This window comes from Acinetobacter sp. CY79 (assembly GCF_059515845.1).
The window spans coordinates 55,944-107,462 of the sequence record NZ_JCAKMY010000012.1 but is presented as its reverse complement, the minus strand read 5'-3'; the positions used below and the strand labels follow the sequence as shown (position 1 = coordinate 107,462).

Annotated in this window: 49 protein-coding genes (1 of these 49 cut by a window edge); 26 read left to right on the top strand and 23 right to left on the bottom strand. The window is 39.8% G+C overall.

The features are described from left to right. Positions 1-6: 6 nt before the first annotated feature. The gene (locus AC5YCE_RS06820) at positions 7-150 is read left to right on the top strand and encodes a transposase (protein ID WP_496126720.1); all 144 of its coding nucleotides are present in this window, start codon (positions 7-9) and stop codon (positions 148-150) included. A 201-nt stretch (positions 151-351) separates the two neighbouring features. On the opposite strand, the gene AC5YCE_RS06815 is transcribed toward AC5YCE_RS06820, so the two are convergent. Continuing rightward, entirely contained in the window at positions 352-2,064 is a 1,713-nt protein-coding gene (locus AC5YCE_RS06815; protein ID WP_496171485.1) for an electron transfer flavoprotein-ubiquinone oxidoreductase, read from the bottom strand. Between the two features lie 202 nt (positions 2,065-2,266). Between AC5YCE_RS06815 and AC5YCE_RS06810 the strand changes: the two genes are divergently transcribed. From AC5YCE_RS06810 to AC5YCE_RS06790, 5 genes are all read left to right on the top strand, one after another. Next, the gene (locus AC5YCE_RS06810) at positions 2,267-2,878 is read left to right on the top strand and encodes a DUF1285 domain-containing protein (RefSeq protein ID WP_496124700.1); all 612 of its coding nucleotides are present in this window, start codon (positions 2,267-2,269) and stop codon (positions 2,876-2,878) included. 51 nt (positions 2,879-2,929) lie between these two features. Then, positions 2,930-3,808 carry a glutamate racemase gene (gene murI, locus AC5YCE_RS06805; protein ID WP_496124701.1) on the top strand — a complete coding sequence of 293 codons (879 nt, stop codon included), beginning with the start codon at positions 2,930-2,932 and terminating at the stop codon, positions 3,806-3,808. Between the two features lie 110 nt (positions 3,809-3,918). Beyond that, a complete protein-coding gene (locus tag AC5YCE_RS06800) occupies positions 3,919-4,935 on the top strand; it encodes a DUF4062 domain-containing protein (RefSeq protein WP_496124702.1) in 1,017 nt (338 codons plus the stop codon). Positions 4,936-5,011: 76 nt separating this feature from the next. Continuing rightward, entirely contained in the window at positions 5,012-6,022 is a 1,011-nt protein-coding gene (hemH, locus tag AC5YCE_RS06795; protein ID WP_496171484.1) for a ferrochelatase, read from the top strand. A gap of 39 nt (positions 6,023-6,061) precedes the next feature. Next, positions 6,062-6,706, top strand: coding sequence for an MBL fold metallo-hydrolase (locus AC5YCE_RS06790; RefSeq protein ID WP_496171483.1), 645 nt, complete (start codon positions 6,062-6,064; stop codon positions 6,704-6,706). A gap of 26 nt (positions 6,707-6,732) precedes the next feature. Here the strand turns inward: AC5YCE_RS06790 and AC5YCE_RS06785 are convergent, their stop codons facing one another. Together AC5YCE_RS06785 and AC5YCE_RS06780 are read right to left on the bottom strand one after the other, a co-directional pair. Further along, complete coding sequence (locus AC5YCE_RS06785) at positions 6,733-6,918, bottom strand: hypothetical protein (RefSeq protein ID WP_496124705.1); 186 nt, start codon at positions 6,916-6,918, stop codon at positions 6,733-6,735. Positions 6,919-7,059: 141 nt separating this feature from the next. Further along, positions 7,060-7,239, bottom strand: coding sequence for a DNA gyrase inhibitor YacG (locus tag AC5YCE_RS06780; protein ID WP_496124706.1), 180 nt, complete (start codon positions 7,237-7,239; stop codon positions 7,060-7,062). An 89-nt stretch (positions 7,240-7,328) separates the two neighbouring features. Here AC5YCE_RS06780 and AC5YCE_RS06775 point away from each other — a divergent pair, with 89 nt between their 5' ends. From AC5YCE_RS06775 to AC5YCE_RS06765, 3 genes are all read left to right on the top strand, one after another. Continuing rightward, the gene (locus tag AC5YCE_RS06775) at positions 7,329-7,982 is read left to right on the top strand and encodes a class I SAM-dependent methyltransferase (RefSeq protein ID WP_496171488.1); all 654 of its coding nucleotides are present in this window, start codon (positions 7,329-7,331) and stop codon (positions 7,980-7,982) included. After that, positions 7,979-9,196 carry a TIGR03862 family flavoprotein gene (locus AC5YCE_RS06770; protein ID WP_496171482.1) on the top strand — a complete coding sequence of 406 codons (1,218 nt, stop codon included), beginning with the start codon at positions 7,979-7,981 and terminating at the stop codon, positions 9,194-9,196. Before AC5YCE_RS06775 ends, AC5YCE_RS06770 begins: the two co-directional genes overlap by 4 nt. 74 nt (positions 9,197-9,270) lie before the next feature. After that, positions 9,271-9,681, top strand: coding sequence for a GFA family protein (locus tag AC5YCE_RS06765; RefSeq protein ID WP_496171481.1), 411 nt, complete (start codon positions 9,271-9,273; stop codon positions 9,679-9,681). Positions 9,682-9,789: 108 nt separating this feature from the next. Here the strand turns inward: AC5YCE_RS06765 and AC5YCE_RS06760 are convergent, their stop codons facing one another. After that, on the bottom strand, positions 9,790-10,122 hold the full coding sequence (locus tag AC5YCE_RS06760) for a HopJ type III effector protein (RefSeq protein ID WP_496171480.1): 333 nt from the start codon (positions 10,120-10,122) through the stop codon (positions 9,790-9,792). A gap of 181 nt (positions 10,123-10,303) precedes the next feature. On the opposite strand from AC5YCE_RS06760, the gene crcB reads away from it, so the two are divergent. After that, positions 10,304-10,684, top strand: a complete 381-nt coding sequence (gene crcB, locus AC5YCE_RS06755) for a fluoride efflux transporter CrcB (protein WP_496124710.1) — start codon at positions 10,304-10,306, stop codon at positions 10,682-10,684. A gap of 77 nt (positions 10,685-10,761) precedes the next feature. Here the strand turns inward: crcB and AC5YCE_RS06750 are convergent, their stop codons facing one another. Next, positions 10,762-11,010 carry a type B 50S ribosomal protein L31 gene (locus tag AC5YCE_RS06750; RefSeq protein WP_496124711.1) on the bottom strand — a complete coding sequence of 83 codons (249 nt, stop codon included), beginning with the start codon at positions 11,008-11,010 and terminating at the stop codon, positions 10,762-10,764. 134 nt (positions 11,011-11,144) lie between these two features. After that, positions 11,145-12,449: an ABC1 kinase family protein gene (locus AC5YCE_RS06745; protein ID WP_496171479.1), complete on the bottom strand. Its 1,305-nt coding sequence runs from the start codon at positions 12,447-12,449 to the stop codon at positions 11,145-11,147. 241 nt (positions 12,450-12,690) lie between these two features. Between AC5YCE_RS06745 and AC5YCE_RS06740 the strand changes: the two genes are divergently transcribed. Both AC5YCE_RS06740 and AC5YCE_RS06735 read left to right on the top strand, forming a co-directional pair. Next, the gene (locus AC5YCE_RS06740; RefSeq protein WP_496171478.1) at positions 12,691-13,947 is read left to right on the top strand and encodes an SfnB family sulfur acquisition oxidoreductase; all 1,257 of its coding nucleotides are present in this window, start codon (positions 12,691-12,693) and stop codon (positions 13,945-13,947) included. A gap of 97 nt (positions 13,948-14,044) precedes the next feature. Next, positions 14,045-15,319 (top strand): acyl-CoA dehydrogenase family protein, encoded by a 1,275-nt coding sequence (locus tag AC5YCE_RS06735; RefSeq protein ID WP_496171477.1) that lies wholly within the window; start codon positions 14,045-14,047, stop codon positions 15,317-15,319. A gap of 269 nt (positions 15,320-15,588) precedes the next feature. On the opposite strand, the gene AC5YCE_RS06730 is transcribed toward AC5YCE_RS06735, so the two are convergent. From AC5YCE_RS06730 to AC5YCE_RS06690, 9 genes are all read right to left on the bottom strand, one after another. Beyond that, positions 15,589-16,332, bottom strand: coding sequence for an ABC transporter ATP-binding protein (locus AC5YCE_RS06730; RefSeq protein WP_496171476.1), 744 nt, complete (start codon positions 16,330-16,332; stop codon positions 15,589-15,591). An 11-nt stretch (positions 16,333-16,343) separates the two neighbouring features. After that, positions 16,344-17,768: an ABC transporter substrate-binding protein gene (locus AC5YCE_RS06725; protein WP_496124716.1), complete on the bottom strand. Its 1,425-nt coding sequence runs from the start codon at positions 17,766-17,768 to the stop codon at positions 16,344-16,346. A 26-nt stretch (positions 17,769-17,794) separates the two neighbouring features. Continuing rightward, a complete protein-coding gene (locus AC5YCE_RS06720; protein WP_496124717.1) occupies positions 17,795-18,865 on the bottom strand; it encodes a branched-chain amino acid ABC transporter permease in 1,071 nt (356 codons plus the stop codon). Positions 18,866-18,867: 2 nt separating this feature from the next. Next, positions 18,868-19,749: a branched-chain amino acid ABC transporter permease gene (locus tag AC5YCE_RS06715; protein ID WP_496171475.1), complete on the bottom strand. Its 882-nt coding sequence runs from the start codon at positions 19,747-19,749 to the stop codon at positions 18,868-18,870. A 62-nt stretch (positions 19,750-19,811) separates the two neighbouring features. Further along, the gene (locus AC5YCE_RS06710) at positions 19,812-20,609 is read right to left on the bottom strand and encodes an ABC transporter ATP-binding protein (protein ID WP_496171474.1); all 798 of its coding nucleotides are present in this window, start codon (positions 20,607-20,609) and stop codon (positions 19,812-19,814) included. Continuing rightward, entirely contained in the window at positions 20,587-21,882 is a 1,296-nt protein-coding gene (locus AC5YCE_RS06705) for an acyl-CoA synthetase family protein (RefSeq protein ID WP_496171473.1), read from the bottom strand. Before AC5YCE_RS06705 ends, AC5YCE_RS06710 begins: the two co-directional genes overlap by 23 nt. A gap of 1,111 nt (positions 21,883-22,993) precedes the next feature. Beyond that, the gene (locus AC5YCE_RS06700) at positions 22,994-24,106 is read right to left on the bottom strand and encodes a sigma-54 interaction domain-containing protein (protein ID WP_496171472.1); all 1,113 of its coding nucleotides are present in this window, start codon (positions 24,104-24,106) and stop codon (positions 22,994-22,996) included. A gap of 224 nt (positions 24,107-24,330) precedes the next feature. Next, positions 24,331-25,698: an MATE family efflux transporter gene (locus AC5YCE_RS06695; RefSeq protein WP_496171471.1), complete on the bottom strand. Its 1,368-nt coding sequence runs from the start codon at positions 25,696-25,698 to the stop codon at positions 24,331-24,333. Between the two features lie 39 nt (positions 25,699-25,737). Continuing rightward, positions 25,738-26,199 carry a DMT family transporter gene (locus tag AC5YCE_RS06690; RefSeq protein ID WP_496171470.1) on the bottom strand — a complete coding sequence of 154 codons (462 nt, stop codon included), beginning with the start codon at positions 26,197-26,199 and terminating at the stop codon, positions 25,738-25,740. 114 nt (positions 26,200-26,313) lie between these two features. Here AC5YCE_RS06690 and hemW point away from each other — a divergent pair, with 114 nt between their 5' ends. Beyond that, entirely contained in the window at positions 26,314-27,468 is a 1,155-nt protein-coding gene (hemW, locus tag AC5YCE_RS06685) for a radical SAM family heme chaperone HemW (RefSeq protein ID WP_496171469.1), read from the top strand. A gap of 142 nt (positions 27,469-27,610) precedes the next feature. Further along, positions 27,611-28,057, top strand: a complete 447-nt coding sequence (locus AC5YCE_RS06680) for a hypothetical protein (RefSeq protein WP_496171468.1) — start codon at positions 27,611-27,613, stop codon at positions 28,055-28,057. A gap of 183 nt (positions 28,058-28,240) precedes the next feature. Here AC5YCE_RS06680 and yddG read toward each other — a convergent pair whose 3' ends face one another. The 3 genes from yddG to AC5YCE_RS06665 form a co-directional block, all read right to left on the bottom strand. Continuing rightward, complete coding sequence (gene yddG / locus AC5YCE_RS06675; protein WP_496171467.1) at positions 28,241-29,158, bottom strand: aromatic amino acid DMT transporter YddG; 918 nt, start codon at positions 29,156-29,158, stop codon at positions 28,241-28,243. A gap of 90 nt (positions 29,159-29,248) precedes the next feature. Further along, on the bottom strand, positions 29,249-29,869 hold the full coding sequence (locus AC5YCE_RS06670; RefSeq protein ID WP_496171466.1) for an SRPBCC family protein: 621 nt from the start codon (positions 29,867-29,869) through the stop codon (positions 29,249-29,251). Positions 29,870-30,063: 194 nt separating this feature from the next. Then, positions 30,064-31,887 carry an acyl-CoA dehydrogenase C-terminal domain-containing protein gene (locus tag AC5YCE_RS06665; RefSeq protein ID WP_496171465.1) on the bottom strand — a complete coding sequence of 608 codons (1,824 nt, stop codon included), beginning with the start codon at positions 31,885-31,887 and terminating at the stop codon, positions 30,064-30,066. Positions 31,888-32,117: 230 nt separating this feature from the next. Here AC5YCE_RS06665 and AC5YCE_RS06660 point away from each other — a divergent pair, with 230 nt between their 5' ends. Beyond that, a complete protein-coding gene (locus tag AC5YCE_RS06660; RefSeq protein WP_496171464.1) occupies positions 32,118-34,724 on the top strand; it encodes a hypothetical protein in 2,607 nt (868 codons plus the stop codon). Positions 34,725-34,803: 79 nt separating this feature from the next. Here AC5YCE_RS06660 and aroE read toward each other — a convergent pair whose 3' ends face one another. Continuing rightward, positions 34,804-35,592 carry a shikimate dehydrogenase gene (gene aroE, locus AC5YCE_RS06655; RefSeq protein WP_496171463.1) on the bottom strand — a complete coding sequence of 263 codons (789 nt, stop codon included), beginning with the start codon at positions 35,590-35,592 and terminating at the stop codon, positions 34,804-34,806. Positions 35,593-36,237: 645 nt separating this feature from the next. After that, positions 36,238-37,182, bottom strand: a complete 945-nt coding sequence (hemF, locus tag AC5YCE_RS06650; protein WP_496171462.1) for an oxygen-dependent coproporphyrinogen oxidase — start codon at positions 37,180-37,182, stop codon at positions 36,238-36,240. A 245-nt stretch (positions 37,183-37,427) separates the two neighbouring features. Between hemF and hemN the strand changes: the two genes are divergently transcribed. Continuing rightward, a complete protein-coding gene (gene hemN / locus AC5YCE_RS06645; RefSeq protein WP_496171461.1) occupies positions 37,428-38,801 on the top strand; it encodes an oxygen-independent coproporphyrinogen III oxidase in 1,374 nt (457 codons plus the stop codon). A 54-nt stretch (positions 38,802-38,855) separates the two neighbouring features. On the opposite strand, the gene ribA is transcribed toward hemN, so the two are convergent. Continuing rightward, positions 38,856-39,458: a GTP cyclohydrolase II gene (gene ribA, locus AC5YCE_RS06640; protein ID WP_496124734.1), complete on the bottom strand. Its 603-nt coding sequence runs from the start codon at positions 39,456-39,458 to the stop codon at positions 38,856-38,858. A gap of 329 nt (positions 39,459-39,787) precedes the next feature. On the opposite strand from ribA, the gene dxs reads away from it, so the two are divergent. The 8 genes from dxs to AC5YCE_RS06600 all read left to right on the top strand — a co-directional run bounded on the left by dxs (position 39,788) and on the right by AC5YCE_RS06600 (position 48,664). Next, the gene (dxs, locus tag AC5YCE_RS06635; RefSeq protein WP_496171460.1) at positions 39,788-41,692 is read left to right on the top strand and encodes a 1-deoxy-D-xylulose-5-phosphate synthase; all 1,905 of its coding nucleotides are present in this window, start codon (positions 39,788-39,790) and stop codon (positions 41,690-41,692) included. Positions 41,693-41,811: 119 nt separating this feature from the next. Beyond that, on the top strand, positions 41,812-42,642 hold the full coding sequence (locus AC5YCE_RS06630; protein ID WP_496171459.1) for an inositol monophosphatase family protein: 831 nt from the start codon (positions 41,812-41,814) through the stop codon (positions 42,640-42,642). Between the two features lie 468 nt (positions 42,643-43,110). Continuing rightward, positions 43,111-45,018 carry a DEAD/DEAH box helicase gene (locus AC5YCE_RS06625; RefSeq protein WP_496124737.1) on the top strand — a complete coding sequence of 636 codons (1,908 nt, stop codon included), beginning with the start codon at positions 43,111-43,113 and terminating at the stop codon, positions 45,016-45,018. 427 nt (positions 45,019-45,445) lie between these two features. Beyond that, complete coding sequence (locus AC5YCE_RS06620; protein WP_496124738.1) at positions 45,446-46,264, top strand: ABC transporter ATP-binding protein; 819 nt, start codon at positions 45,446-45,448, stop codon at positions 46,262-46,264. Next, positions 46,261-47,040, top strand: coding sequence for a lipid asymmetry maintenance ABC transporter permease subunit MlaE (gene mlaE, locus AC5YCE_RS06615; protein WP_496124739.1), 780 nt, complete (start codon positions 46,261-46,263; stop codon positions 47,038-47,040). The genes AC5YCE_RS06620 and mlaE overlap by 4 nt, the downstream gene beginning before the upstream one ends. Next, positions 47,040-47,708: an outer membrane lipid asymmetry maintenance protein MlaD gene (gene mlaD, locus AC5YCE_RS06610; protein WP_496171458.1), complete on the top strand. Its 669-nt coding sequence runs from the start codon at positions 47,040-47,042 to the stop codon at positions 47,706-47,708. The genes mlaE and mlaD overlap by 1 nt, the downstream gene beginning before the upstream one ends. A 17-nt stretch (positions 47,709-47,725) precedes the next feature. Further along, positions 47,726-48,361 (top strand): MlaC/ttg2D family ABC transporter substrate-binding protein, encoded by a 636-nt coding sequence (locus AC5YCE_RS06605; RefSeq protein ID WP_496171457.1) that lies wholly within the window; start codon positions 47,726-47,728, stop codon positions 48,359-48,361. Positions 48,362-48,376: 15 nt separating this feature from the next. After that, the gene (locus tag AC5YCE_RS06600) at positions 48,377-48,664 is read left to right on the top strand and encodes an STAS domain-containing protein (RefSeq protein ID WP_496171456.1); all 288 of its coding nucleotides are present in this window, start codon (positions 48,377-48,379) and stop codon (positions 48,662-48,664) included. 136 nt (positions 48,665-48,800) lie between these two features. On the opposite strand, the gene AC5YCE_RS06595 is transcribed toward AC5YCE_RS06600, so the two are convergent. Beyond that, the gene (locus AC5YCE_RS06595) at positions 48,801-49,814 is read right to left on the bottom strand and encodes a CorA family divalent cation transporter (protein ID WP_496124743.1); all 1,014 of its coding nucleotides are present in this window, start codon (positions 49,812-49,814) and stop codon (positions 48,801-48,803) included. Positions 49,815-49,970: 156 nt separating this feature from the next. Here AC5YCE_RS06595 and AC5YCE_RS06590 point away from each other — a divergent pair, with 156 nt between their 5' ends. Continuing rightward, the gene (locus AC5YCE_RS06590) at positions 49,971-50,567 is read left to right on the top strand and encodes an LOG family protein (RefSeq protein ID WP_496171455.1); all 597 of its coding nucleotides are present in this window, start codon (positions 49,971-49,973) and stop codon (positions 50,565-50,567) included. Beyond that, positions 50,567-50,971 carry an NUDIX hydrolase gene (locus AC5YCE_RS06585; protein ID WP_496171454.1) on the top strand — a complete coding sequence of 135 codons (405 nt, stop codon included), beginning with the start codon at positions 50,567-50,569 and terminating at the stop codon, positions 50,969-50,971. Before AC5YCE_RS06590 ends, AC5YCE_RS06585 begins: the two co-directional genes overlap by 1 nt. Before the next feature lie 45 nt (positions 50,972-51,016). On the opposite strand, the gene AC5YCE_RS06580 is transcribed toward AC5YCE_RS06585, so the two are convergent. Further along, positions 51,017-51,519, bottom strand: partial view of a ComF family protein gene (locus AC5YCE_RS06580; protein ID WP_496171453.1) — the 3' portion only. The gene runs 142 nt beyond the window's last position; the window shows 503 of its 645 coding nt (coding positions 143-645); the start codon falls outside the window, past its right edge — the gene reads right to left on this strand; it ends in the stop codon at positions 51,017-51,019.

The window sequence follows — 51,519 nt, the reverse complement described above, 5'->3', positions numbered from 1 at the left end:
ACAAGAATCGTTTATCTACCTGCGTATAGTCCCGACCTCAATCCTATTGAAAAAGCATGGTCTGTCTTAAAAAGTAAAGTCAGGCACATCATTGCTCAGAACAATAAAACCATTCAGGAAGCTCTGGATATCGTATTTAAGATGATGTAGCTTATGTTTCATATTTGGCTATACAAACTAAATTAACCTCTTGTTCGTTTCAGGGAGTTTAGGAAGCAAAAAACAGAGAGTTAGAGAATCACTGATAGTGGTCGTGATTAGTTGTATAACTAGTATTTTTAGATTTCAATTAAAGCACATTACCAAAAAATAAACCCGCACTAAGCGGGTTTATTTATAAGTTATAAGCGATTACATATTCGGATAGTTTGGACCACCCGCACCCTCAGGCACTACCCAGGTGATATTCTGAGAAGGATCTTTAATGTCACAGGTCTTACAGTGCACGCAGTTTGCTGCATTAATTTGGAAACGCTTCGAACCATCATCATTTTCCATGATTTCATACACACCCGCAGGGCAGTAGCGCTGCGCAGGCTCATCCCATTTTGGTAAGTTTACATTTACTGGAATCGATGGATCATTCAGTTTCAAATGCGCTGGCTGGTTCTCTTCATGCACTGTATTGGATACAAACACTGAAGATAAACGGTCAAAAGTCAATTTGCCATCTGGCTTTGGATAATTTGGTTTAAACGTTTCAGCATCTTGCGTTTTTAAAGCTTCATGGTCACGAACCAAGTCATGCAGTGTAAATGGCACTTTAAAGACATTTTGATCGATAAAATTAAATGCACCACCCATCCATTGACCAAATTTATGCATCGCAGGGCCAAAGTTACGAGAGTTATATAACTCTTCTTTGAGCCAGCTGTTATTAAATTTGTCTGTATAAGCCGTGAGCTCTTTCACAAAGAAATCTTCGCCTTCAGTTACACGAGCAACAGCGATATCACCACCTTTCTCAGCACCTGCAGCAATGGCTTCAAATACCGCCTCACCCGCGAGCATTCCTGATTTCATTGCAGTATGAGAGCCTTTGATTTTTGCAAAGTTTAAGAAACCAGCATCATCACCAATTAAACAACCGCCCGGAAAGGTCAGTTTAGGTAAAGAGTTAAAGCCACCTTTTACCACTGCACGTGCACCATAAGAAAGACGCTTACCGCCTTCAAGGAATTGCTTGATCAGTGGATGTGTTTTCCAACGCTGCATTTCCATGAAGGGATACATGTGTGGATTTTGGTAAGAAAGATCGACGATCATTCCCAAAGTCACTTGGTTATTCTCAGCATGGTATAACCACCAACCGCCAGAAGAACCTGTTTCACTCAAAGGCCAACCTGCACCATGCATCACAGTACCGGCTTTATGTTTAGCAGGATCAATTTCCCAAAGTTCTTTAATCCCAATACCGTAATGCTGTGGATCCGCATCTTGGTCCAAGTTGAATTGAGAAATAAGGCGTTTACCTAAATGACCACGGCAGCCTTCAGCAAAGATCGTGTATTTTGCATGGAGTTCATAACCAGGGGTAAAGTTGTGCGTCGGTTCGCCATCTTTACCAATACCCATATCACCCGTTTGAATACCTTTCACCGTACCATCTGCATGGTAAAGAATTTCAGAGGCTGCAAAACCTGGGAAAATTGAAACTTCTAATTCTTCAGCTTTAGTCCCTAACCAACGAACCACGTTACCTAAAGAGATGACATAGTTACCCTCATTGTGCATGGTTTTAGGCACCATCCAATGCGGCGCTTCTTGAGATTTGGTATCAGACAGTAAGAAGAAGGTTTTGTCTTCAGTCACAGGTACATTTAGAGGTGCACCTTGTTCTTTCCAATCAGGGAAAAGTTCATTGATTGCACGCGGTTCGAGTACAGCACCCGACAGGATATGCGCACCCACTTCAGAGCCTTTTTCGACGACACACACGGACAAATCGTTTAGGTTATTTTCAATTGCAAGTTGACGAATTTTGATCGCAGCAGATAAACCCGCAGGGCCTGCACCTACAATTACGACGTCAAACTCCATCGATTCACGTTCGATGTGTTCCATAAAGGACTCCTCATACTGTTAGGGGTGGCAACCGCATTATCTGTTAACAAAAGTAACAAAATCGGTGCTGCCATGAGTGTTCTTAATTGCTAGATACGAATGAATAATCGAATCTTTAATATATTTTGCGCTAGTATAGTTTTAATCCTTGATCAAGCCAATTGGCTGAGTCGTTATATTTTTCGTCAGCAGGGCATAAACCATGGTAAAACAAAATGATTCTACAAAAGCAGTAACAGATACTCTTGTACCTGATGATAAAAATTTAAGCAATCTTTCACAATATTTAAAAAATGCACAGTCCAGTCACAAAAAGTCAATACCTCCATTGGATCAATGGCATCCAAAACATTGTGGTGTAATGGATTTAGAGGTTAAAGCCAACGGAGAATGGTGGCACGAAGGTCAACTGATTAAAAGACAAAGTCTAGTGGATTTATTTTCAACGGTGCTCTGGAAAGAAAATGATAAATTCTATCTAAAAACGCCCGTTGAGCAGATTGAAATTCAGGTTGAAGATGAACCTTTGTTTGTCAACCAAGTCGATCAAATTGAAATCGATGGTCTTCAATATTTGCAACTCAAAACAACCACACAAGATATTGTGATTGTCGATCAAGCGCATCCGATTTTTATGCGTGAATTTGCAGGTGAATTACGTCCTTATGTGCATGTGCGTTTTGGTATTAATGCATTAATTCAGCGGGCGAGTTTCTTTCATTTGATTGAAATGGGAGAGTTGATTGAAAATCAGCAGGGTGAATCGGTTTTATTGCTTAAAAGTGGTAATTTCAATTTGCAATTGGGCACTTGAGGTTTAAGCTTTGTTCTATCCAGTATATCTAATCAAAAAGTAGTCGCTAGCATGTCTGCAATATTCGCCCTTACTCAGATGAATGAACCAATGCCTCACGCAGACCCAAATGCGCCAATTGGTATTTTTGATTCTGGGATAGGTGGGTTATCAGTGGCTCTTGAGATCGCACGTTATTTGCCAAATGAGCGTCTTTTATACTATGCAGATACAGCAAACGTTCCCTATGGCCCACGAGATGATGAGAATATTCGTGAACTGACTGCAAATGCAGTTGAGTGGTTATATCGTCAGGGGTGTAAAGTTGCTGTGGTTGCGTGTAATACCGCCTCAGCATTTAGTTTGGATCATTTACGTGATCATTATGGGGATAAATTTCCGATTATTGGATTAGTTCCTGCGTTGAAACCTGCTGTATTACAGACCAAGTCAAAGTCTGTTGCTGTCTTGGCGACACCCGCAACTTTTCGTGGCAAGCTGATCAAAGACGTAATGAAAAACTTTGCTGAACCTTTAGGCGTGAATGTTTGTACGGTAACATGCTTAGATTTAGTCCCTTTAGTAGAGGCTGGACAGCAAAATTCACCCAAAAGCCATAAAATTCTTCAAGAACTATTAGATCCGATTGTGAATCATCGTGTGGATTTTTTAGTATTAGGCTGTACACATTATCCATTTCTAAAAGATGCGATTCAGCATGTCTATGGAAATAAATTAAGCTTGGTTGACTCTGGATTCGCGGTTGCAAGGCAGACAGCTCGAATATTGATAAAAAATGATTTAGTTGCTAATCAATTTGAAATCGATCAACCACGATTGGCTTGTTTTGTAAGTGGACAGAATGCAAAAGAATTAAAACCAATAATCAAATGCTTAATTGATTCAGAAATCTCATGGACAGTTGAAAATGTAGTTGAAAAATTCAACTAATTCGTTCAGCATACAAGGTGGAAAATAGAATAAAGAACAATTGGGTAGTGTAGCCTTTGAAAAGTCATGAAATGTTAGATATAAAGTTATACAAAGGAACGGGTTAAGCTATGCTCGACAAGCGTTACCAAGTTTTTATTATAACCTCTGGTAAAGAGATGCAGCCCGAGAGAATGGTCGTGTCTCAAACCCTGATCGGTATGGGGTATTTCTCTTGGGGATTAGAACAGAGGACGCCTTTGAGTACCGCTTTTGCACGACGTCAAATTGATGATTGTGACTATGTTCTATTGCTTTTGGGTAGCCAATACGGCGAGCAATCAGTTTCGGGTGTGAGTTATATGCATCTTGAATATATCTACGCAGTGACGAAACAAAAACCGATTATTGTTCTAATGCATGATAATCCAGATGCACGAGATCCTGAATTACAAGAAACACGTCAGGATTTGAAAGATCGTTTTAATGATTTTAGAAATCAGATTCAAAAAGAAATAGAACAAGTCATTCCTTATAAATCACTTCGTGAATTAGAGTTGGCCATTCGTTCACAGATGCCACAAATGCTTGAACGTTATCCTGTATTGGGGTGGGTACGTCCTCAAAGTATTCAATCTTTGCAAGATGAAATTGACCGTTTAAAATCTGAATTATCTCAAGCGAAAATGGGTAAAATTAATGGAGAGGTTGATCCATTTTTATCTTTGCCGCGCGTCAATATGAAGGATAGCTTTAGTTTTGATTACCGGATGCATGCTTATCAGGATGGTAATTTCAAAGATCTAAATGTTATTCGTGAAATGACTTGGGGTGAACTCTTCAAGGTTCTCTCTTCTTATTTTATTGAAGCAATGCCAGAAGAAAATTTCTCTAAGGTCATGAATCAGTATTTAAATGAGAGCGGATTAGCGGATGCACAAAAGCAGATGCCACGTACTCATGCCATATCTCGTGCTCAAATTAATGTGCGTTCCTTGCATATTATTAAACAGCAAATGCGTCAAAACGAATGGATCGTCCCTGTTGGACGTGACGACCGCCAAAGACTATTATGGAAAGTCACGGATAAATCGGCAATGATTTTAAAAAACAATGCTTTGATGGAAAGGCATTCCCGAATAATATAATTGGTTTTTTCATCCAACAGTTTTAAAAATTGTCTGCTAAAGTAACGCCATGAATTTTTGATTGCTGGTATGGAAAATGACTCACTCTAAACCTAAAGTTACTGTGATTGTCGCCAACTTGGGAACGCCGGATGCGCCAACAGTCCCAGCAGTTCGTCAGTTTTTAAAAGAGTTCTTATCGGATCAGCGTGTTATTGAAATTCCATCATTTTTATGGAAAGTGATTTTACATGCTTTCATTCTGCCATTTCGTCCCAAGCGAGTGTCGGAAGCCTACGCATCAGTTTGGTCGTCTGATTCTCCTATGCGGGAAATCTTATTCGAGCAGGTCGAATTAATAAAAAACCAGTTGTTGAAAAATAATCAAGATATTGAACTCGATATCATCCCAGCAATGACTTATGGCAATCCAAGTATCCACCAGGCTTTAAAAAAGATGAGTTTAGACCCTCAAGATCATCTGATTTTATTTCCATTGTTTCCTCAGTATTCGGCAACGTCTTCAGCGCCCTTATATGATGCTGTTTCAAAATGGGTGCTTAAACAAAGGAATTTACCTGGTCTAAGTATTATTCGAGATTATTATCAGCACCCTTTATTTATCGAAGCTCTTGCAAATAGCGTATTGGATTACCAAAAACTGCATGGTCAACCTGAAAAGCTGTTAATGTCATTTCATGGGGTTCCACAACCTTATGCAGATAAAGGTGACCCATATGCGGATCGTTGTCGTGTAACGGCTCAAAAAGTTGCAGAAAAATTAGGATTGAATCAGCAGCAGTGGGCAATTAGTTTTCAATCTCGATTTGGCAAACAGGAGTGGGTCAAACCATATACCGATCAGATTTTGAAAGACTGGGCAAAACAAGGTGTTCAATCTGTTCAGGTACTGAGCCCTGCTTTTTCAGCGGATTGTTTGGAAACACTTGAAGAATTGGCTGTTGAAAATCGAGATTTATTTTTAAGTCAAGGTGGGGAGTCATACGCATATATACCTGCTTTGAATGCAAATCTCGATCATATTGAAATGCTCAACTCGTTTATTCAAGCGCAGTTAGACGCGCTCAAAATCACTTTAGCGCACTAAATTAATTTTTAATTCGAATTTTTGATATTAGGTAAAACTATGCTTCAAGTTAAAATTGTTCCCGTAACCACTTTTGCTCAAAACTGTTCCATTGTCTGGGACTCGCAAAGCAAAGAGGCTGTACTGATTGATGCCGGTGGTGAACCTGAAAAACTTCAAAAAGAAGTGGAAGAACTTGGATTATCGGTTAAAGCACTTTGGTTAACCCATGGGCATTTGGACCATGCTGGGGCTGTTGGAGCATTGACTAAGTTATGGAATGTCCCTGTGATTGGTCCGCATAAAGAAGATGCTTTTTGGTTGGATATGATTCAGGAGGTTTCAGCACGCTACGGTTTTCCAATCCCAGAGCCTGTTAAGGTGAATCAATGGCTAGAGGGTGGGGAAGTACTAGAGCTTGGTGATGAAAAGTTTGAAGTACGTTTCGCTCCAGGCCACACACCAGGTCATGTGATTTTTTATAATCAAAACTATGGCTTGTTATGGACTGGAGATGTGTTATTCAAAGGTTCGATAGGGCGTACTGATTTCCCAAAAGGTAATCATCAGCAATTGATTGATTCGATTCATCGGGAATGTTTTAGCTTGCCTGATGAAACTCAATTTATTTCGGGACATGGTCCAATCAGTACGATTGGACATGAAAAACAATACAATCCATTTGTCGCTGGGAAAGCTGGATAACTTATAAAATTATAAATGACTGATATTTAATACAATGTAATATCAGTTTCAATTTCTAAATGTTCCAAGCGGAGCAAAATTCCAGCCACTACAAATAAACCGGCAACAATCAATAAACTTAAATCCAAATGAAAAATTGCAGATATAAGGAAAAATGCCCCTAAAATGAAAAAAGCAAAAGTTAAACATAAAAGAAAAATATATAAAAACATGACACACCTTTCTGTTGTTATTTTGTGATGCGTGTCACTATAACATAAGTAAAATGTAAATTAATACAATTTATTTTGCTTAATGTGTTTGATTTATTGGTGGTTTTTTGTGCTTTTAGGGGGATTTCATTAATTTAAAACTTAGTCAATATAGTTATTCTGATCTGCCTGAGGAGAATCTTCGGTCGGAAGCTTATAATCATCATTTGCCCACGCACCTAGATCAATTAGTTTACAGCGATCAGAACAAAATGGACGAAATGGATTGTCGGTCCAAAAGCTAGGTTGACCACAACGAGGGCAAGGGAAGGTTTGAGTCATGATGGGCTCCAATAGAAGTGTTAGGGACCTGAACAATTAGTCAAATTCATTCAGAATTGCTAGACTTATGCCGATTTCCTTAGTTTGATCTGATTATGCCGATTCGTCAATTTCAAGCACAGCGTATGCATGCGCCACGCGATTTTAAAGTGATTCCAAATGAACCGATTTGTATTGAAATTGGAGCAGGAAAAGGCAAACATGCATTGTTATTTAGTGCTCAAAATCCACAGCACAATCTGATTGCAATTGAACGGACGCGAGAGAAGTTCTTGGCGATGCAAAAACAACATGAAATTGAGGGTCAGATCAATCTGAATCCAATCCATGCGGATGCCTTGCCGTGGGTGGTGCATGCGTTGCATCCGAAACAAGTTCAACATTTTTTTATTTTGTATCCAAATCCAGAACCGCATAATCCAGCACAACGTTGGTTGAATATGCCTTTTTTTGAATTTTTAATCTCAAGATTAGACAGTCATGGCACCGTCACTTTAGCGAGTAATATTCCTGAGTATATTGCTGAAGCAGAGCAGCAGCTGATCAATGTTTGGAAACTGCCTTTCGTGAAAGAAATCATTCCAACCACTTCGGCGCGCACTCATTTTGAAGTGAAGTACTTAGAACGTGGCGAATTATGTCAGCAACTCATTATTTCAAAACCTGAAGACTACAAGACACGTTTTGATGATTTTCAGCCTTTGCAAGGTCAAAATTTTAAACTAGATCCAGCTTCAACATGACTAAACCCCGTATAGCAATTGTCGGTGCAGGCCCTGCAGGTTTGATGGCAGCTGAGCGACTCAGTCAGTATGAATACGATATTCATGTGTTTGAACAAAAGCCATCTGCTGCTCGTAAGTTTTTAATGGCAGGTAAGACAGGTTTAAATATTTCTCATGCTGAACCTGTCGATCAGTTTATTCAGCGCTATGATCATTCAGATTGGTTAGCGCCTTGGGTGAAAAAATGGGATGCTGAATGGATTCAACAATGGATGCACGATTTAGGTATTGAGTCTTATGTGGGAACTTCAGGTCGTATTTTTCCGATTGAGATGAAGGCAGCACCATTATTACGGGCATGGCTGAAACGACTCTTGGAGCAACAGGTTCAATTTCATTATCGTCATCAGATTCTTCAGCTTGAACAAAATAAGTTGATGATTTTTGACCACAAGAATGATCAAAAAAAATCTGAACATTTTGATGCGATTGTGTTGGCATGTGGCGCTGTTTCATGGTCTAGGTTAGGTAGTGATGGTGCATGGCAACAATGGTTAAAAGATGATGAAGTTGAGCCTTTTCTAGCCAGCAATGCTGGTGTAGAACGTTGTTGGTCTTCTTATATGCAACCTTTATTTGGTCAGCCTTTAAAGCGTGTTGAAGCTTGGGTAGGCGACGCTCCTAAGTCAGCAGGCGATATTGTCATTAGTCATTATGGTTTAGAAAGTGGTTTGATCTATAAGCATAGTCGCGCTCTACGAGAACAATTGAAAGTTAAACCTGCTGAGAAAAATCAGAACATGCATATCATTCTAGACTTATTACCTGATCTGAGTGTTGAGCAATTGGCTGATAAACTTAAACCGAGTAAAAAACAAAGTTCAAGCAATGTTTGGCGTAAAGCGGGACTAGATCAAACCAAAGCTGCTTTGGTCAGAGAGCTGGTTCCAAAGACGATATGGAATGATCCCTTAAGATTGGCAGCTCAGATTAAACGTTTAATCGTCCCACTCGATGGTTTTAGACCGATTGAGGAAGCAATCAGTTGTGCGGGTGGGATTAAGCAATCAGTGTTAACACCGCAACTCCAACTCAAATCTAATCCACATATTTTCTGCTGTGGGGAAATGTTGGATTGGGATGCACCAACAGGTGGTTATTTGCTCACGGCATGCTTTGCCACAGGACGTGCAGCAGCAGAGGGTGTACATCAATTTTTAATGCAAAAATAATTGCTGATGTGTATTAAAAGTGAACATCTTGTTGTGTTAGTCTTAGTTTGAATTCGTCATGCTAGAACAATAAAATGGCTCAACAAAAATACTCAGGACGTTGTTTATGTGGTGCAATTCGTTATGAAATTCATGGCGAAATTGGAGAAATTTTACATTGTCATTGCCAACGATGTCGTAAGTCGAATGGGACTGCTTTTGCCACCAATGCAGCCGTGAGAATTAAGGATTTTAAATTCACTCAAGGTGAACATTTATTAAAAACATTCCAATCTACAGATACAACAAAACGATGCTTTTGTCAGGAGTGTGGTTCTCCAATCATTGGAATTAAGGCATCAGCCCCCGAGTTTTATCGTTTAAGGCTAGGCACTTTAGATTCTATCATTTCACAGAAACCAACTCGGCATATCTTTGTTGCGGATAAAGCGAGTTGGGATACGATTTGCGATGGTCTACCTCAGCATGATCAATGGCCACCTTAAAACCGCTTTAAAAACCACTATTAAGTTCTAAAGGGTGACTATCAAATTTTTGTTGTACCGGATTGAAAAATATCCATCTAGTGAATAAAAAGATGGAAAATTGAAAAATTATTTCGCTGTTAAAGCTGTTCCATCAAAGTGAATGCCATCCCAGCCATGAATCATAAATTGGCGAATATTTTGATGGTCTGTTGCTTCTGGTGTATTGAGTACAGAAGCATAGTGCTCTGCGAATAAAGATAAAGTTTGCTCTTTGTCAAAGTCATTGAGTTTTGCAAAAGAAAATACTTTAGCACTGCCTTGGTTTTCAGTTGCGGCATTGGCTTGTTGACCATTTTTAAAGGCCGTTGGGGTGTACGTATATGTGGCTTCAATGAAAGCTAAAACGTCTGAAAATTTAGCTTCGCCTTGAGCGAGCTGTGCTAATAATGTGTGAGCCATAGTGGTTTCCTGGATTGTTAGATTTGGTATCTGAGCAAATGGTTTGATTTATAATTCAGATATATTAACGAATTATTTTATTGAGCTGTAGATTATTAATTCTTCAGTATTGAGCTTAAAACGATGTTCTTATTTTAAAAATCCATCATCAAAGTACGAAAGAAATGAACAAGGAAAAGGAATGAACTGGTTACTGGTAGCATGTGGTGGCGCAATTGGTGCGAGTTTACGTTATGGCGCTAGCTTATGGATTATGCCATCTCAAGCAGGATTTCCATGGGCGACTTGGCTCATTAACCTAGTGGGTTGCGTACTTGCAGGAATTTTTTTTGCGATCAGTATGAAGTTTCCAGTTCTACAACATGAAACACGTCTATTTTTAATGGTGGGAATACTGGGTGGATTTACCACTTTTTCTAGTTTTGGTTTGGAGACATTTCAATTATTACGTCAAGATCAAATGATGCTTGCAGGTGTTTATGCAATATCAAGTTTGATCATCGGTGTTTGTGTTCTTGGAATGGGGTATTACTTAACGAATTTGATGTTTTCTGCACAATAAAAAGAAGTCTAAGCATCTGGAGTGGACTTAGACTTCAATAAGGAGCTAAAAATAAATCACTTTTAATATTGTTAAAATTAACGTTTAAAACGCCCAAAACGTTTATTGAAGCTCGCAATACGACCGTCATTACTGGTTTGACGCATTTCACCTGTATAGAAAGGGTGTGAAGCGCTTGAAATATCAAGAGTCATATACGGATAAGTTTTACCTTGATACTCTTTGGTCTGTTGAGGCTGGAGTGTACTTCCAATCACAAAGTACACATCTGCATTGGTGTCATGAAAAAGTATATCTTGATATTGGGGGTGAATATCGGTACGCATAAAGGAACTCTCCAGTTGAATCGCATGATTGAAAATATGGTTATGTTATAATATAACAATTAATATTAATCAAGTGGAGGTTTTGTAACCAGAACATTCGAATGTTCATTTTTTCAAGATTCAAGATTCAAGATTCAAGATTCATTGAGTGAGGGTACAAGTTCCTCAAACAGGTCATTCAAGTTATCGTTCACTTTTAAATGAATCAAATTCCAATACTGCCCTGAAATAGTACGATTTACCATCAATGTGTCTGGGGATGGCTTGAAGGTGTCCCAATATTTAAGTGATTTTTTGACCAGTTTCACACCATCATGATGTGCTGAGTTTTCGGCAAAATCATATTGCGTCGTCAAGGGGCGAAGAAGTACTTCTAGCCATTCATGATAAAGCTCTACTGGAAAAACACCTTTTTCAGACAGCGCCTCTAATGCAGTTAAATGTTCTTCAATTGGTGCAATGTCGTGCTTTCGTCCAGCTCGAACCAAAGCTTTAAATCGTTCTACGATGTCAATCGAAAGAGTTTTCACACCGCCAAAATCATAAATGATCACGCTACCATCTTCACGGAATGCAAAGTTGCCTGGATGTGGATCGCAGTGAAAACGTTTTAAATAAAACATCTGTTGTCCTAAAGCACGGACTAAACGACGTCCCATTGTATTACGTGTTTGTTGATCCCATGTACTTGCGGTTTCAATATTTTCACCTTTCTCCAAACTCAAGGTTAGGATTCTACGGCTTGAATAGTCTGTAAATACATTTGGGATAATAATTTTTGGATCAAGTTTTTCATGAAAGGTTTTAAACACGTGTAAATTTTGTGCTTCGATCTCGTAATTGAGTTCTTCATGCAAGCTGTCTTGAATTTCTTGGAAAATACGATCTTGGAGCTTACGATCTACTTTCAATACACCCATCAAACGCAGGGCTAAGCGGACTTGTTTCAGGTCGCTTTCACAGGCTTCATCGACTCCTGGATATTGGACTTTAACCACCACTTCTTTTCCATTCGGAAGCGTTGCTTTATGCACTTGTCCAATAGAGGCTGCTGCAAATGGTTGTTCATCAAAGTGCTTAAAAATTTGATCAAGCGGTTTACCGAGTTCTTTTTCGACTTGTTGTTTAATTTGAGCAAAGGGCATCGCAGGCGCTTGGCGCTGTAATTTTGCAATTGCCTTGGCAACTTCAGGTGGAAAAATATCTTTATATTGGGATGCAATTTGTCCCACTTTCATCACTGCACCTTTCATTTCCCCTAAAGTGTCAGCGATTTGAATACCAATATCTTGAAAAAGCTTACTCCGTGCTTCATTTTTTTGATCTTCATCGGCATTAAAATTGCGAATCTTATTAGATACGGTTTTGCTTGCAATACTCGCCGTCATACCTGCGAGTTTCATAAAGCGACGACCGGGGGTGCTCGCATTGTTTGCCATCAGTAAAAATCCTCAGAGAAGGGTGGATTTGCATATTTGATCATAGGTGACAAATCGCATTATGCCTATTTGAAATTGTTAATGAGTTGTAAGTAAGTGAAAAATAACTGCAAAAAAATAAATCATTTTTTATGCAAAAGTAATCAGATTCAACCTAATAAAGAATCCAATTAATCGTATAAATCGAAGAACATTTTAATGATACGTTGATTATAACTTATACAGTATTTGAGCTTCATTCATGGGTAATTTAAATCAATCACATGCGCATTTTCCACATGGGTATAGCATACCAGCTTCCGTTTTTGAACAAGAGAAGCATGCACATATTATTCAATCTGATGCAGAGGCAATTCAGATTGCACAGCAATTGGCAGTAAATTTTGCTCAAGAAGCATCCCAGCGAGATCAAGAGCGCCGTTTACCGTTGACCGAAATTCAACAATATTCACAAAGTGGTCTTTGGGCGATCACTGTGCCGAAAAATTATGGCGGGGCTCAGGTCAAATACCGAACTTTGGCAGAGGTGGTGAAAACGATTTCGAGTGTAGACCCCTCTTTGGGACAAATTGCGCAAAATCACTGGGTTTTTGTGGAGCATATCCGCTTAGATGCCAGTGTTGCACAAAAAGGATTTTTCTTTGACTTACTATTGAAAGGGATTCGTCTTGGTAATGCCTTCTCCGAAAAAGGCAGTAAGACAGTCGCTGATTTAAAAACCACCATTCATAAAACGGAGCACGGTTATGAACTCAATGGACAAAAATTCTTTGCAACAGGTGCTTTACTCGCACATTGGATACCTACAGTTGCAGTGGATGATGCTGGCCTAGCTTATGCAGCTCTAATTCCTCGAGAAACAGTAGGTTTAACCATTATCAATGATTGGTCGGGTTTTGGGCAGCGAACTACCGCCAGCGGTTCAGTTGAACTCAATCAAGTGGTAGTCCGTGAAGAATATGTCGTACCCATTTATAAGGCCTTTGAAAGACCAACCCCAGCAGGGGCGATTTCACAATTTATTCAAGCCGCTGTTGATGCAGGCATTGCCCGTGGTGCGATTCAAGAAACGATCGACTATGTGAAACAACATGCTCGACCGTGGATAGATTCTGGACTAGAAAAAGCCAGTGATGATCCTTATACGATTGCCAACATTGGTGAATTAAAAATTAAATTACGTGCTGCAGAGGCTGTACTTGATTTGGCAGGGGATGCGATAGACGAAGCCATTACGCAATGCAATGAAGATATTGTGGCACAGGCAACCTTGCTGGTGGCAGAAGCTAAAGTGTTATCGACTGAAATTGCGATACTCGCATCCAATAAATTGTTTGAATTGTCTGGTGCGCGCTCGACCTTACAACATCTTAATTTAGATCGTCATTGGCGAAATGCACGTACCCATACCTTACATGATCCAGTACGCTGGAAATATAACATTGTGGGGAATTATTACTTGAATGGCGTGCTTCCACCACGTCATCCTTGGAGCTGAGATTCATTTTTTACGGTGATTAGAATCTTCAAAATACAAACGAAAAAAGTGCGAAGAACGCATTACAAATCGTTTCAGATATAAATGAGATAGAACCATGCCAAATACTCAAATTGATTATTCAGAATTATCAATTTCAGCACACTATGAATCGGTTGCTGAAAAATACCGTCCAATGTTTAGAAAGATCGCTGAAGGTACAGTACAGCGTGAAACAGAGATTATTTTACCTTTTGAACCGATTGAATGGTTAAAACAAGCAGGTTTTGGTGCTGTACGTGTGCCCGTAAAATACGGTGGTGCTGGTTTATCACTATCTCAATTATTCCAATTACTCACAGAATTAGCCAAAGCCGACTCAAATATTGTTCAGGCTTTACGTGGTCATTTTGCTTTTGTTGAAGATCGTCTGATTGCTCACCGAGATCAAAATCAACAACTTTGGTTCAATCGCTTTGTGCAAGGTGATTTGGTGGGAAATGCTTGGACAGAAGTTGGTTCAGTGAAGATCGGCGATGTCCTGACCCGTGTAACACGTAATGCTCAAGGTCAGCTTGAAGTGAACGGTTCTAAGTACTATTCAACGGGGAGTATTTTTGCAGATTGGATTGACTTATACGCCTATGACGATGTGAATCAGCGCCCTGTGATTGCTGCGGTGAATCGTCATGAACAAGGGGTCAGTGTGTTAGATGACTGGGATGGTTTTGGACAAAAAACCACAGGCAGTGGAACGCTTACATTAAATCAAGTGCCTGTAGATGAAGCTCATCTGATTGCATTTGAGGATCGTTTTAAATATCAAACCGCATATTATCAACAGTTTCATTTGGCGACTTTAACGGGGATTGCACAGTCGGCTGTTGAGTCATTTAGCCATGAAGTGCGTGAACGCAAGCGTATTTTTAGTCATGGTAATGCTGATTTGGCACGTCACGATTCACAAGTATTACAAGTGATTGGTCAGGCATCGGCACAAGCCTATGCCAGTGAAGCCATTACGCAAAAGGTTGCAGTTAGCTTACAACACGCTTATTTAAGTCACTTCGAATCTACAGATGTTTTAGAGCATCAAGCCAATGTTGCAGCTGAGTTAGAGTCTGCGCAAGGTCAGGTAGTGGTGTCTAAACTGGTTTTGGATTTGACCAGTCATTTGTTTAATGCGTTGAGTGCTTCGGCAAGTAGTCGTACAAAACAGCTTGATCGCTTCTGGCGTAATGCACGGACCGTTTCTTCACATAATCCAATTATTTACAAAGAAAAAGCCATTGGTGACTGGGAAGTGAACGGTGCTGACTTACCCTTTGTTTGGCAGATCGGAGCCAGTCCTGTTGCAGATACTCAGACGCAGAATCATACAAAATTTGCATAAAAGCTAAAATTGTCTGAAAACTGAAATCGTGTCAAAACCAGGTCTGCTTAGAAACCATCATTAAAAAACCGACTGATGACAGTCGGTTTTTTATGGACCTTTTCATCATTTATTAGATCTCTTTCAAAAATTAAAAGGGACAATGTTGAATGACCTGCTATAAACAAGGATTTAAAATTAAATCCTTGTTACCTGATCTCTATCCTCAGCACTTAAGGCTAGGGTTATTGGGGCGAGCAGTTATTAAATGATCGCTTTAATGCTCATGATTAAGCAATTTCTCCTAGGTAAGCACGTTGAATTTCACCTGATTCATAGAGTGCTTGAGTATTTCCAGAGATACGGATTGTCCCATTTTCAATGACATAGGCAGTATCTGCATAATCTAGAGCCAACTGGATATTTTGTTCCGCAATCAAAAAACTCAGTCCTTCATTTTTTTGTAAATGACGAATGAACTGAAATATTTCATGTGTGATCTTTGGTGCTAGACCCATTGAAGGCTCGTCCAATAAAATTAATTTGGGTTGTGTCATTAAGGCGCGGCCAATCGCTAACATTTGTTGTTCACCTCCCGATGTATATCCTGCAAGGGTATTTTTCTTATCTGCAAGACGAGGGAAGTGGTGATATATTTTCTCAAGTTGTTGTGCCAGTTTTTTTGCAGAAGGGCGATGTAAAAACGCACCTGTTCTAAGATTTTCATCGACAGTTAAATGTGCAAAACAATGTCGACCTTCTAAGACCTGAACTAAACCTTGTTTGACTAAATCGCTCGGGTCGGTATGCACAATGGACTTGCCATCATAACGAATTTCTCCATGAGAAATGGTTCCATTCTCTGAACCAATAAATTGTGAGATCGCTTTAAGTGTTGTACTTTTTCCTGCGCCATTCGCCCCAAGAAGGGCCACAACGGAATGTTGTGGCACAATCAAGTCGACGTGCTTTACTGCAAGAATACTTTGGTTATAAACAACTTCGAGTTTTTCAACTTCCAGTAAAGCCGCCATGATGTTTCCTCTTAGCTTTGTTCTGATGCACAGTCACGGATTTGAATACCTTGTTCTTTGGCATATTTCTGTGATGACTCTTCAATAATGGGACGTAAGAAAGTACGATCGGCTTGCACCCAATCACTGATGACATTCCACTTTGAACCATCCCATTGTTGGAAACGAACTGCGCCACCACCTTCATGATCTTCACATGACAGCTTCAAAGGTTGAACCAATCCCGTTGCACCAAGTTCTTTTAAGCGTTGATCATTTAAGTTCAGATTTTCAAACCCCCAGCGAACTTCTTCACCTGTTAAAGGGCGTTGACCAAATTTGGCTTGTGCGACACGAACCGCTTCAACATTGAGAATGCCATTGACCACACCCAGGTTGTAATACACTGTACCAAAGCGTGTGACATCGCTTAGATCAGACTGTTTTTGATCTATGACGAGTTGCTTGATGTCTTGAAGAACTTTGAAGTTTGTTCCAGAAGGATGCGTGGTAATCGAGATAAACCCTTTTGCTGCATTGCCTGCAGGAGCCGCGTCTTCTTCCGAGTTACTCCAAATATTACCAATCACTTTGTCGACTGGGTAACCGACTTTTTGTGCAGTTTTGAGTGCAACAGGATTCATGACACCCCAACCACGTAAAATCACCCAATCGGGTTGAATTCGACGAATGTTAAGCCATTGTGATTGTTGTTCATTACCTGGATGAGGGACTTCAATATGGTGTACTTTAAAACCATATTTTTTAGACAGCGCATCAATGACAGGAATGGTTTCTTTACCGTATGGAGAGCCGTGATAAAGCACCGCAATGCTCTTACCTTTTAAATTCGCAACACCCCCACTTTTTTCGCCCAAATAGTTAATGATCGCAGAAACCTCACTATACGGATTTAACTGTAATGGGAATACATAGGGGAAAACTCGACCATCAGTAGAGTCGGTACGACCATGGTTGATGGTGATAAGAGGAAGTTTATCTTTGGTTGAACGTTCAAGTGTCGCGTATGCGATACCGACTGAAAGCGGATTGGTCGCAGCGGCAGGTGTTCCATTTAGGCCCTTTTTCAGGCGTTCATAGCATTCAACGCCTTTCTCGACCACATATTCGGTTTCACATTCAGACCAAACCAATTTCACGCCATTAATACCGCCTTGTGCATTAATCGATTTCATATAGTCAATAAAGCCACCATAGAAACCTGTTCCACCTGCTGCATAAGGCCCTACGCGATAGCTTTGCAAAGGGAAATATTGCGCTTTACTGTCTGAAAGTTCACGGGTCTGATTGGCTCGTGCTGTTTCAGAGGCTGGGTTTTTCGCTTCAGGCTGTGTTTTTTGCGCATCTGTTTTCATATTGGATGTAAGCAAAACAATAATCGCCAAGATGACGGCAATGCTAATCAACCAAAACCACAATAATTTAAATATTTTCATTTGGATTCTCTTATTTAATCGTATTGTTAATGACGTAAAGGCCATACTCTTAACCGTCTATACAAACGTGTGTATAGACGAGCAATTCCTTCGGGTTCCTTAATCAGAAAATAAATAATTAAGACCCCGAATATAATTTTTTGAATATTTTGTAATAGTGCTTGGTCGAAGCTTTGCCCAAAAAAGCTACTGCCGATTAAGCTCAAAACGATAGGTAAAAGCACAATAAACGCCGCCCCAAAAAAACTCCCTGCCAAGCTGCCTAAACCACCAATAATGATGATGAATAAAATCTGAAATGAGCGATTAAGGTCTAAGCCATCAGCTTCGACGGTTCCTAAGTAGGCAAAAGCCCACAGTGAGCCGGCAATACCGAGATAAAAGGAGCTTATAGCGAAAGCCAAAAGTTTTGTTTTTACGACTGGCACACCTATACTGATCGCAGCCGTTTCCATATCACGAACCGCTTGAAAGTTACGTCCGTGTTGGCTGTTGAGTAAATTTCTGGCTAGAAAAGTAAGACCGACCACAATGCCTAGTGTGAGTAGATAGTGTCCAACAGGTGAATTGAGTGAAATGCCCAATATGTCAAAGTGAGGTGCAGTAATCACACCTGAAGCGTTGTAATTGGTAAACCATCCGTATTGGGTAAAAAGCCAAGGCACAAAAAACTGGGCTGCAAGCGTAGAGACAATTAAGTAAAAGCCTTTGATTCTTAAACTGGGTAAGCCCACCAGAATGCCGAAAATCGCAGCGATCAGTCCACCCAAAAATATACTGATCAATAAAGGCAGTTGGGGAATACGCAATTCTAAGTTATAGGTTGCAAATGCCCCGACAGCCATAAAAGCCGCTGAACCTAAAGAAAGCTGTCCGGTATAGCCAGTTAAAATGTTGAGTCCTAATCCAGCCAGTGCTAAAACCAAATAAGGCACCAAAATCGCATTAAATACGTAGTCATTTCCTACAAAAGGAATGAATAGAAATGCCACTGCTAATGCAAACCAGAACAAAATGCGATGTTGTTGTATTTTAAAGATGTGTTTTTCATCTTGATAATTCAGAGCGAACTGACGTGCTTGTGAAAATAAAAACATGGCTAGACCCTCGCGACTTGTTGTTGCCCAAATAAACCTGTTGGACGGACCAATAAGAAAGCAATGGCAAGCAGATAGGGAAACCAGTTTTCAATACCCGAACCGATGATGGCACCCAAATAAATTTCAGCGAGCTTCTCTGTTGCCCCAATAATCAATCCCCCTACAATTGCGCCTGATATGGATGTAAATCCCCCAATAATCAGTACGGGTAATGCCTTAAGTACAATGAGTGATAATGAAAACTGAACGCCCACACGCGCGCCCCAAAGTAAGCCTGCAATCAATGCAACAAAGCCTGCAACCGTCCAAACCATAATCCAAACATGATTGAGTTTGATGCCCACCGACTGTGCCGCTTGCGGATCATCGGCCACAGCACGAAGCGAAATACCAAAACGAGTTTTGCTAAAGAGTAGGGATAAAATAATGACCAAAGTACCTGCGATTGCGGTCGCAAATAAATCAAATTTGCTGAGCATGATGCCGTGAAAATCAATAGGGACATCTGCAATGCCAAGGTCTAAGCCATGTACTTGAGTCCCCCAAACTGTTTGTGCAACCCCTTCAAGCACATAGCTTAAACCTAAGGTTGCCATGAACAGCGTAATGACTGAACGATTAATCAAATGCCTCAAAATCAAAGCATCAATGAGCAGCACAATAACAAAAATTACGAATAATGTGACCATGAAAGCCACGGCAAAAGGCACACCTCGTTCAGTTAAATTAACAAAAGTGAGTGCTGCAAAAAGTACCATGGCACCTTGGGCAAAATTAAAAACGCCTGATGCCTGATAAATAAGCACAAAGCCGACGGCAACCAATGAATACATTACTCCAGCTAAGGTGCCACCGAGTAAAACTTCCAAGAAAAATGACATTGAATAAATCTCTTATTTTTTTAGATCAAATATGAATCGTGGGTGTATGGGCTCGGTATGCTTTAACTGGCTTGAGCCTGAGCAATACCCAAATAGGCACTTAATACTTCTGGATTCGCTTGAATTTCAGCCGGTGTACTGTCCGCAATTTTCTTGCCATAATCTAAAACAATGACGTGATCTGAAATATTCATGACCACAGATAAGTCATGTTCGATCATCAAAATGGTGATGCCGAATTGTTGATTAATACGTTTTACAAATTTTGCAATATCTTGTTTTTCATCATGGTTCATCCCAGCCATAGGTTCATCTAAAAGCAGTAACGTGGGTTCTGAGACTAAAGCACGGGCTAATTCGACACGCTTTTGTACGCCATAAGATAATGTGGAAACCATACTGTCGCGATGCAGTTGAAGATCAAGTAGAGCCAGAATTTTTTCAACGGCTAAACGTTGTAAATTTTCATCTTGTTTAATCGATGGCAAGCGCAATAAAGCCCCAATCAGTGGATAATGGCTCTGTAAAATCCGACCTGTTAAAACATTATCTAAGACGGACATTTGCTTAAATAATGCAAGATTTTGAAATGTACGTGCGATACCCAAATGCGGTGAGTGCTTTGCTTTGTAACGCTGAAGTAATTTTCCTTGAAAGAAAATTTGTCCCTGCTGAGGATGATAAATCCCATTAATAGTGTTAATGACGGAGCTTTTCCCCGCGCCATTCGGACCAATCAAGGCACAAATCTCGCCCTGTTTTACTTTAAGACTCAGATCTCTTAAAACCTCAGATGCAGCAAAAGACAAATGTATATGTTCAAGGATGAGTACGTCTTCATGGGTGATGGGGATGGACATGCAACTCTCCATAAGCTGAATGATGATTGAATGTTGTTAAGTCGCTTGATGGATCATTCTTGAGATCAAACTGCTTGTTTTTCCAATAGGTTTGAGACTGCCAAGAAGACAGTTTGATGCCTAAACGTTGATAAAATTGACGCGTTCGCGCTGAGCTTGATTCACCGACAACAATTGCAGTACGCAAATTTGAAAAGCCTAATGAAGCCAAAATAGATTGTTTAAAAAATGCATTGAATAATTTTTCAAATGGCCCAGACGTGTCGGACTGTTGACTTGAAAAATTGCTATGCCAATTTTTTAAATTTGGAAAGATTTTAAACATCCAGCTGTTTGGGTTAGGCAGCTTCTGCTGCACAATATTTTCAACCCGTGCATAGGTCGATGATGTCCCCATGATCAATGTCGGAGAAATCATCTGACGGTCTTGATCACGAGTTTCGAAATTTTCAGGAATATTCAGACAAAAGCCTGCGATTAGCCAACTCGTAAACAAATAACGAATATGATCATGACTGGTAAAACCACGAGTAATAAATGCCTGTTCGTCATGATTGAGATGATGGGTTTCAATCAAATTTTCTGCTTCTTCAATCAAGCTTTGAGCATGATAAAATGCATAAAAATGTTGACCATTTTGAAACTTGTGGAAAATGAATGCGATGTGCTTTTCATCAAATTCATTTGTTTCGGCTGGATGTTTAAGAGCTTTGTTATCTGGTTGACTAAATTCAAGATCATCAAACTGATTTATTCTGTCTAAAATGGAATAAGTACGATCGAGCTGTCTGGGATTTAAACGGTTATCTTGCAAATAAAAAATGATGCTATTTAAATTGAGCGTCGGATTCAGCCCCAGTGTTGTTTGATCATCGAGTTGTTTCAAATCTTCAATGAAAATCAAATCAGGTTGGATGATCTGGAGTGATTGAGATAGATTTGAATCGTGTTGTTGTTGTTGTTGTTGTTGTTGTTGTTGTTGTTGTGAGTCAATCAACTGAACAGAAATCCCTAATATCTGTGACGCAATGCTGAACGCGAAAAAATGCACATTTGGAGCACTTGAAATCAGGAGGCTTAGATTTTTCTCGCTTTCAAAGTCACTTTTAAATTCATTTAAAACCGCGACATATTTTTGAAAGACGTGAGCTAAATCTAGCCATGTCCATTCCTGCCAAATCCCGAGTTGCTTATGGCGTAATGCAACCTTTTGCGCTTTGGACTGAACATTTTTAGCAAAAATAGAAACTAAGCTTTGTGTAGAAGCAGACATAAACTGAATAACTCTAAAAATAGTGATCTTCAAAAATAGTGATCTTTAAAAATAATGATCTTTAAAAATAATGATCTTTAAAAATAATGATCTTTAAAAATAATGATCTTTAAAAATAATGATCTTTTTCAAAAATGCCTCATTCAAAAATGCGACAACATGGATTTACCATTTCATTTTTTATGCCAGTTTTTTTATTTAAATAACTTCAACGGCTTAGTGTTTTTTTTATTTTAACTGGTGATTTATCAACATATTTTTCTCAAGCACATGTTGCTTTTTAAACAGTTGTTTATGGCTAGATTGAATAAGTTTTAGACTTTTTGAGATGAGGCTGTGACTGTCAGAATTTAATTTTACTTTGAACATCACTTTGAACATGATCAAAAAAATATGTCTTTTTTCAAAAATGCTGTGTTGTTGAATTTTAAATGGATTGTTGGAATATCAACAATGGAGGATCAGTATAGCGTTCTAAATTCAATATTTTATTATTAAAATTTTATTTAAGTTAAATATATCAATCATTTATTGTTTTATTTTTTGTTGGTATGCTGTTTACAAAGGACATCCCAAGTCATTTTTAATCTTAAAAAATCAAGGCTTAAAACATTTAAATAAATGATGGGATTTTAAAATTTTATGAATAAGTTTAGAACTTTATCAGCAACATTGCTTATTTCAACACTCTCCATTTCAAGTTATGCCGTCGACTTAGATTCAGGTGATTATGATGCGGCACCTTTTTCCTCAATGAAAAAGCAGACCTACCTGCAGGACTTTTTTATAGTGATGCAGGTGATACCGAAGTGAAAGGTGTGGATGCTGATAGCACGACACAATCCAAATTTTGGTTAGGTGGAGGATATTCTCCAACTGCGACAACCCATCTGTTGCTGACCTGTAGACGCGATATTGATGTGGAAAATGGTTTCAAAGAAGACAATCGCGTGAATTTTAGATTTTTAAAAATATTTTGATTTAAAACCATGTCCTGACTTACTACGTTAGGAAGATGCAGAAGCAATGCAGAACCGATGCAAAATACAGGCGGTATTTGAACCCGTAGAGCGCCTTTTTTCCAGCATTTCAAATAAAGTGAAATAACAATTTAGGTGTTTTGTTCAATATTAAAATGTCGTCTTTCATGCAAAAGGTGATGTCGTTTTAATAAAGTTCGGATGACATTGCGCGTGATGCCTAAAAGCTCGGCTGTTTTGACTTGGTTTTGATAACAGTAATCATATGACGTCGCAATAATCATACTTTCCAAATGATCCCAAATGTTTTCAGGAATGTGAGAAGAAGAAAATATTTTTTCTAACTGTGCTTCAATAATGTCATAAGGGCTTAGGTCACATTGATCCAATTTTGCAGATGCTACTGGAATATATTCAAAATTTTCAAAAATTTTATTGAACTTTAAATGTTCTTTTTTAATGGTATTTCCTTCGGCAACCAATACCGCATAGTGTGCGATATTTTCAAGCTCACGAATATTACCTGGCCAAGGATAACGATATAACAGTGCGATTGCCGTTGATGATATCTTGAGCGGTTCAATGCGTTGGGCCTTTTTGCTGTAGAGATCAATAAAGTGTTGAAATAAAGGTAAAATATCACCTTGTCGTTCTCGCAGAGGTTTCAGTTCTAATTGAGCAATATTGATTCGAAACAATAAGTCTTGTCTAAACCTTTTCGCACTCACTGCTTGATCCAGATCAATGTTGGTTGCGGTGAGTAGCCGAACATGAATGGGAATTGCCTGTCTTGCACCGACACGAACCACCTCTTTTTCTTGCAGTACACGCAGTAATTTGACTTGTAATTTCAGTGGTAAATCACCAATTTCGTCTAAAAAAAGCGTTCCGCCGTCTGCTGATTCAAACCAACCTTTACGCTGTCCAGTTGCACCGGTAAATGAACCTGCTTCATGTCCAAAGAACTCGCTTTCAGCCAACTGATCATTGATTGCACTACAGTTCACCGCCAGAAAAGGACCTTTACGCCCACTCAATTCATGTATATGTCGTGCCACTAACTCTTTGCCTGTACCTGTTTCACCTCGAATTAAAATCGGAGCATCACTGGGGGCTAATCGTTCGATCAGATGGAACAGTTGCTGTGAAATAGGATCATGAAATACAAATGCTTTTGCACGAATAGTATGCGGTTGAGCATTGTTGCCATCTAAAGATAAGATGCGAGTGGTCGCATTATTCATGATTGAACCAGATTGATGAATTGTGATTTGGTTTAAATATTAAGCGATAGTTGATGTGTGATTTATATCAATTTTTCGCAAGTTTATATGTTTTGTTTATTATAGAAGTACTTTATTTATTCGATATACAAAAAATGAGCCTGATCATTCAGGCTCTATTTTAGATTCTAAGCAGGTCGATCCATCATCACTCAATCCTGCTTTACATCATTTTAAAAATTTTTTTAAGCGTGGGGTGATGAGGCTTCTAAGCGTTTATTATTCATATACAGTCGTGTGAGTAAGAGCACACATGCAATGCTTAAACCGACAATCAGTCCAATCCACACACCTGCAGGTCCCATATCAGTAAAGCGAGACAAATAAACACCCACAGGGAAGGCGATGACCCAATATGCAATCATGGTGATCCACATAGGACCTTGAGTATCTTGCATACCACGAAGACATCCTGCGGCACTGATTTGCCATGCATCCATCAGTTGATACGCCACAGCAAATAGAACGAGATAAACCGCAATTTGAGTCACGACTGCGTCAGATGTATAAAGCGCCACGATTTGATGTCTGAACACCCACAGTAAAATCATGGTCATCAATGCCAAAATGGTAGCTGTTGCCAAACCAATCCATTGCACTTTGCGCATAGCCCCCCAATTTTGCTCTCCATAATAAGTACCAATACGGATGGTCAACGCAATCGCAAGTGACATGGGAATCATAAACAGTTGTGAGGTAATCGAGATGGCAATTTGGTGTGCAGCCACGATGGTTTCGCCCAAAGGACTTAAAACAATTGCAGCAGTACTGAAAATACTCACTTCAAAGAAAATAGCTAAACCAATAGGAAAGCCGAGCATTAAAATACGTTTTAGCCAATAAGGATTAATTTTCTCACAATGGGTCAGCGGTTGCGTACTTTGGTAAACCTTATTTTTAAAAATATAAATTGCCAGTGTAATAAACATCATCCATTGCAAGATCGCTGTTGCAAAACCACAGCCAGCACTACCTAAAGCAGGAATTGATCCTAAACCATACATAAAGAGATAGTTCATCGGAATCAGCACCAATAGCGACAATAAGCTGATGACTGTCACAGGTCGAGGATGTCCAATGGCTTCAGAATAGCCACGCAATGCTGCATACATCGTCACTGCAGGCATACCAAAACCAATCGCATGTAAGAACAACCCGGCTTTAGGTTGTAATGATTCAGGGACGCCTAGAATCGGTAGGGTTGCAGGGAGTAGTTGCAAAATTAATCCCGCGATAATCCCCAATACCAAAGCGACCCATAAAGATTGACGTGTAATGGTCGCGATTTTTTCAGGTGTTCGAGCACCATATGCTTCAGCAACCAGAGGTGTGGTTGCAATCATGATTCCACTAAAAAGTAGCATCACAGGAATCCAAAGACCCACACCCACTGCAATAGCAGCAAGATCTGTAGCAGAGAGATGCCCCGCCATAATGGTATCAATTAAACCCAAACCTGCTTGAGAAAATTGGGTAATCAAAATGGGGATCATCAAATGGAATAGTTTTTTTAATTCATAGCTCAATGATGTCGCAGATGAAACATTAGACACAAAAAGTACTCATATATTTTATGTGCTTAGATGTAAGGTTTAGCGTTGTAAAGTGAGAAGCACACCAATAAAAATCACCACGCCACCCAGTAAGCGTTGCCCATTAATCGGTGTTTGATCAGCCCCTAAAAAACCAAAATGATCGACGATCATAGAAGTTAGAATCTGTCCAAAAATAATTAAAGCGGACAATGTCAGAAAGCCTAAATGGGGAGCAGTATATAAACTCATACTGATCGCATAAACACCAAGTAATCCGCCGATCCACAAATACCAAGGGATTTGTGAGATCAGTTCAATACTTGGTTTTTCCACTTGTTGAAAAAACACCATGACGGCGAGCAGTATTGTACCAATGAAAAATGATAAAAGGGCAGCTTGTAAGGGTGAATGTAAAAATTCGCGAAGTTGTGTATTGATCGCTGTTTGAATGGACATAGCAATGCCAATTCCAAAGGCGAGCGGCAAAAATAAGAGCAAATGGTTCGATATTTTCAACATGCTTATTTCTCACTTATTGCTTATAAATTACTCTAAAGTAAATTTAAAACAATATCGGCAGTGTAGTGATGTAGACATGTTAAAATGTGATTTTGAAATTTTTGAGCTTGTTCCTTGGCTGATTTAAATCCTTTATCTATTCCTTTGTCTCTATATATCCATATGCCGTGGTGTGTGCGTAAATGTCCATACTGCGACTTCAATTCTCATGCAGTGCCGAACGGTGCGTTAACTGTGGAGCTTGAACAGGAATATTTACAGGCTTTGGTTGAGGACTTTAAAACGCAGGTTAATTTTACTCAAGGTCGCCAAATTCATAGCGTCTTTATTGGTGGGGGAACACCATCGCTTATTTCAGCAGTAGGCTATCAATGGTTGTTCGAACAACTCCAAGCCATCATTCCTTTTGAAGATGGCTGTGAAATCACTTTAGAAGCCAATCCGGGTACAGTGGAACACGATCCGTTTGCCGATTATTTAGCGGTAGGGATCAATCGATTGTCGATCGGAGTACAAAGTTTCGATACTGATCATTTAAAGAAATTAGGTCGAATTCATTCGAATAACGATGCGATTTCTGCGATTAAGAATGCGCATGAGGCAGGCTTTGAGCGTATTAATGTGGATTTAATGCATGGTTTGCCAGAGCAGTCACTTGAACAGGCGCTTTTAGATTTAAGGCTTGCGGTGGAAAGCGGGGCAACGCATATTTCTTGGTATCAATTGACCATTGAACCCAATACGGTGTTCTTTAGAACTCAGCCCATTTTACCTGTAGATGAAGTGCTTGAAGACATCCAAGAGCAGGGTGAGGCATATTTGAAAGCCAATGGTTTCATCAATTATGAAGTATCCGCTTGGCGTAAAGAAAAGCCATCTGCGCATAATTTAAATTATTGGGAATTTGGAGATTATCTGGCGATTGGAGCAGGAGCACATGGCAAAGTCACTCTGAAAGATGGTGTTTATCGTTTTCAAAAAACCCGCTTGCCCAAAGATTATCTCGCCAAAGTTCCTGCTGAAAACTTACAGTTCAAAAAAATTGAAGCTGAGGAAATGCCTTTTGAATTTATGATGAATGCATTGCGTTTGAATCATGGTGTAAAGGCTAAAATTTATACAGAACGCACAGGATTAAGTCTGTCTGATTTAGAAGAGAGGCTAAGATCTCTTCGTCAAAGACAGTTGATGGTGGATGAACAGGATCATCTTGCTTGTACTGAGCAAGGGCATATATTCCTCAATTCAGTGTTGGAAGAATTCTTATAAAGGCTGAACTGAATGTAAGGAATTGATGAAGAAATCTGTTGCTACGTTAAAATTTATACTTCGAATGTAAGCAAACCTGATTTTATCGACATCTGTTGAGAGAATGATCAAATACATTTTTTAATTCTTTCAAGGTGATGACATGAAATATTTTTTAACAACCGCATTATTAGGTTTTGCACTGGTTGGTTGTGCAGACAAGAAAGAAGCGACTACCCCGACTTCTGCTGAACAAGCGACGAGTCCCGCTACATCAACAAATACAGCAACTAACACAGCAACTAATATAGCAAATAATGAAACAGCAACTGCGATCGAGCAAACAGCCCAAGCAGAACAAGAGATTCACTTTACAGGACCTAACGATCTTACGATCGGATTAAAAACCACTGATAATTTTGAAACAGCACAGTTAACGGATAATTCGGATCAAACCTATCAACTCAAACGCGTTGTTTCAGGGAGTGGAATTCGATTGGCAAATGAAGCGGGTGTCTCAATCCACTTTAAAGATTTTAATGGTATAAAGGAAGGTACTGTTGAGCTTGTGAAAGATAAGCCCATTGAAATTAAAGAATTTAAAAAGTAAGCTGAGTGACAGATCTGTAATTTAAAAATAGTCATTTCAATAACGATAAGTTAAAGCACAGTAATTTAAAGATGAGCTTTAACTATTTGAAAATAAGTCATTTATGCTTTATTTCTGAATGCTGTTAGGAATGAGAGACTTCAAGTTATAAAATTTGAAGTCTTTTTATTTGAGCGATATCTTCTAAGGTGGCGGTGTTTGGGATTTGGTGGCAAACCAACATAGAATTGCGCCTGCAGTCACCATAAATACACCTTGCCAGAAGGCAAAGGACAGTGATGTTTTTAACAGGATTGCAGCGATCACAGCGGATAGCACAGGTGTGAAATAGGATGCACCCGCAAGTAAGGTCAGATTGCCTGAAATAATTCCAACATTCCAAGCGGCGTAGCCTAAACCTAATGCACCCGCAGCCATAAATAGCATCATGCTAGATTGGTAGGTGAAATGTAGTGTTGCTTCACCTATGAATAAATACTTAATCCAGAGTACAACCGCGGCGAGGGCAAAGAATAAAGTCACCACATTTTTGCCTTGCGACATTTTGACGGTAATGGAGCAATAGGCGGCCCAAATCATCGCAGCCAGGAAGGCAAGTCCATAACTGATCGGATTTAGTCGTACATTTTGGTACATCTGCATTGGCTCAAATCCAGCCTCGCCACCTAAAACCCAGCAAATGCCGACTAAAGCTAAAATACAGCCAGGAAATATCAAGACATTACTTTTGACGTTATTAAAGATGATCGCAAAAATTAGGGTAAACGTCGGCCAAAGATAGTTCACCATACCCACTTCAATCGCTTGGAGATTATTTTGTGCATAACCAATGGAAAGGGCAAAACACAACTCATAGCTGACGAACATTAGGCTACCCCACCATAGATATGGCTGAGGTACAGTAGATAGTTTAGGTAGTCCAACAGTCATCCATAAGATAACTGAGGCAACACTATAAATGAGCGCTGCTCCACCTACGGCTCCAAAGCTTTCACTGACACTGCGGATAAGACCGACATTGGTACTCCAAAAGAGAATCGCAGTCAGACCAATCAAGGTCGCCATTTTCCGATTGAGCGTTGGCAATGCATTTAAAATCATAGAGCGACTCATCCAATGGGTGAAGTATTTTTAACCGCATTTCTCCTTAATATATGTGGGATAAATCAAAATAGATAGGGATCAAATTTACTATTTTACAAGTGCTTGAGCTTCAATATAGTGTTTTAAATGATTCGCCATCTCCCATTGAGAACCTATAAAACGATACAGTGCTTCAACTTCAACTTTGGTTGAACCCTGAATAAATTTTTCATCTAAAGTAACCTCAATGGTACGTTCAAATTCAGTCGTTTTGGCGTCAATACGCTCAAACTCGTAAGTAATTTTTGAGTGAATCGGAATTTGCGCGAATTGCTCAATTCCAGCAATGACGAACTTTTTATTTTTTTCAAACTCAACCACATGCCATTCATTGGTCCAGTTTTTAATTCCTGAGATTGGACTGGCGATGGATTCTTTAAACACGGTGTTTTTTCCAACTTTAATATTTTTTGGCTCGATGGCTTGAGTCACACCTTGATTAATCTTAGGCCATTGATTGACATCAGTTAAGATTTGAAAAACTTCATCTACTGGACGTTGAATCTTAACTTCAGCAGATCCGCTCGCACTGTAATTTAAGTTTTGAGTTGAATAAGTAGCTTTGTTTGTTGGATTCTGAGTATCTGTTTTGGCATAGCTGAATGTACTAAACATGAGGCTACTCAATGTAAATGTAGTAAACATCGATGCGATGAGTATCTTATTCATATGATTAACTCTTCAATTAAAGGTTTTGTTTTAAAAAGGAAACATTTTTAATGAACAGCAAAATATGACTGGGACACTTTTATTTAGCTGTTATTTTTTTGTATAAACATGAGATTGTTTAACGTATAAGCAATATACCTCAATAAAAAAGACCGCATTAGCGGTCTTTTTTATCATATTAGTAATACTAAGGATTAGTAATCAAAGCTAAAGTGTTCAGGCGCAAGTGAAGTCAAAGTCTTCGATGGATTGACCATAGATTCAGCATGACCTTGCGTACGAGGCAACAAACGTTCGAAATAGAAATCTGCAAGTTTGATTTTAGCTTTATAAAACTCAGGTGTTTCAGAACCTTCACCTGATGCTAATTTTGCAGAAGCAACCGCAGCTTGTTGAGCCCAGTAGTACGCCATCATCACATAGCCAGAGAACATCAAATAGTCTACAGATGCAGAAGATACGATGTCACGGTCTTTACGTGCTGCAAGCATGATACGAACAGTTAACGCATTCCATTGAGCACATGCTTTGGTCAAGTCCCATGCAAAACGACGCATGTATTTGTTACGTGCATGTTGACTACAGAATTTTAAGATTTCAGCGGTATAGTCACGAACCACTTTACCTTTAGAAGACAAAAGCACTTTACGACCGATTAAATCAAGCGCTTGAACACCTGTTGTACCTTCATACAACGTCGAGATACGTGCATCACGTACGATCTGTTCCATACCATGTTCTTTGATATAACCGTGACCACCAAAGATTTGCATACCGTGATTTGCTGCTTCTAAGCCAAGTTCGGTTAAGAAACCTTTAAGAATTGGGGTATAGAAACCCAATTTATCATCGTAATCATTGAATTTAGCCTGATCACCTTGAGCTAAAGCATCTGTCATTTTGTCTGCAAGCTGTGCAGCATGATAGATCATTGAACGGCCGCCTTCAGCAATCGCTTTTTGTGTCATCAACATGCGACGTACATCAGCGTGGTGAATGATTGAATCCGCGACTTTCTCAGGTTCTTTTTTACCTGAAAGTGCGCGCATAGACATACGTTCTTTTGCATATGGTAAAGAGCCTTGGAATGCCAATTCAGCATGCGCTAAACCTTGAACCGCTGTCCCAATACGTGCAGTGTTCATAAAGGTAAACATGGCATGTAAACCTTTATTCTTCTCACCGATCAAGTAGCCAATCGCTTCATCGAAGTTCAATACCGCTGTCGCAGAAGCACGAATCCCCATTTTGTGTTCAATTGAACCACAAGTCACAGGATTACGTTCACCGACACCACCATCTGCTGTTGGAATGAATTTGGGTACAATGAACAATGAAATGCCTTTTGTTCCTGCAGGTGCATCTGGTAGGCGAGCAAGTACAATATGAATAATGTTTTCAGTCAGATCATGTTCACCTGCCGAGATGAAAATTTTCGTCCCTGAAATTTTGTATGCACCATCTGCTGTCGGTTCAGCTTTGGTCTTCACTTGACCTAAGTCTGTACCACATTGAGGTTCAGTGAGACACATCGTACCTGACCAAGTGCCCGCAGTTAGATGAGGCATATAAGTATTTTTTTGCTCTTCAGTACCAAACTGCATGATGGTATTCATACAGCCCATACTTAAACCTGGATACATGGTAAATGACCAGTTCGCCGTTCCCATCATTTCTGATTTAACCAAGTTCAAAGACATGGGTAGTCCTTGACCGCCGAACTCTTCAGGATAGGACAGCCCTTGCCAACCACCTTGAACAAATTGGTCATAAGCTTCTTTAAAGCCTTTTGGCGTTGTGACTTCACCGTCTTTAAAGTGACAGCCTTCTTCATCACCTGATTGATTCAGTGGTGAGAGAATATTTTCACAAAAGTCTGCTGCACCTTCGATGATCATATCAATCGTGTCTGAATCTGCAGATTCGCCGTTGCTTAGCGTTTTGTAGTGCGCAGGATAGTCAAAGACTTCATTCATTAAAAAACGAATATCACGGACAGGCGCTTTATATGCTGGCATTTAATAATTCCCAAATCTGTAAATATTAAAAATATTCAATTGTTAATCAGAGTATGAGCTGAATTGCCAAAAAAACATTGATGTTGCACCAGTAAAAAAATGTCAGAAAAGCGAATTGGTAGAATAAATCATCACTTTTATGTCGCCTATTTGTTAGACTACTCGTGTGATTTTTTTGTTACTGTCACATCAAAATAAACTATAAATAACTAAGGTTTCTAACGAATATCATGCGATTAAAATATTTATCACTTTGTTTATTAGGGTTGAGTATCAGTGGTTGTAGTCAACATGTCATTAAATCCAATACACATAATAATTTAGCACTATCAGAACAGGCGACTCAAGGACTCAATGCTTTATTTGAAAATTCCAGTTATGACCTGAAAGGTCAGTTCTCAATTCAAACGGATTTAAAGTTTGAACAGGAAGAAAAGCAGCAGAAAAAACAAGAAAAGCCAATTGGACCTGTATTAGATCCACAACTTAAAAAGCAAATTGGTCAATTGATCAGAACCCAAAATATCCCATTTAGCCAAAAAGAGAAGAAAGTGCTGTATCAGGCTTTGGCAGAAAAAAATGATATTTCAGAAGATGATTATGGTGATCGTTATGAGGGGAGTTCACCTAAAACTCAAATAGCACAATCTCTTGTCAATGTTTTGAATGACTTGCAGTTTAGCTACAACGGTTCGGTTCATTTTAGGCAGAAATTGGCTGCTTTAACTTTGCAGTTAAACTATCAAAAACCGACTTTACAGATTCAGGCTCAACTACCGATGGTGGTTGATTTTAATGAACATAAATTTTATACCAATTATTTTGCGATCATGCCGTTTATGGTGAATCGTGATAGCCAAGGACGTTTGGCATATATCGATTTTTCAAAACATAAAGAGACTTTTGCAAAAGTTGATCTTAAAAAGTTTGCCGAATACCTAAAGCAAATGAATGCGGTGACCTACACACTGGCAGATGCAAATCAAGTCCATACCGTGGGATTGACTCAGGATGAGAAAGCCCAAGGTGCATTGAAAAAAATCCGTTTTAGTGGCGATTTAGATACCATTCATACTCAGCTTGAACTCTATGATTATGTCAACGAGATTTACTACACCGAGCAAGTGAAAGGCGAGCAGTACAGCGAGGATAGTCAAAGCGGTGAAGACGAGACAGCTTCAGAAGCTGTAGAGGCAGCAACAGAGGCAGCAGATGCCGCTGCTATGGCTCAGGCAGCGTACGAGTCATCTACTGATGCCGATGAAGAGGGTAAAGCATATGCATCATCTGAGCGTGTTTATCAGCTGATCAATGAAAAAATGCACAGTTTGATGTATCACGAACATGATCATGGTGCTGAAAATGAAGACAGTTCTGAATATGAGTCGGATCAAACGGCTTATGTTGATACAGCAGAGACTGCAACTGAAGCGGCTGCAAATGCTGTGGATGCCGCAGCTGATGCAACAGGTTCGGTGAGTTCAGAGCATCACCATGATGAAGCAGTTGATGCAACAGCAGTTTCTTTAGAAGACTTAGAGGAAACTGATGGTTCAGAGCATAATGAAGAATATGAAGAGTCTAGAACGCTCTCAGAAGAAATCTGTGAAGCCTTAGTGAGAACAAAAAATGTTCCGATTGGTAAGGTGACACTGTGTATGGACTACCAAGATGTTCGAGTTATTCCAAGTAATGATGACGTTCAGGAAAGTGACGATGCAATAGCTGTTTCCGAAGAAGCGATTTCTGAGGAGGGTTCAGCAACAGTGCTTGAGCAACTTAAACCATTGTTTAAGCCATACCAATCACAACAGCTTATTGATGCTCAGCAGTTTAAACAATTATGGCAAAAGCATGAGTCTGAGATTAAAAAAGTCTTAGCAGAGCATCAAACTGCAACAACCAGTGTGGTGATCGATCTTACTTTAGATCCAAAAGGTCGCGTACAGAATATTGATTATGATATGGCATTTACTGAGTCCGATTTTGGCAAGCTTAACTTCAAAAGCACCAATCAAATTTCAAATTATGGAAATGCGACAGCCATTGATCGACAGGCTTTGAAACAGGCTCAATCCATTGAGGAAGTCAGTAAAGGCTCTTTACTTGAAAATGCGATCAAGGGAGTATTGGCACCGATTACTGGTGAGTCCCGTTCAGTAGCTGCGCAGGATGCAGTTGATGCAGCGGCTTTAGCTACAATTGAAGCAAGTGAGACAGAAGCCGATATCGAGTTACCTGATTATTTGAGTACTGTCGCATTGCAAAGTTATAAGCGCCATCAATCCGAAGTGAAAGCCTATCAAGCGGCTTTCGTTGTAGCCTTTGCCGGATACCGTGCTGAATACCTCAAATATTATTCTGCAAAAGCCTTAGATGAAATTTCAGAGATCTATGCATATCAATTTGTAGAGGATTTAGAACCACCTAAAGGGCAGGCTTTAAAACGTTTAAACCAACTTCGTGAAAAACATGCGCTGAAAAGTGGACATGATTTTGATGGTTTAGGTTCAACGGTGAATGAATACGTACAGGACGGTATTGCAGATTATAAAAAGCAATTAGAGTGGAATGAGCTTAAAAAGAAATATAAAACTCAACAAGCGATCTTTGCACAGCTCTATCTGCAAAAATATATCGATATTTATGATGTAAGTGAGTCTGATAAAGCAAGTTTGATTCAGGCTTCTCAAGTCTATGCAAAAGCATATATAGATGATCAGAAAGACCAACTTTCGGAAGCATCTGTATCAGGTTTAAAAGCTGAATATGAAGATTTATTTAGTCAGTCAGCCTATATGGAAGCTTATAAGTACATAGATAAATATACGAAATAGCAAATAAATCATCTGAACTAAAAAGAAGCTCAAGTGAGCTTCTTTTTTGCTTTTTAACGATGACTTTTAAAATATTTTTTTAGATGAAATCATTTAAATCGGGTTTAACACCATTCCAAATCGAAAATGACTCAATCGCTTGCCCAACTAACATGCCATAGCCTTCTGAATAGGCAACGCCACGTTCCTTAGCTTGATCTATAAAGCTTGAAGGCTTGCCGTATGCCATTTCATAAGCATGTTTAAATTGTAATGCAGGCGGGAGAATTAATAATTCACCCGAAAGACTTGCAGAGGTGGCATTGATAATAAAATCAAAGTCACCCGCCAAATCATTTAAAGAAATTGCGGATAATTCACATTCAGGAACAGCGCTCTGAAGGTCTGCAACCAATTGCTCAGCACGAGCTATAGTACGATTGGCAATCACAATTTTTTTTACGCCAGCTTGAACCAATGGGTAGATTACACCACGAGTTGCGCCACCTGCGCCAAGAATCAGAATCGAACTATTTTCTAATGACCAGTTTAGAGCCTGAATTGCATCAACTAAGCCTTGTCCATCGGTATTATCACCATGGAGTTTGCCATTTTGCATCCATAATGTGTTTACAGCTTTTGCAATTTTTGCACGCTCTGTGAGGACATCACATTGTGCGAAAGCTTGTTCTTTGAAAGGGACTGTGACATTTATTCCGACGCCATGATTTGAAAAGAAATCTTGAATGCTTTCAACAAATCCATCGATAGGTGCAAGGCGTTTTGAATATTGTAAGTCGATCCCGACTTTCTGGGCGAATGCATGGTGAAGTTCAGGAGAACGAGACTGCTCAATCGGATGACCAATGACTGCAAATTGTTTGCTCATTACGCAAAGTCCATGTGCTGAAAATGGTCATCAATATACGTCAAATTGGAGATGTACTAAAGCCTGAATAAAAATGAGTCATGCAAAAAGGACTAAGAAATTAATAAAAATTAATGTGTCGGATTACAAATATCGTTAAGGGTGCGGATACATAAATAAGAAATATTTATAATCAATCCAACGGTTGTAAAAACGATAAGGCTGATTCCAAAACTATCATTGAAGAGACTTTCAGAAAATATAGTTGTACTAATTGCACTAATAAATGCGATGAGAAGTACCCAAAAGATGAGAGCGGTAGAACTGATTTTGTTGTTTGGCATGAGAGTTCCCTCAAAGATGGAACCGAAAAATCTGCCATTGAGATGCAAATTGTTCTAACCATGTATGAATATAATGTCGACTACAGTGTACGCTATTTCGACACATAATATGCGGTCAAGCATGTCAAAAATGTGACAACATATATTTATTTTGCAAATGAATCGGAATCTAGCATGCAGTCATGTAAGTATTTTTTAATTTATGAAAACGGGATGCAAGCTTTGTTAAATTTTTCAAATACGCTAGGCCCTAATACATTATAAATAGCAATCCCATGATGAGCATGGGATTTATATGGCTAATGATGGTAATCATTATGGATTATTTATTCAGCTCAGATAACCAATCTCTTGGTTTTAGATAATAATCTGTTAAGCGTTTCTCAGGTGAACCTTCCTTCCATTCAGGGCGATAAGACCAACCCGTTAGCGGTGGGAGACTAACCAAGATGGATTCGATACGACCACCTGTTTGTAACCCAAATAGCGTACCGCGGTCATAAACCAAGTTGTATTCGACATAGCGTCCACGACGATACAGTTGGAACTCACGTTGCGCCTCGGTATAAGCTTTATCTTGATTGCGTTTAAAGATTGGTAAGATGGCTTCTAAGTAGCCATTGCCAACGGCTTGCATGTATTTAAAGCAAGTTTCAAAATCCCATTGATTTAAATCATCAAAAAATAAACCACCGACACCTCGTTGTTCATTACGATGTTTTAGGTAAAAGTAATCGTCACACCATTTTTTATGTTCAGCATAGACGTCTTCACCAAAAGGCGCACATAGATCATGTGCGGTTTGATGCCATGACAACACATCTTCGTCATTTGGGTAAAATGGGGTTAAGTCAAAACCACCTCCAAACCACCAAATTGGATCTTGCCCTTCTTTTTCCGCAACAAATAAACGGACATTTGCATGAGAGGTTGGGACATTCGGATTTTTGGGATGGATCACCAGTGATACGCCCATGGCTTGGGCTTTCGCACCTGCAATTTGAGGATGTCGCTCAGTTGCAGAAGCGGGGAGTTTTGAAATGTTAATGTGAGAGAACATCACACCACCTTTTTCAATCACAGTTCCATTTTGCAAAACACGTGAGCGACCACCGCCACCTTCTGGACGTTCCCAATCATCAATTTCAAAGGTTGCAGTGCCACCGCCTGCAATCTCTTGTTGTTCTAAGCTTGCACAAATCCGTGCTTGTAAATCGAGAAGAAATTCACGGACGCGTTGAATATCTACAGAAGTAGGGTTCGACATGGCAAGCCTCTTGGCTAAAAGAAAAACTGAATACATCAAACCATAAATTAACTTAAAAATTAAGGTGATTTTCTCGATCTTTGTGATCGTTAGCGCATGAATTTTTCATATCCACAAGCCATCGAATAATGAAGATAGAACTTATTCCGACTGAGTTACTAGGTTGAATTGATTGATAAAGCTCAGCACAATGAGTCAAAGCATATTCATGCTGCTGTTATATTTAACTGTCATGGGCCATTGCAATGTCGAATCCACTGAACTCTCTCATTCAGAAATATAATGTTCCTGGGCCACGTTATACCAGTTATCCAACAGTACCTTATTGGGATGAGCATCGTTTTTCATTGGATTTGTGGAAGCAGTCGCTCAAACGATCATTTGATGAATCGAATACAACACAAGGCATTAGTCTTTATATTCATTTACCTTTCTGCGAAAGCTTGTGTACTTTTTGTGGCTGTCATAAAAAAGTCACTAAGCGGCATGAGGTTGAACAGCCTTACATACAAGCTGTTTTAAAAGAATGGGCCTTGTATTGTCAGCTTCTTGTTGATCAGCCTATGATTAAGGAAATTCATCTGGGTGGTGGAACGCCGACATTTTTCTCAGCGGAACATCTTAAACAGCTCATTGAAGGGATATTATCTAAAGCAAAAATTGCGGATAAATATGAATTTAGCTTTGAAGGACATCCAAATAATACAACAAAAGAACATTTGCAGACCCTTTATGATTTGGGTTTTCGCCGTGTCAGTTATGGTGTTCAGGACTACAACGAAAAAGTACAAAAAGCGATTCATCGGATTCAGCCGTTTGAGCATGTAAAGCAAGTCACTGAATGGGCGAGAGAAATTGGATACACCTCTATCTCGCATGATTTGGTGTTTGGTCTACCATTTCAAAACTTAGACGATGTTTTAAATACGATTGAGCAAACCTGTTCTTTAATGCCAGATCGTTTGGCATTCTATAGTTATGCGCATGTGCCTTGGATTAAAGGCAATGGACAACGTGGCTTTAAAGATCACGATGTCCCTAAGGATGAAATGAAACGTCAATGCTATGAGGAAGGCAAAAATAAATTGCTTGAGCAGGGCTACCATGAAATTGGTATGGATCATTTTGCTCTGAAAGAAGATCCAATGTATCAGTCATTTCGGGCGGGGACACTTCATCGTAATTTTATGGGTTATACCGCATCTAAGACTCAAGTTATGATTGGGCTAGGTGTGTCATCGATTAGTGATAGCTGGTATAGCTTTGCGCAGAATGAAAAGAATATTGATGATTATTATGCGTGTTTAGAACAAGGACAAATCCCAGTCTATCGAGGGCATATCTTGTCAGATGAAGATTTGGTGATTCGAAAACATATTTTAAATTTAATGTGTAGCTTTGAAACGTCATGGTCAGATTCGAAAATGAACTTTCCAGAATTGCCCGATGTGCTCAATCAATTAAGCGAGATGCAACAGGATCAATTGCTTGTCGTTAAAGAAGACTCGATCCATGTGACTGAGGTAGGAAAGCCCTTTGTACGGAATATCTGTATGGCATTTGATTTGAAACTAAAACGACGTATGCCGGAGAATCGAATATTTTCGATGACCATTTAATAGAAAATCTCCCTAATTTGATGGGAGATTTTTTTAATCAAGATTGATTTAAGCTTAGAAATCTTCTTTATCGTACATGTGCGACATGCGTTCATGCTTGGTTTTTAAGTAATCTTCATTAAATTTATTTAGCCCAACTGTTAATGGGACGCGATCGACTACGTCAATGCCTAGATCTGTTAATGCTTTAATCTTCAAAGGATTATTGGTCAGTAGCTTGACTTGTTTGATTTGTAAGTGATCCAGCATGATACTGCACATATCATAGCGACGTGCATCTGCAGGCAAATTCAGCAATAAATTGGCATCTACGGTATCGTGACCTTGATCCTGCAGGGCGTAGGCACGGATTTTATTGGTTAACCCAATTCCTCGACCTTCTTGGCGTAAATAAAGAATCACGCCTTGACCTGCATCATTAATCAGTTTTTGAGTGGCTTGTAACTGTGGACCGCAGTCACACTTCAACGAAGCGAAGGCATCACCAGTTAAGCATTCAGAGTGAATACGAACCAAAACAGGTGAGTTGGGCGCTGTTTCTAAACCTTTTGAGAGTGCTACATGTTCTTCGCCTGTTTGAGGATCTTGGAAAACTGTGATTTTGAAATCACCAAAAGCAGTAGGTAATTGTGATGTAGCAACAAACTCGATAGGCACAGCGACTTCCATTACATGTTCATAATTTAACTAAAGTATAGCTTAATGCTACGACCTTGGTGGTAGTAGTGTGAGTAAATTTAATCAGAACATTTTCTTTTTTTGTATAATGCACATAATAGTAGTTGATAAGTACCAAGGTTATTCAGGATAATCTACTTTACCTAACGACGCCCGATTAAGCAGCTGCTTAATAATGCACCAATATAAATGTGGTTGATTGACGGTAATTTTTTTTGATTCTTTGTATGTTTACATACGATTAAGAATCGAGTTAACCCATTTTACCTAGCTTAGGATTTGCCAGGCTTTAGAAGGCATTGCTACATATGTTGTATACCGAGATTCCTACTCAACGCCCAGTGACAACTTTGTTGGATGCTATTGATCATCCATTACAATTGCGCGAGCTAGCGAAAAACCAATTGGTTCAAGTCGCGGATGAGTTACGCCAATTTATTTTGTATGCAGCTGGTCAAAGCGGTGGACATTTTGGCGCAAATTTAGGTGTGATTGAGTTAACCGTTGCATTACATTATTGCTTTAATACGCCACATGATCGCTTGATTTGGGATGTGGGGCATCAAGCTTATCCACATAAAGCCTTAACAGGTCGCCGTGAACAGCTTACAACAATTCGTTCCAAAAATGGTTTAGCTGCTTTTCCAGCACGTGAAGAGTCGGAATTTGATACATTTGGTGTAGGTCATTCATCTACTGCAATTTCAGCAGGTTTGGGCATGTCTTTGGCTCGCCGTCATTTAAAAAATCCTTGCGAAGTGGTTGCAATCATTGGTGATGGTGCAATGACAGCGGGCATGGCTTTTGAAGCGATGAATGATGCAGTTGCACACAATGCTGATCTGATCGTGGTGTTAAATGACAACGATATGTCGATCTCATGTAGCACAGGTGGTTTTGCTCAACATTTAGCTGCCATTTGGGAAAAAGGACATTCGGTACAGATTGATGATGACGGTGTGCCTTATATCGAGCAACATCCTGAATGGTCTTATAATTCTCGTTTACATCAATCTGCAACCGATGCGGCAGATAATTTATTCAGCGCTATTGGTTTTGATTACTTCGGCCCTTTCGATGGTCATGATGTCGATGGTTTGGTCAAAGTATTGAATGCATTGAAAAAGCGTAAAGGTCCACGTCTGGTCCATATTTATACCAAGAAAGGCAAAGGTTTCGCACCGGCTGAATCTGAACAAATCAAATATCACGCCATTTCTAAAATCAATGCAACAGCATCATCAAATGCAGCACCCAAATATTCAGATGTCTTTGGTCAATGGCTGTGTGATGAAGCACAATCAGATGAACGCTTACTGGCGATTACACCTGCGATGTGCGAGGGCTCTGGGATGGTTCAATTTGCGAAGCAATTCCCTGAGCGATTCTTTGATGTCGCGATTGCAGAACAGCATGCCGTGACTTTAGCTGCGGGTATGGCATGTGAAGGACTCAAACCTGTTGTTGCAATCTATTCAACATTCTTGCAACGTGGCTATGATCAATTCGTTCATGATGTCGCTTTGCAAAATCTAGATGTGACGTTTGGTATTGATCGGGCAGGATTGGTAGGTGAGGATGGCCCAACGCATGCAGGAGCATATGACTATGCCTTTATGCGTACTGTACCGAATATTGTGATCATGGCGCCAAAAGATGAGAATGAATGTCGCCAAATGTTACATACCGCTTATCAGTATAATGGTCCAGCGGCTGTGCGTTATCCGCGTGGTAACGGCTTAGGGGTTGAGATTCAATCTGAGCTAAGCACTTTAGAAATTGGTAAAGCTGAAGTTGTTTTAGAACTAAACTCAGAACATGATGATGGAATTACCATTCTGGCATTTGGTAGCCGAGTCAGTGTGGCTGTTGAAAGCGCGCAAGTTTTAGCGAAAGAATTAGATGTTGCAATCCGCGTCATCAATATGCGTTTTGTGAAACCGCTTGATGAACAAGTCATTCAACGCTTTGCAGAGAAAACCCAATTGTTTGTTACTGTTGAGGAACATGCAGTGATGGCAGGTGCGGGTAGTGCGGTGAATGAATATTTAGCTAAAGCACAGATTGTGAAACCAATATTGAACTTAGGCTTACCAGATCTATTCCAAGCTCAAGCCACGCATAGTGAAATGTTAAAAGAGTGTGGACTTGATGTGCAAGGCATTGAAAAATCGATCAAACAAACGTGGTTAAATACCATACAATTGGTTTGATTTAATCGGCTTAAAATTTTAAAAACATTTTTCCCCTAAAAGCGTCGATATTTGTTAAAATGCCGGCGCTTTTATGCATTATTCTTTATCAGTTTCTTCAAATTTGTAGTGGGTGTTCAATGGAACCTATGGTGGTTATGGCTGCGCGTGCGGCTCAAACAGTTGGTCAAGAGCTTTTAAAAGCACATCAGAATCGTCATAAAATCGATCTGCAGGTTGAAGAAAAAGGTATCGATGGTCCTGTAACGCGTGTTGACCGTTATTTAGAAGAATTGACGATTGCAACACTGAAAAAAAGCTATAAAAATCACAGCTTCTTAGGTGAAGAATTTGGTTTGCAAGAAGGCAATGGTCACGATGCAGACTGGTGTTGGATTATTGATCCTTTAGATGGCACATTGAATTTTATCAATGGTGTACCACATTTCTGTATTTCTATCGCGGTTCAGCATAAAGGGATCACTCAGCACGGCGTGATTTATGACCCTGTGAAAGATGAGTTGTTCTCTGCAAGCCGTGGTCGCGGTGCAATGATGAATCAACGCCGTATCCGTGTGAACACAAAAGATAGCTTAGCAAATACTTTCCTTTCAGTCGGTCATGCTTATCGTAAAATTCGCAACGGTGAAGTGGTTTCATATGCAAAAAATCATTTTGAATCATTGCTCAATGTGACAGAAGCGGGTGCTCAATACCGTCGTACGGGTTCAGCTGCACTGGATCTTGCTTACGTAGCCTCAGGTCGCTTTGATGGATATTTCGAGCTTGGTTTGAAGCCGTGGGATATTGCAGCAGGCGAATTACTTGTGAAAGAAGCGGGCGGAACAATGGTTGATGCTCGCGGTGGTACAGATTCAATGGAAAATGGCCAAGTGTTGGCTTGTTCTATGAAAATGTTAAAGCCGTTAATGCAAGCAGTTGTACCTGCTTGGGGCGAAGCTGCTAAATAGGCAACTCAAATTTGAAAAAATATTTCATGTTTTTTGTCTCATGAAATAAAGAAAAGCTCTTATTTATAAGGGCTTTTCTTTATTTTGAATTATGATTTTAAGGAAGCAGAAGTTCACTAATAAGATTAAATCATTTATATAAAATGTAAAAAGTAGTAAAACTTAATGACATTATAAAAAAATCTGTTATACTCCGCTCACGCACTAAATTTCGTTCATTACCTGAACATTCTCTTCTATATTGTGTATGCGCGTCCGGTCCATCGAGAGGACACTATTTCGCGCCCCACCCAATCGCTAAAGCGATTCCTTCAGGTTCAGGCTGTAATCATGTGTGCGTTATACGCATCGTCGTTCTCGGATCGCCGCTGATTCTATATTTTCAGCGATTATTGCTGTGCCGCTTTTTGCCGATGTCCATCAGACTTTATATTTAATGGAGCACCCTATTTTCGGGTGAAACACTCTATGAGCAAAACTTTTGCTGATTTTCAACTACACGAATCCCTTCAACAAGCACTTCAAACTTTAGGCTTTACTGCGCCTACTCCTGTTCAGGAACAAGCAATTCCTGCTGCTTTAGAAGGTAAAGACCTTCTTGTATCAAGCCAAACAGGTTCTGGTAAAACTGCTGCATTCTTATTGCCAACATTACATACATTGGCAGGTGATGAAGATACGCTTCTTTCTTTTAAAGATCGTATGCGTGCTGTAACTGCACCTTCAATTTTAGTTTTATGCCCAACGCGTGAATTGGCTCAACAAGTAAGCCAAGATGCAATCGGTTTCGTACGTCATATGAAAGGTATGCGTATTGCTGCGATCATGGGTGGTATGCCTTTTGGTAAACAAATTCAACAGTTAAAAGGTGCACAAGTTGTTGTAGCGACTCCAGGTCGTTTACTTGACTTAGTGAACCGTCGTCAAATTAAACTTGATCAAGTTAAAGCATTAATTGTCGATGAAGCTGACCGTATGCTTGATTTAGGTTTTTCTGAAGACCTAGAAGCGATCAGTGATTTAGCGGGTAACCGTGGTCAAACATTAATGTTCTCTGCGACATTTGCGGGTCGTATTGTTAGCCTCGCTGAACGCATGATGAACGATCCAGTTCGTATTGCAATCGAAACAGGTCACTCTACAAATACTGATATTACTCAGACTTTGCATTGGACTGATGGTTTTGAGCACAAGAAAAAATTATTAACGCATTGGTTAAACGGCGAAGACGTTGATCAAGCAGTTGTATTTGCTTCAACTCAAGAAGATACAGACATGTTAGCTGAAGAGCTTGCTGAAGCTGGTCTTTCTGTTGTAGCGCTTCATGGTGCTATGCCACAAACTGTACGTAACCGTCGTTTACGTAGCATCCGTGAAGGTCGTGCAAAGATTTTAGTTGCAACTGACGTTGCTGCACGTGGTCTTGACGTTCCAACGATTTCTCACGTCATTAACTTTGGTCTTCCGATGAAGAACGAAGATTATGTACACCGTATCGGTCGTACAGGTCGTGCGGGTCGTACTGGTAAAGCAATCACTTTAGCGACTTACCGTGAACGCGGTAAAATCCGTGCTTTAGAAGATTTCTTAGATGCACGCTTAAATGTATCTGAAATCGAAGGTCTTGAGCCATCTCCACCTCCTGCACGCGGTAGTCGTGATGGCGGCGGTCGTGATGGCGGTGGTCGTGGTCGTGGCGGTTTCGGCGGTGGTCGTGGTCGTGATGGCGGCGGTCGTAGCTTTGGTGGTGGTCGTGGCGGTGATCGTCCACAACGTTCATTTGATGATAAACCACGTGGCGATCGTCCACAGCGTACATTCGATGACAAACCTCGTGGCGAACGTCCAGCATTTGGTGCTGATCGTGCCGCGCCACGTCGTGACTTCGGTGATCGTCCAGCGCCACGCCGTGAAGGCGGTTTTGGTGATCGTCCACAACGTTCTTTCGATGATCGTCCAAAGCGTGACTTCGGTGATCGTCCAGCTCCACGTCGTGAAGGTGGTTTCGGTGATCGTCCTCGCTCTAACGATGATAACCGTGGCAACCGTGTAGATTACAAACCACGTGAAGGCGGTTTTGCTGATCGTCCAAAGCGTGATTTTGGTGACCGTCCAGCGCCACGTCGTGAAGGTGGTTTTGCTGATCGTCCTAAGCGTGATTTTGGCGACCGTCCAGCGCCACGTCGTGAAGGTGGTTTCGCTGATCGTCCAAAGCGTGATTTTGGTGATCGTCCAGCGCCACGTCGTGAAGGTGGTTTCGGTGATCGTCCACAACGTACATTGGGTGCAGAAGATCGTCCACGTCGCGAATTCAATCCTGACCGCCCTCGTCGTGAAGGTGGGGAAGATCGTCCACGTCGTAAATTCAACGATTAAGACTTTCTAAATAAATAAAAAAACCAGTCCTCGGACTGGTTTTTTTATTGCTTTTAAAAAACGGCATGTTAAAATAATGTTAACCAAGTCATATTTTAAAAATAAAAAGTAAATTATGAACAACCAAACACAGACTTTGTCGCTTACTTTAAATGTAGGTTCTATAATGATATATATATTTTCACTACTTGTTATTGCTAATATTTCTTACTTTTTATATAGCATTGCTATTTAGAGTTTTCGTTCTTCAGCTTTAACCCTGTGATCTGTCTGAACAATCTTAACTTTTTATAAACTAGTATAATTATAATAAAATCAGAATACTGCTATCATAGTGCCTAAATTTTATTAACCTTTCATAACATCAAAATTCAGCTAATTAAGAGTATAGTATGCGGGCTGATAAATTGCAGGAACTCGCTCAGCTATGAATAATCAAACGCTGCCTGATGCTCAGGCGCTTATTGAAGTTAAGAATTTGAGTTTTAATCGTGGTGAGCGTGTCATCTACGATAATGTCAATTTAAAAATACGTCGCGGACAGATTACAGCCATCATGGGACCATCAGGCACAGGTAAAACGACCTTGCTTAGACTGATCGGTGGACAGCTCAGCCCAGATCAAGGGCAGATTTTACTCGATGGTAAAAACATTGCAGAAATGAGTCGTCCTGAGTTGTTTGCATCACGTGCACGCATGGGCATGCTTTTTCAAAGTGGGGCTCTATTCACAGATATGTCTGTTTATGAAAATGTCGCATTTCCAATTCGTGCTCACACTGCACTCCCTGAACATTTAATCCAAGAATTAGTTGCATTAAAATTAGAATCCGTGGGTTTGCGTGGTGCAGAACAAATGATGCCTTCAGAGTTATCGGGGGGGATGAACCGCCGTGTTGCTTTGGCACGTGCTATTGCACTGGATCCAGATCTGATCATGTACGATGAGCCTTTTGCAGGCCAAGACCCAATTGTCATGGGTGTTTTGACACGTTTAATTCGTTCACTGCGTGAAGCTTTGGATCTAACCACCATTATCGTGTCGCATGATGTGACGGAAACTTTATCTATCGCAGATTACATCTATGTGGTTGCTGAAGGTAAGGTTCAGGGTGAAGGTACGCCTGAGGAGTTGCGTCAGCATGCATCGCCATTTGTAAAACAGTTTTTAACAGGCTCTGTCGAAGGACCTGTTGATTATCAATTTAGCCATCAATCTTATTTGCATAAAGAGGTGCGTTCATGAATGCTATTGCCTTATTAGGTAGACGCGTGATTGAGCGTGTGCAGGGAATTGGTGTTGCGACCATCATGTTACTCAGAATTTTATTTTCAATGCCAACGTGGATTGGTGTGAAATTATTCATCTATCAGATGTATCGTGTTGGTGTCATGTCATTGCTGATCATTGTGGTGTCAGGTTTATTTATCGGTGCTGTTTTAGGTTTGCAGATGTACAGCATCTTGGTGACCTTTGGTAGTGAAGCGATGCTGGGTGCTGCTGTGTCATTAACCCTGTTACGTGAACTTGCACCGGTAGTCGCTGCATTACTTTTTGCAGGGCGTGCAGGTTCGGCATTGACCGCAGAAATTGGTTTAATGAAGGCGACAGAACAACTTTCGAGCATGGAAATGATCGGGGTTGATCCACTTAAACGAATTATCTCGCCACGCTTATGGGCTGGTATTTTTAGCTTACCTATGTTGGCTGTCATTTTTGCAGCCGTTGGTATCATGGGTGGCAAGATGGTGGGTGTCGATTTTCTGGGGGCAGATGAGGGTTCTTATTGGAGTGGAATGGAAAATGCTGTTCAATTCTATAAGGATGTCTTTAACGGTACCATTATTAAAAGTTTTGTATTTGCCTTGATTTGTACATGGATTGCCGTTTATCAAGGTTATTCTTGTGAGCCAACGTCAGAAGGTATTGCAACATCAACAACTCGCACAGTGGTGTATTCATCTCTTTGCGTATTAGGTTTTGATTTCGTGTTGACTGCGGTCATGTTCGGAGGTGTTTAATGAAATCACGTACTAGTGAGCTAGCAGTCGGTATTTTTGTCATTTTATTTGGTGTGGCATTATTTTTCTTGGCGATGAAAGTCAGTGGCTTGATGGGAACTAAACTTCAAGACAGCTATAACATGACAGCGACTTTTGATAACGTCAATGGCATTAAACCTCGTGCGAAAGTTGCTCTGAGCGGTGTGAAAGTGGGTGAAGTTGAAGATATTAAACTTGATCCAATGACGCGTTTAGCCACGGTAAATATCAAGCTTGATGGCACTTTAACTTCATTTAATGCGGAGCAATTAAAAGAAGTACAAAAGAATGCGCTTGAAGAGTTACGCTACAGTTCAGATTATGAAGCAGCAGATCCAGCACAACAAAAAGTAATGGAAAAGCAACTGATTGATAACATGAAATCCATCACGAACATTGATGAAGATGCTTACATAATGGTCGCAACCAATGGTCTGTTAGGTGAGAAATATTTAAAAATCGTTCCAGGTGGTGGTATCAACTACTTGAAGCGTGATGGTCAAATAAGCAATACACAAAGTACGATGGAAATCGAAGATCTCATTTCTAAATTCGTTACAGGTGGTGCAGGTGAGTCGAAGAAAGGCGCAGATGCTGATTCAGTGCCATCTGAAACAACAGATGAACAAACTTCATTTGTTGAATAATTTTTGAGGAAAATGTAATGAATACTTTATTAAAACAAACTTTAACTGCAAGTGTGATGGCTGCAATGTTTGCTGGTACTGCAATGGCAGCTCCAGCTGAAGCACCGCCTGCATTTGTGAAAAAAGTGGCTGATGGTCTTATTTCACGCTTAAAAGCGGATCATGCAAAATTACAAAATAATCCAGCAGCAGCAAATGCGATTGTCCGTCAAAACCTTGATCCGTACATTGATTCACAAGGCTTTACACGTCTAGTGATGGGTACATACGCCAACAACCAGTATAGTAATGCAGCACAACGTGCTCAGTTTGAAAAGAATTTCCGTGAAACATTGATTGAAAACTACGGCAGTGCTTTTGCTAAATTCAGCAATCAGACTTATACCATGCGCCCTTATAAAGCAACAACAAGTGCTAACCCAGTGGTGACGATTGACTTCATTCATAAGGGTGAAAAAATTCCAGTGTCTTTCCAATTGGCGGATAAAGGTAGCCAATGGAAAATTCGTAACATTAACGTTTCTGGCATCGATCTAGGTTTGCAGTTCCGTAATCAATTTGCAGCAACTGTTAAACGTAATGGTGGTGATATTAATAAAGCAATTGCAAACTTTAAGCCTGATGCTGAAGCTGCAATTGATAAGAAAAAATAATCGAGCGATATTTTTGTGATTACGCTGAAAGATCAAGAAGTTCAGGTTTCAGGTAAAATTAGCTATGATAATGCTGAAGCTTATTATCAGGCAGGTTTAAACCAAATTCGTCAATTGAATCAATTTCCTTTGGTTGTTAATTTGGCTGAACTCGAGCAGGGTAGTACTTTAGCTTTGGCAGTGATGGTGAGATGGTTACGTCAAACACCTGATGCACATAGCTTACATTTTAAATCTGTGCCTCAAAAAATGATGAAGATTATCCAATCTTGTCATTTGGAAAATGACTTAAAGTTGATTTAATACTTTTCGATGATTAAAGAAAGCACACATAAGAAAAGCACCGAAAGGTGCTTTTCTTATGTGTAGATGATCTGAAGGATTTTCTGGTTTGCAAGGGTCTATGCATAAAGCATATTTCTTATACTGCAAAGTTTGCTCAAATCCATTTCTTCCAACGGAAATAAAGCAATGGTCCAACAAAAAATGCCACCAAAATTAGGCTCACAATAATAAAGCTGGTTGTTCCTTTGGCATAAGGCAACACATCAGTGTTCATGCCATAAATACTGGCGATGAGCATAGGTGGTGCAAGCATACTGGGTAAAATAGAGAATCGACGAATCGTATCGTTCTGCTCAGTATTAATGAATCCTGAGGTTGTATCGAGTAAGAAGCGAACCTTTTGGAAGAGGAATGCATCATGTTCAACCAGTGATCGAACATCCTCACTGAGCTCTCGAATATCAGCATCATAAATATGACTGCCCAATGCTCTTGGACGTGCTAAGAAGGTGAGTACACGGCGTAAGTCGATTAAGCAGAGTTGAGCTTTACCTAGAACGTCTTCTTTCTGAGCGAGACGGGTAATCATGTCGTCCAAATCTAAGATTTGTTCACGATGGCGTACGTTCAGTACTTCAGTCGAGTAGAGTTCTAAGTCTTTGTGGATATCTTCTAAGATATCCGCAAGTTCATCAAGTTTGGCTTCGAGTAAGCCTAAAAGAATCCACGTCGGATCTTTATAGTCGATGTCATAGTCATTGCGTCGAGCACGTGCACGGAAAGCACGGAATGCGACTAGCTTTTCACCGCGCAATGTAAATAGATGATCCTTGTGGAGAATAAAAGCAACGGTTTGTACCGTGGCTAAAATATTACTATTTTCATCAGAATCATCCTCAACTTGATAGTTTTTATTTTTCGTTAAAAAATATGTACTGATATGTAAAATACCATCATCGTCACGGTAGAATCGTGCTGAAGAGGAAATATCTTCTAAAGATTTTAATGTAGGTAAATTCTGTTGATAGGCTTCTAGAACCCATTCTTGCTCTTCTTGTGAAGGCGCAATTAAGTCAATCCAAACCAACTCTGGATGTAGGTCAAAACCGCCATTAATTGTTGCGTCTTCTAAGCTACCGCGCTCTGTGGGGTAAAAGGCTTCAAGCATTTTATCTTTTCTCCTTTGCGCAGTATGGTTGATTTGATGAATGTATTTTAGACAAGCTTTGCTCGAATGAACACAGCTTACATCACTAATTATTTTAAAAAAAAGTGCTTCGTTTAGTTTTAAAGCATCTATATATGACAACAAGGTTAAATTTGTATGAAATCAATCGCTATATTTTGTGGTTCAAGTTTAGGAACGGATCAAATTTTCGCTCAAACAGCAGAACAAACAGGACGTTTGATTGCGGAGCGTGGTCAAACCTTGGTATATGGTGGTGGGCGTTCTGGTTTGATGGGGATTGTTGCAGATAGTGCTTTAAAAGCAGGTGGTAAAGTCATTGGCGTCATTCCACAAGGCTTGGTTGATCGTGAGTTGGCGCACCCAGATTTAACCGAACTGCATGTTGTCACTAGTATGCATGAACGTAAAACGCTGATGGCCGATCTTTCCGATGGCTTTATTGCATTGCCAGGTGGCGCTGGAACGATTGAAGAAATTTTTGAGCAATGGACATGGGCGCAGCTCGGGATTCATTTAAAACCGTGTGCATTTTTAAATGTTGAAGGCTTTTATGACAGTCTATTGCAATTTATTCAACTGACCACGGATAAGGAATTTACACGTAGCCGTTTTACTAATGCTTTAATTCAGTCAGATTCGATTGAAGATATCTTAAAACAGTTTGAAAGTTTTACACCACCAGAGCCAAAATGGGGTGTAAAAGATCATAATGATTTGGTGAAAGTAGATTAATGAACGTCATAACCGTCGCTGCTGCGATCATTTTAAATGAACAGCAACAACTCCTCGTGGTGCGTAAGCAAAATACTCAATTTTTTATGCAAGTTGGTGGAAAGTTAGAACCTGATGAATTGCCTGAGCAAACCATGCTTCGTGAAATTAAAGAAGAGATTGGGGTAGATGCAAGGATTGAACAATTTGTAGGGCGCTTTGAAACGCGTGCTGCAAATGAAGCAGATCATCTCTTGGTCAGTTATGTTTATGAGGTGAGTATAGATGATGTGCCATGTATCGATGCAGAAATTGCTGAAATGAAATGGATTGATCTAGAGGGTGATGTTTCAAATCTAGCACCTTTAACTGTTGAAGTTGTGATCCCTTGGGTAAAGGAGCAACTGGCTATTGAACTTATCTAAGTCAGCGTTCTTTTTATTATTGTAAGTGCTTGTTATAAATCCAATTTAAATTTTGGCTGCCGAGATACACGCCAATTCAATCTGTTGGCAGCCTAATTTTTCTAAAGCCATTTTCAGTGCATGCAGTGAACTGCCTGTTGTTACGACATCATCAATGATCAAAACTTTTCGGTACTTGCGTCGTTCAGCTTTGATGATTTCAAATTGATCTGCAATATTCTCCATTCGCTCAACACGACTTAAACCTTTTTGTGAGTGTTGAGCCAGACGAATGATAGGTTGCCAAACGGGAATATTGAGTTCTTGAGAGAGTTGATTGGCAATGATCAGCATTTGATTGTATCCACGTTCGGCTAAGCGTTCTGTAGAGATCGGCATGGGGACAATGGCTTGAACTTTGGGTAGACGAATTTGCAATAAGCTATGAGCGAGTAAAGTTTGGTATTGCAGTTGCTGTTCATATTTATATTTTTGAATCATGCGATCGATAGGAAACTGGTAGTTGAAAGCAACGCTGATTTCCATTTCATTGCGGTAAAGTTTGAATT

What these genes read in the sequence shown, in the direction of transcription:
- AC5YCE_RS06670 (WP_496171466.1), bottom strand. Translation starts at nt 29,869, where the DNA reads ATGAATAAGATACTCATCGCATCGATGTTTACTACATTTACATTGAGT.
- murI (WP_496124701.1), top strand. Translation starts at nt 2,930, where the DNA reads ATGTCTGCAATATTCGCCCTTACTCAGATGAATGAACCAATGCCTCAC.
- mlaE (WP_496124739.1), top strand. Translation starts at nt 46,261, where the DNA reads ATGAATGCTATTGCCTTATTAGGTAGACGCGTGATTGAGCGTGTGCAG.
- hemH (WP_496171484.1), top strand. Translation starts at nt 5,012, where the DNA reads ATGACTCACTCTAAACCTAAAGTTACTGTGATTGTCGCCAACTTGGGA.
- AC5YCE_RS06620 (WP_496124738.1), top strand. Translation starts at nt 45,446, where the DNA reads ATGAATAATCAAACGCTGCCTGATGCTCAGGCGCTTATTGAAGTTAAG.
- AC5YCE_RS06590 (WP_496171455.1), top strand. Translation starts at nt 49,971, where the DNA reads ATGAAATCAATCGCTATATTTTGTGGTTCAAGTTTAGGAACGGATCAA.
- AC5YCE_RS06745 (WP_496171479.1), bottom strand. Translation starts at nt 12,449, where the DNA reads ATGGCAAACAATGCGAGCACCCCCGGTCGTCGCTTTATGAAACTCGCA.
- AC5YCE_RS06815 (WP_496171485.1), bottom strand. Translation starts at nt 2,064, where the DNA reads ATGGAACACATCGAACGTGAATCGATGGAGTTTGACGTCGTAATTGTA.
- mlaD (WP_496171458.1), top strand. Translation starts at nt 47,040, where the DNA reads ATGAAATCACGTACTAGTGAGCTAGCAGTCGGTATTTTTGTCATTTTA.
- AC5YCE_RS06595 (WP_496124743.1), bottom strand. Translation starts at nt 49,814, where the DNA reads ATGCTTGAAGCCTTTTACCCCACAGAGCGCGGTAGCTTAGAAGACGCA.
- AC5YCE_RS06665 (WP_496171465.1), bottom strand. Translation starts at nt 31,887, where the DNA reads ATGCCAGCATATAAAGCGCCTGTCCGTGATATTCGTTTTTTAATGAAT.
- dxs (WP_496171460.1), top strand. Translation starts at nt 39,788, where the DNA reads ATGTTGTATACCGAGATTCCTACTCAACGCCCAGTGACAACTTTGTTG.
- AC5YCE_RS06725 (WP_496124716.1), bottom strand. Translation starts at nt 17,768, where the DNA reads ATGAAAATATTTAAATTATTGTGGTTTTGGTTGATTAGCATTGCCGTC.
- AC5YCE_RS06710 (WP_496171474.1), bottom strand. Translation starts at nt 20,609, where the DNA reads ATGTCCATCCCCATCACCCATGAAGACGTACTCATCCTTGAACATATA.
- AC5YCE_RS06605 (WP_496171457.1), top strand. Translation starts at nt 47,726, where the DNA reads ATGAATACTTTATTAAAACAAACTTTAACTGCAAGTGTGATGGCTGCA.
- AC5YCE_RS06760 (WP_496171480.1), bottom strand. Translation starts at nt 10,122, where the DNA reads ATGGCTCACACATTATTAGCACAGCTCGCTCAAGGCGAAGCTAAATTT.
- AC5YCE_RS06780 (WP_496124706.1), bottom strand. Translation starts at nt 7,239, where the DNA reads ATGACTCAAACCTTCCCTTGCCCTCGTTGTGGTCAACCTAGCTTTTGG.
- yddG (WP_496171467.1), bottom strand. Translation starts at nt 29,158, where the DNA reads ATGATTTTAAATGCATTGCCAACGCTCAATCGGAAAATGGCGACCTTG.
- AC5YCE_RS06690 (WP_496171470.1), bottom strand. Translation starts at nt 26,199, where the DNA reads ATGTTGAAAATATCGAACCATTTGCTCTTATTTTTGCCGCTCGCCTTT.
- AC5YCE_RS06800 (WP_496124702.1), top strand. Translation starts at nt 3,919, where the DNA reads ATGCTCGACAAGCGTTACCAAGTTTTTATTATAACCTCTGGTAAAGAG.
- hemF (WP_496171462.1), bottom strand. Translation starts at nt 37,182, where the DNA reads ATGTCGAACCCTACTTCTGTAGATATTCAACGCGTCCGTGAATTTCTT.
- AC5YCE_RS06765 (WP_496171481.1), top strand. Translation starts at nt 9,271, where the DNA reads ATGGCTCAACAAAAATACTCAGGACGTTGTTTATGTGGTGCAATTCGT.
- AC5YCE_RS06790 (WP_496171483.1), top strand. Translation starts at nt 6,062, where the DNA reads ATGCTTCAAGTTAAAATTGTTCCCGTAACCACTTTTGCTCAAAACTGT.
- AC5YCE_RS06740 (WP_496171478.1), top strand. Translation starts at nt 12,691, where the DNA reads ATGGGTAATTTAAATCAATCACATGCGCATTTTCCACATGGGTATAGC.
- AC5YCE_RS06810 (WP_496124700.1), top strand. Translation starts at nt 2,267, where the DNA reads ATGGTAAAACAAAATGATTCTACAAAAGCAGTAACAGATACTCTTGTA.
- AC5YCE_RS06735 (WP_496171477.1), top strand. Translation starts at nt 14,045, where the DNA reads ATGCCAAATACTCAAATTGATTATTCAGAATTATCAATTTCAGCACAC.
- AC5YCE_RS06680 (WP_496171468.1), top strand. Translation starts at nt 27,611, where the DNA reads ATGAAATATTTTTTAACAACCGCATTATTAGGTTTTGCACTGGTTGGT.
- AC5YCE_RS06630 (WP_496171459.1), top strand. Translation starts at nt 41,812, where the DNA reads ATGGAACCTATGGTGGTTATGGCTGCGCGTGCGGCTCAAACAGTTGGT.
- AC5YCE_RS06720 (WP_496124717.1), bottom strand. Translation starts at nt 18,865, where the DNA reads ATGTTTTTATTTTCACAAGCACGTCAGTTCGCTCTGAATTATCAAGAT.
- AC5YCE_RS06730 (WP_496171476.1), bottom strand. Translation starts at nt 16,332, where the DNA reads ATGGCGGCTTTACTGGAAGTTGAAAAACTCGAAGTTGTTTATAACCAA.
- AC5YCE_RS06750 (WP_496124711.1), bottom strand. Translation starts at nt 11,010, where the DNA reads ATGCGTACCGATATTCACCCCCAATATCAAGATATACTTTTTCATGAC.
- AC5YCE_RS06585 (WP_496171454.1), top strand. Translation starts at nt 50,567, where the DNA reads ATGAACGTCATAACCGTCGCTGCTGCGATCATTTTAAATGAACAGCAA.
- aroE (WP_496171463.1), bottom strand. Translation starts at nt 35,592, where the DNA reads ATGAGCAAACAATTTGCAGTCATTGGTCATCCGATTGAGCAGTCTCGT.
- AC5YCE_RS06705 (WP_496171473.1), bottom strand. Translation starts at nt 21,882, where the DNA reads ATGTCTGCTTCTACACAAAGCTTAGTTTCTATTTTTGCTAAAAATGTT.
- AC5YCE_RS06770 (WP_496171482.1), top strand. Translation starts at nt 7,979, where the DNA reads ATGACTAAACCCCGTATAGCAATTGTCGGTGCAGGCCCTGCAGGTTTG.
- AC5YCE_RS06700 (WP_496171472.1), bottom strand. Translation starts at nt 24,106, where the DNA reads ATGAATAATGCGACCACTCGCATCTTATCTTTAGATGGCAACAATGCT.
- AC5YCE_RS06785 (WP_496124705.1), bottom strand. Translation starts at nt 6,918, where the DNA reads ATGTTTTTATATATTTTTCTTTTATGTTTAACTTTTGCTTTTTTCATT.
- AC5YCE_RS06660 (WP_496171464.1), top strand. Translation starts at nt 32,118, where the DNA reads ATGCGATTAAAATATTTATCACTTTGTTTATTAGGGTTGAGTATCAGT.
- AC5YCE_RS06715 (WP_496171475.1), bottom strand. Translation starts at nt 19,749, where the DNA reads ATGTCATTTTTCTTGGAAGTTTTACTCGGTGGCACCTTAGCTGGAGTA.
- crcB (WP_496124710.1), top strand. Translation starts at nt 10,304, where the DNA reads ATGAACTGGTTACTGGTAGCATGTGGTGGCGCAATTGGTGCGAGTTTA.
- hemN (WP_496171461.1), top strand. Translation starts at nt 37,428, where the DNA reads ATGTCGAATCCACTGAACTCTCTCATTCAGAAATATAATGTTCCTGGG.
- AC5YCE_RS06625 (WP_496124737.1), top strand. Translation starts at nt 43,111, where the DNA reads ATGAGCAAAACTTTTGCTGATTTTCAACTACACGAATCCCTTCAACAA.